Here is a 53,986-nt window from a genome sequence, read left to right on the forward strand (position 1 = left end):
AGGCTAAGATTTATCTTTCTTATATGCTTATCGGACTTCCTGCATTTGCTATTTCACAGGCTTATGGAGATACTCTAAGATGTGTGGAAGAAACAATAATACCTATGAAGGCAGGGATAGTTTCAGTTATTGTAAATCTTTCATTGAACTATGTACTTATTTACGGTAAATTAGGAGCACCTGCACTTGGAGTTGCGGGTGCTGCCATAGCTACGGTAATAGCACGATATGTAGAGATGGCTGTTGTGGTAATATGGACACATACTCATAGCAAAAGACAGCCGTTTATAAAAGGAGCATTCAAGCACTTTAGAATACCTGTTGTACTTGCAAAGGACATGGCTGCTAAGGGAACACCACTTATATTAAATGAGACTCTTTGGTCGATGGGGGTAGCAGCACTTCTTCAAAATTATTCTGTAAGAGGTCTTGCTGTTGTCGGAGCATTGAATATTTCACAGATTATAGCTAATCTTTTCAATGTAGGCATCATTGCTATGGGAAGTGCGATTTCAATAATATTAGGTAGAAGACTTGGTGCAGGAGAGATGGAAGAGGCGAAAGAATATTCAGTAAAACTTATATTTTTTACTGAAATTTTGTGTTTAATTACAGCTTTTCTGCTTATGATGCTTGCACCGTTTTTTCCAATGATATACAATACAACAGATGAGATAAAAGGATTGGCGGCTTCATTTATCAGGGTGGCAGCAGGTTGTATGCCTATATATGCATTTGAAACCTGCTGTTATTTCACCATCCGTTCAGGTGGTAAGACCTTTATCACATTTTTATTTGACAGTGTATTTATGTGTATTGTATCAGTGCCGACAGCCTATATTTTAGTTCATTTAACAACATTGAATATAGTAACGGTATTTCTGCTTGTACAGCTTGTAAGTCTTATAAAATGTGTAATTGGTTATTTTATGGTTAAAAAAGGTATTTGGCTGAATAAGCTGGCTTATTAAGGAGGAAAGTATGGAAATTATAGCAGTAATAGTATTTATTATTATAATGATTGCAGGGAAGAGGGGTAAGGGAAAAAATAATACACAGAATATAGGCGAGCAAGTGGCTCAAAATGTGATTCCAAGGACAAATAATGACTATAATGCAGTTTTACAGAGTAATCATCAGGGAAAGTCAGTGAAGGCATTTAGGGAGGCAGGTCAGACGGCAAACAGACAGATAGTAAGAGAGGAGACAGTTAAATCTGACTTCACAGGATTTAATGAATCATTTGAAAAGAAGAAGGCTAAAAAAAGGGTAACGCAGCCATTAGAAGTAAAAGAAGAGATGAAGGATACAGCTGTAGAATGTTTTGGTGTAAGTAAACACGAAAATTCTACAATTGTAGAGAATACATCATCCTACAGTTGGGGAATTTTTGATGATTTTGCGGCTTCTGATGCTCTTTATCTTGCGAGGAAGGATGTGGAGAGAAGGAAGGCTGGACAGTCTATATAAAATTAGAACTTACATTCCGCTGTATGATAACAGACAGCAGGCTAAAATAAGCATCAAAAGACCGAAAGCCAAACCTTTCGGTCTTTTGCATATAGGAAAAAATGAATAATATATATAACAATCTTATTAAACATAAAGACAGTGACTATTATCCGTTTCATATGCCGGGACATAAACGGAATCATGAAATGATAAAAAAATATGGAATTTGGCAGGAGGGACTTTCTCCGTTTGACATAGACATAACGGAAATTGATAATTTTGACAATCTCCATAATCCGGAAAGTATAATAAAAAAAGCAGAGAGTTTGGCAGCCGTATTATACGGGGCAAAGGAAAGTATCTACTCTGTAAATGGAAGCACAGGGGCAATCTTAGCTGTACTTGGACTTATTAGCAGAGGTGAAACAGTGCTTATTGCCAGAAACTGTCATAAATCTGTCTACCATGGAGTGGAACTCTATGGACTTGTGCCGCATTATTTTGTAGGTAAGACAGATGAATACGGTATGTATCTGAGCCTTGAGCCACAAGAGGTGGAAGATGCTTTTAAGCTTAATAATTCTATAAAAATGGTAGTTATTACTTCTCCTACTTACGAGGGAGTGGTTTCTGACATTGGTGAAATTGCAAAAATCTGTCATAAGTACGGTGCTTATCTTATGGTGGATGAGGCACATGGAGCACATTTCGGCTTTGATAAATATTTTCCCGAATCGGCAGTTAGGTTGGGTGCGGACTTTGTGGTACAGAGCCTGCATAAAACCCTGCCTTCATTTACCCAAACAGCCATTTTACATATTTGTTTAGATAATGAAACATTAATAAGGAGAATACGCAGGCAGTTCAATATTCTTGAGACTTCAAGCCCTTCCTATATTTTTCTTGCAGGAATGGAAAACAGTCTAATTTTGATTAGGAAACATGGAGAGGAACTATTTTCATCCTATAAGGAACGACTTGTAAAATTTAGAAATGAGATGGCTTTGCTAAAAAATATAAGGCTCTGTATTCCACCTGATTCATTTGCTTATGATAATGGTAAGTTAGTGATGAGCGCAGGTATGAATTTGGGAGCAAAACTTTATAAGCTTTTATATGAAAAATACCATCTTGTTATGGAGATGAAGTCAAAAGACTATGTAGTTGCAATGACAAGTATTTTTGATACGGATGAGGCTTTTGAAAGGCTGTCTAAGGCTCTTTTTGCTTTAGATAAAGATGAAACATTCTTTAAACTTGATAATGAGGCAAATTTTGATTATACTTTAAGGGATGAGGCTTTTAATTTTTTACCGAAGATTAAGTTGCTTCCTTTTGAAGCGGTAGAAAACTCAGTAAAATTTGGTAAGCAAAAGGTTAAATTAGAGGAAGCAGAAGGCTTAATTGCAGCAGACTATGTTTATTTTTATCCTCCCGGCATTCCTATATTAGTTCCGGGGGAAGTTATTGATAGGGATACTGTAGCAAAAATAAAAATAGCAGTATCCACCGGTATAGATGTTTATGGAGGATGTGACGGTAATGGGATTTTTGTTTGTGCTGATGGGAAAAAGTGCTACGGGAAAGGACAGCATATATAAGAAACTTTTGGAGGGTTTAGACTTAAGAGAACTTATTCCATATACAACTCGTCCTATGAGAAAAAATGAAACTGAAGGTGTCGAGTATCATTTTGTAACTGAGGCTGAACTTAAGAAATTGCGAGAATCAGGTAAGGTCATAGAAGAGAGATGCTTTCATACTATTGACGGACCATGGTATTATTTTACAGTAGATGACAGTACAATGGACTTAACAAGTGGAGATTATATTTGTATTAATACATTGGCAGGTTTTGCCGGTCTTAGGAAGTATTTTGGAAAAGAGAGGGTTAAGCCGATTTATATAGAAGTTTCGGATGTGGAGCTATTAAAAAGGGCTGTAAGTCGTGAAGAAAAGCAGGCAAAACCCAATATTGCTGAAGTATGTCGGAGATTTTTGGCTGACAGTGAAGATTTTAGTGAGGAAAATCTTAAAGAATTTGAGGTAGATGAAGAATATAGATTTCTAAATGAAAAATTGGATTGCTGTACCAATAGAATAATTGATTTTATAAAGGAAAACTGATATGGATATAAAGATTAATCCTTTGATAGCACCCAAGACTACAGCAGTAGAAAAGACAGATAAGGTGGCTGACGGGCAATTTAAGTTTACACTTATAAAAAATATAGAAGACAATTCTTTGGCTGAAAGACTGACGGCAATGATGAATTCTATAACCATGGAAGGCAAAAAACTTAAAAAGCACATGGACATAAGGGATATGAAACATTACCGAGGCCTTATAAAAGAATTTTTGAATGAGGTACTTACGAGAAGCCATGAATTTTCAAGGGAGAATTATCTGGACAGGAGGGGCAGGCACAGAGTTTATGGTATAATAAGGGTAATAGACCAAGAACTTGACAAGCTGGCAGAGGAACTTGTAAAAGATGAAAAGGATGCTATAGGCATACTTGGAAAAATTGATGAGATTCAGGGACTTTTGCTGGATATTTTAACCTAATACAGGAGATGGATATGAATACTGATATTTTAGGAAGGGAAGACCTTGTAGAATATATGAGGACTGCTACGGCTAAGGAAGAATTTTCCCATGCGTACATATTTGAAGGTGAAAAGGGAATGGGGAAACTCTTTTTGGCTAAGGAGTTTGCAAAAATGATATTATGTTGCGGTAAGTCTTCTGATGAAGAAAAGCAGCTTGTATGTAAACAGGTTGATAATGGCAATAGTCCTGATATAATATATGTGGAACCGGATAAGTCTACAGGCATAAGTGTGGATGAGATACGCTCTAAAATAGTTGGAACAAGTGATATTTTTCCTTATGGCAAGTATAAAGTTTATATAGTAAAAGAGGCGGAGAGAATGAATGAGCAGGCTCAGAATGCATTGCTTAAGACTATTGAAGAGCCGCCTGAATATGTTATAATAATCTTGCTTTCTTCAAATAAAGACAGACTTTTACCTACGATAAAATCAAGGTGTATTACTCTTGACATAAAGCCTATTGAAGTAAATAAGATAAAGGATTATCTTATTGAAAATTATAAAGTTGTCGATTATGTAGCAGATATGGCTGCAAAGTTTTCAGCGGGTAATGTGGGAAGGGCAGTAAGGTATGCCTGTGATGAAGATTTCCTTGAAATGAAAAATGTTGTGATCAATATGTTAAAAAATTTGGATAAAGACAGTATTACCGAAGAAGTCACAAACATTATCAATTTGGAAGGATATAAAAAAGAAATAAAGGACTGTATTGAACTTATGATACTTTGGTTTAGAGATTTGTTAGTATTGAAGGCAACCAAAGATGTCAATAGGCTTCTTTTTAAAGAGGAAGATAAGTTTTTGCATGAACAGATAGCTACAAGAAGCTATAGTTCTATAGAGAGAGCCATTGAAAGTATGGAAAAGACTAAAAAGCGTTTGGATGCAAATGTAAAATTTGAAACAGCAATAGAACTTATGTTTATGTACATGAAAGATAAATGAATTTAGACAGATTGGAGAAATATGGTAACAGTAATTGGTGTAAGATTTAAGAGGGCCGGAAAAATTTATTTTTTTGATCCTGAAGATCTTGATATAAGTGTCGGAATGCATGTAATAGTGGAGACTGCACGAGGCGTGGAATACGGGCTTGTAGTGATAGGCAGGAAAGAAATAGAAGAAGATAAGGTTGTCCAACCGTTAAAAGAGGTTATAAGAATAGCAACTCCTGAAGATGATGAAATAGACAGGAAGAACAAAGAAAAAGAGGCTGATGCTTACGCTGCCTGTCTTGAAAAAATAAGGCAGCATGAGCTGGCTATGAAGCTGATAGCCTGTGAATATACATTTGATAATAACAAGATAATGTTTTATTTTACAGCTGAAGGAAGGATAGACTTTAGAGAACTTGTAAAAGACCTTGCCTTTATATTTAAAACCAGAATAGAACTCAGGCAGATTGGAGTAAGAGATGAGGCCAAGATGAAGGGGGGAGTAGGCATCTGCGGCAGACCAATCTGTTGTCATACATTTTTATCGGAATTCATACCTGTTTCAATAAAAATGGCTAAGGATCAGAATTTTTCCCTTAATCCAAGTAAAATATCAGGTGTTTGTGGAAGACTTATGTGCTGTCTTAAAAATGAGGAAGCCGCTTATGAATACCTTAATTCAACTCTTCCTGATATTGGAGATATCGTAGAAACTGCAGAGGGATTTAAGGGAGAAGTTAGTTTCGTAAGTGCCTTAAAACAGCTTGTAAAGGTGATAATTGAGAATGAAAGCGGTGTCAAGGAAATCAAAGAGTATAAGGCTGAAGAACTAAAGTTTAAACCTAAAAAAAGAAAAAATGACAGGGAACATGAATCTTATGAAATTAAGGCTTTGGAGGCACTTGAAAGAGCTGAGAGGAAGTCACATTTAGATTAAAGGATGGAAAATGGAATTTAAGCTAAAAGAGAAAGAAAGGCTTGATGACCTTGAAATAAGCGGACTCCATATTATACAATCGCCTGATAAGTTCTGCTTTGGAATGGATGCAGTGCTTTTATCAGGCTTTGCTTATGCCAAAAAAGGGAATAAGATTATAGACTTAGGTACAGGTACAGGTATTTTGCCTTTACTTTTATGGGCTAAGACAGATGGAGAGCATTTCACAGGTCTTGAAGTACAAGAAGAAAGTGCCGATATGGCAAGAAGAAGTGTAAATGGTAACAAAATCACTAATATTGATATAATTACCGGAGACATAAAGGAAGTAAGCCTGTTATTTGATAAACAGAGTTTTGACATTGTAACTTCTAATCCACCCTATATGATAAATGAGCATGGTATTGTAAATCCTGATGCTCCAAAGCAGATAGCAAGGCATGAGATACTTTGTACTTTGGAGGATGTAGTTAAGGCAGCAAGCTATTTATTAAAGGCAAATGGGAAATTGTTTATGGTACATAGACCTTTTAGACTACCTGAAATTTTTGAAAGCCTTAAAAAATATAATCTTGAGCCCAAAAGAATGAGGCTTGTATATCCAAGTGAAGATAAAGAGCCTAATATGGTTCTTATTGAAGCTGTAAAATACGGAAAACCCAGGTTAAAAGTTGAAAAACCTCTGATTGTATATGATGAAAACGGTAAATATACCGAAGAAATGATGAGAGATTACAGATATTAGAAAGGAAGCGTATGGCTGGAAAGTTATATTTATGTGCCACTCCTATTGGCAATTTGGAAGATATTACTTTCAGAGTGGTGAGAACTCTTAAAGAAGTAGATGTGATAGCAGCAGAAGATACCAGAAATTCTATTAAACTTCTTAATCATTTTGAAATTAAATCCCAACTTACCAGTTATCATGAATTTAATAAATATGATAAGGCCAAGGTCTTGGTAGCCAGGATGCTAAATGGAGAAAATGTTGCACTTATAACTGATGCAGGCACTCCGGGAATATCAGATCCGGGCGAGGAGCTTGTAAGACAGTGTTATGAGGCGGGAATTGAGGTGACTTCTCTTCCAGGAGCGGTAGCCTGTGTTACAGCACTTACATTATCAGGTCTTTCTACAAGACGCTTTGCCTTTGAGGCTTTTTTGCCTACAGATAAAAAGGAAAAATCTGCTATTTTAGAAGAACTTAAAACTGAAACAAGAACTCTAATTATATATGAAGCTCCGCACAGGCTTAAAAAGACTATTTCAGAACTTTTATCAGCACTTGGCAATAGAAGGCTTACAGTTGTTAAAGAATTAACAAAACTTCATGAAAATGTATTTTTAACAACTTTAGAAGAGGCTCTCGTACATTATGGGGAAAATGAGCCTCGTGGTGAGTTCGTACTTGTAATAGAAGGCAAGAAGATAGAAGACATCAAGAAAGAAAAAGAAGAGTCATTTAAGGAAATGGATATAAATGAGCATATGAAGATATATCTTGATAAGGGAATGGATAAAAAGGAGGCTATGAAAGCGGTGGCACTTGACAGGGGCATACCTAAAAGAGAGGTATATAAGATGTTGTTGACACCTACATAAAGAAAAAGTAAAATAAAATATGGGGAGACTGATAAATGCCGCTTACAGGTAAAGAAATGCTTAAACTATTAAAACAAAATGGATGGAAATTAGAAAGGCAGGAAGGTTCACACTGTCAGCTATTTAAAAATGGAAAAAGGATTACAGTACCGGTGCATAGTAATAAAGATTTAAAAAAGGGATTGGAACAAAGGATATTAAAAGATGCAGGATTATATGGGAGGTTATGATATGTCTGAAAAAAATCTTAATATGGCTTTTCCATTCTTGTTTCATCATGATGAAGATGGAGGATATTTTATAGAGTGCAAGGATATAGATGGAGTTTATACTTGCATAGATGAAGATGATATTGTTTTTGGAATGAAGATGGCAGAAGAGGTTCTTGGTATGACACTTGCAGATATGATTGAAAAAGGTGAAATTATTCCGAAACCTAGTCAAATAAATAATCTGGAATGTGAAGATGGTTTTGTAACTATGATTGTCGTTGATGTAGAAAAATATATTCGTGATAAAACATTGGTTATGAAAACTCTAAATATTCCTAAGTGGGCTAATGACTTGGGAATAAGATTGGGAATTGATTTTTCTAAGGTTTTAACTGATACAATATCAAATATGGCAGTTAGCAAATAATATTTCAATTCTTCGCTCTCTAATAATATTGGAGGGCGATTTTTATATTTTAAATATAAAAAATTGTATAAATTCATAAACAAAATAAAAAAATTAAAAAATGCCTGTATTAGTCGCTTCTAACTTATTGAAACTTTCTTCTACAACAGTTATAATATAGAAATTGAATTCGTACTAAATTAGTAGGAATTAAAAGAGTTAATTATGAATTAGGAGGCAGTTATGTCGGAATTATTAAAAGTAAAAAATTTATCAGTAGCAATAGATGATACAGAAATACTTAAAAATGTCGATTTTTCAATAGGTACAGGGGAAACTCATGTCCTTATGGGACCCAATGGTGCAGGAAAGTCTACACTGGGATTTACATTGATGGGAAATCCTGAATATGAAATAAAATCGGGAGATATCTTACTTGATGGTGAAAGTATTGTAGAGGATGGAGCAGATGTTAGGGCTAAGAAGGGTATGTTTCTTTCATTTCAAAGTCCTTATGAAATAGCAGGCATTTCGCTGGAAAGTTTTTTAAGGAATGCAATAAGGCAGATTACCGGTAAACCGCTTAAGATTATGCAGTTTAAGAAAGATTTAAAAGAGGCTATGGAAATCTTGCAGATGGATGAATCCTATCTTACAAGAGACTTAAATGTTGGATTTTCAGGCGGTGAGAAGAAAAAATCCGAGATTTTACAGATGCTTATGCTCCGTCCTAAGCTTGCAATTTTAGATGAGACAGATTCAGGGCTTGATGTGGATGCGGTTAGGACGGTGAGCCGTGGAATAGAGGCATATCAGAAAAATAGAGATGGAGCACTTTTAATTATAACTCACAGTACAAGAATTTTGGAGGCTTTGAAGGTAGATTATACACATATTATGGTCAAGGGTAAACTTGTAGAAACAGCCGGTCCTGACCTTGTTGAAGAGATTAATAACAATGGATTTGCAAGATTTGAGAATGTAGGAGAGTAAAATGGCTGATTTAGATAAGAATGAAAAAATGGTCATAGATGATATAGACAGCTCTTTCTATGACTTTAGATATGATGAAAATGATGAGGACTTTCTGAAACTTGATAAGGGACTGAGTACAGAAATAGTCTTGCAGATTTCAAAGGAAAAAAATGATCCTGAGTGGATGAGGGATTTCCGTCTTAAGTCTTTAGATATTTATAATAATATGAAAACTCCTGCTTGGGGTCCGTCCATTGAGGGACTTGATATGAATACAATAATGACCTATGTACGCCATAAGGGTGATATGAAGGGAAGTTGGGAAGAAGTTCCGGATAATATTAAGAATACCTTCGAAAAACTCGGTATTCCTGAAGCAGAAAGACTTTCGCTTGCAGGAGTGGGGGCACAGTATGACTCGGAGCTTGTATATCATAGTGTAAGAGAAGAGGTAGCCGCTCTTGGAGTTATTTACACAGATTTAGAATCAGCCATGCATGGTGAGTATGGAGAGATGATTCGTGAGTATTTTATGAAACTTGTTCCACCTTCAGACCATAAGTTTGCGGCTTTGCATGGTGCAGTCTGGTCAGGCGGTTCTTTTGTCTATGTACCAAAGGGAGTTAAGGTGGACATACCTTTGCAGTCATATTTCAGATTAAATGCGGCAGGTGCAGGACAGTTTGAACATACATTGATTATAGTAGATGAGGGAGCAGATCTTCATTTCATAGAAGGATGTTCCGCACCTAAGTACAATGTTGCAAACCTCCACGCAGGCTGTGTAGAGCTTTTTGTTAAGAAAAATGCCAGACTTAGATATTCAACAATAGAAAACTGGTCAAAAAATATGTACAACCTGAATACCAAAAGGGCTATAGTTGAAGAAAATGGTGTAATTGAATGGGTTTCAGGTTCATTCGGCTCTCATGTGTCTTATCTTTACCCTATGAGTATTCTCAAAGGAAATGGCTCGAGAAGCGAATTTACAGGAATTACTTTTGCAGGAAAAGGACAGAACCTTGATACAGGAGCTAAGATGGTGCATATAGGAGAGGATACTTCTTCTATTATCAATACAAAGTCAGTATCAAAGGGAGGCGGAACTAATACTTATAGAAGTATGGTTACAGTCAGAGAAGGGGCGAAACGCAGTAAAGCCTTTGTTTCCTGTCAGTCTCTTATGCTTGATAGCGACAGTCGTTCCGATACAATTCCTGCCATGGACATAAGGACGGATGATACGGATATAGGACATGAGGCAAAGATAGGAAGAATAAGTGATGATGCGGTATTTTATCTTATGTCAAGGGGAATAAGCGAGGATGAGGCAAGGGCTATGATAGTAAGCGGTTTTGCAAATCCGGTATCTAAAGAACTTCCTCTTGAGTACGCAGTTGAAATGAATAACCTCATTCAGCTTGAGATGAAGGGAGGTATGTAATGAAGTTTGAATTAAAAGGAGCTGTAAATTATCTTCCAACTCTTACTTACGGAAGAATGAAGAACAGCTATGCAGAAATAGATTTTTCTTATGAAGTTAATGGCGAGAATGGTTTTGACATCTCTCTTCAAGATGGTGTAGAACTTCTTACTAAGGGCAGCTTATATGAGGAAATTGTAGCCAGGGCGGATTTTGTGAAGACAGGAATGGAGGCTATGTACCTTGACTCTAAGGCGGGTGGAGACAGCCTTGAAGATGAAAACAGAAGGGATAGGGAAGTAAAAGATGCACCTTCTACAGATATAGTAAGAAATGCATTAAAAGCAGCAGAAATACCTGTCAAAGTAATCGCTACCAAAAAGGGAAATTCAGTCAGTAATCCTGTCAAAATAGTGTATAAGGCAGGTAGCAATAATTCAATTAATAACAATATAATCTATGTAAGTGAAGGCTCTGAACTCACACTTATTGAAGTATTTGAATCTGAAAATAAAGAAAACCTCGTAGGACTTCAGACCAGAGTTTATGTCTGTGAAAACGCCAGAGTAAAGCTGGTAAGGGTAAATATGCTTTCAGAAAATACAGATCACTTTGATGATTTAGGTTTCCACCTTGAAAATAATGCTAAAGCAGAACTTGTACAGCTTGAGCTTGGAGGTAAGCGCTCTTATGTAGGAGTAAGGACAGAGCTTGTAGGAAGAAAAAGTGAATATAATAGTGCTGCCGGATACCTGTGCAGAGGGGAAAGCCTGCTTGATATGAATTTTATTACTAATGAATGGGGAAAAAAGGTATCTTGTAATATGGATGCAAGTGGTGTTCTTCTTGATAATTCCACTAAAGTATACAGGGGAACTATTGATTTTAAAGAGGGTGCTAAGGGAGCAAGAGGTTTTGAAAAGGAAGATACCTTATTATTTTCTCCTAAAATAATTAATAAATCAGTTCCATTAATCCTCTGTCATGAAGAAGATGTAGAGGGTGACCATGGTGCTACAATAGGACGAATTGATGAGAAACTTATGTTCTATATTAAGAGCCGAGGTATAGATGAAAAGGCGGCAAAACAGCTGATGACAGAGGCTTATATAAATGCGGTTACTGAAAAAATAGGTGATGATGAAACTGAAGGCAGAGTTATAAAATATGTAAGTGAGGTTTTTAACGATGAGCAGTAATTTTAGAAAGGATTTTAAATTTTTTAATGAGTATCCTGATTTGATTTACTTTGACAATGCTGCTACAACCCAAAAGCCTGACATAGTGCTTGAAAAAATGATAAAGTATTATGAAAGTGAAAATGCCAATCCTCTTAGAGGGGTATATGATCTTTCCGTTAAGGCTACCGCTGCTTATGAAAATGCAAGAGAAAGAACCGCTAAATTTATTGGAGCAGAATCTGCATCTGAAATCATCTTTACAAGGAATGCTACGGAAAGCCTTAACCTGATTGCACGAAGTTATGGAGAAACTTTTCTAAAAGAAGGAGATGAGGTGGTGCTTACCGTAATGGAGCATCATAGCAACCTTCTTCCTTGGCAGGAGGCGGCTGGAAAAACGGGAGCAAAGCTTGTTTTTCTTACACCTGATATGACAGGATTTATTTCAGATGAAGAAATAGAGAAGAAGATTACCGAGAAAACCAAAATAGTAAGTATAGCCCATATTTCCAATGTGCTTGGGAGGAGAAATCCGATAGAAAAGATAATAAAAGCAGCTCATAATGTAGGAGCGGTAGCTGTTATAGACGGAGCACAGGCAGTACCTCATACAAGGGTAAATGTGAGAGAACTTGATGCAGACTTTTATGTATTTTCAGGGCATAAGATGCTTGCACCTATGGGAATAGGTGTGGTTTATGGTAAGAAAAAGCTGTTAAATAAAATGCCGCCATTTCTTACAGGTGGAGAAATGATAGAGTATGTGGAACTTAATTCCGCTACTTATGCAGAAGTTCCACATAAGTTCGAAGCAGGTACTGTAAATGTAGGTGGTGCTGTTGGGCTTAATGCCGCAATGGATTACCTGGACAATATTGGTTTTGACTATATAGAAGAGACAGAACTTAGGCTTACCAAAATGATGTTTGAAGGAATGAAGTCACTTCCTTATATTAATATTGTGGGTTCTGACAGATTTGAGGAGCATAATGGAATAATAACATTTACAATAGATGATGTACATCCACATGACAGTGCCTCTATTCTGAATGAAGCAAAAATTTGTGTTAGGGCAGGACATCATTGTGCACAGCCTCTAATGAAGTTTTTAGGTCTTAACTCTACACTTAGGGCAAGTTTATATTTTTACAATACAGAAGAAGAAGTTGAGAGATTTTTAGATAGTTTAACAAAGGTAAGGGGGTGGCTTGGTTATGGAGCTTAGAAGCATTTACAATGAAATACTTACAGAGCACAATATGCATCCTAATAACAAGCAGGAAATAGAGAATCCTACCATAGAGCTTAGGGGGGTTAACCCAAGCTGTGGAGATGATATTACACTTAAATTACAGATCGAAGATAATGTAGTAGTGGATGGCGGTTATACAGGAACAGGCTGTGCAATCTCACAGGCATCTGCAGATATGATGTTAGACCTTGTAATAGGTAAAGAGAAGGAGGAAGCACTTAGGCTTTCAGAACTTTTTATGGGAATGATTAGAGGTGAAGTTAAGGAAGATGAGGTTCTTCTTGAACTTGATGAAGCTATTGCTTTAAGGGATATAGCCCATATGCCTGCAAGGGTTAAGTGTGCGGTACTTGGTTGGAGAACCTTGGGGCAGATGCTTGGTAAGAAGGAAGAGTAAGAGTTAAATTGGTAAAAATCGCAGTTTTTTACCAATAAACTTTGTTAGACTTTCACAAAAATTTCAAGCAAATTTCAACAAAGTTACATATTGAAAAAAATTAAATCTATGTATATACTATTTACATAGATACAAAGAAAAGAGGTTCATATGGATAATTTTTTCAGTCCGGAAGATTTAGCTTTATTAAATGAAGAGCTTGAGGAAATGGAACATTCAGCCGTAAAAAATGAAGAAGATGATCCTGAGATGGATGCAGCTGCAAGAAGGTATCAGGAAATAATTAAAAAACATAAGGGCGACCGGTAATCCGGTCTCCCTAAAAATTAAAATAAATAATTCGCTGTTCTGTAGTAATATTTAAAATAATTATTTGAAGTTTATTAAAAATTATCATTTATTTTCAAAAATAAAAATTAATATGTGTAAGAGGTCTATTTTATAATAGTCTTTTTTGTGTACCCAAAATATACAAGGAGGTGGTGTAGTCTTGCAAGGGGAAACTCTGGCAATTTATGATAAAGAAGAGGCTTATGTTGAGGCTTTATCAGATTATCTTAATAAAAATATGGAGTTAGGAATTGTAACAGTTGCATTTTCTGATTCTAATAAGCTTGTAAGTTATTTAGAAGAAAGAAAAAGCAGTTATGTTATTTTGGGCGAAGGGTTTGATAAAGACAGCATTAAAGGTAAAATAAATGAAGATAAGATTATAAGCCTTGTAAATACTAAAGAGATAGAAACTAATGGACCTTGGATTTATAAGTATCAATCGGCAAAAGCTATAACTAAAGAACTAAAATCTATTATTATTCAAGACGAAGAAGAACTAATTTCAGAAAATAATCTCAACATTATATTTTCAACTAAGAGTAGCCTTGAAAGGGAAGAGTATACTGACTTATTACTTTCAGATCTAAAGAATAAAGGTTCTGTACTTTATATAAATATGGAACAATTTCAGGGACAATCTGAAGACAGGTATAAAGAAGGAAGAGGAATGTCCGAACTCATTTATTATTTGAAACAGGGAGGAGAGAAACTTAAATGGAAATTTAAATCATTAATAGAAAGAGAAGATATATCGGGCAGGATAATGCCGGTTAACTGTCCTCTTGATTTGGATGAGCTTACAAAAGAAGATGTGAAAACTTTGCTAAGCCTATTTAAGGGACTTAGTGAGTATGACTTTATTTTAGTAAATCTAGGGATTTTAAATCGTGCAACTTTTGAGCTTATGAAAGCAGGATCTCATATAGAGATTGTTGTAACAAGAAAGAAGGGTGACAGGGAAAGTGCAGAAAATTTAATATCTCACTTTAAAAGGTTAGGTATGGCAGATGTGGAAAGAAGGGTGGAAATAATAGAATTTGGAACAGACACTTGGATATAAAATTAAAGAAGAATTGTTAGACCGACTTGATTTTTCAAGAGAACTTACAGATGAAGAGGTGATGAATGAAATCGAAGAAAGGGTTTTAAACCTAAATAGCGATGAATACATCAGTATTACAGAAAAGAAAAATCTCTGTATTGAGATATTTAACTCGGTAAGGAGGCTGGGGATTTTACAACAGCTGATAGATGATGAAAGCATTTCTGAAATTATGGTTAATGGACCTGAAAATATTTTTATTGAAAGAAATGGTAGAATACAGAAGTTTGAAGGCAGGATAAATTCTGAGGAGGAACTTGAAGATATAATTCAGCAGATAGTGGCAAAGGTAAATCGTACAGTAAATGAAGCAGAGCCTATTGTAGATGCAAGGCTTACTGATGGCTCAAGGGTAAATGTGGTACTTCCACCTATTGCACTCGGAGGAGCAGTAGTTACGATAAGAAAATTTCCTAAAATTCCAATGACGATGAAAAGACTACTGGAATTTGAGACATTAACCTCTGAAGCAGCAGATTTTATACAGATACTTATGGAAACAGGTTGTAATATTATAGTGAGTGGTGGAACATCTTCAGGCAAAACTTCATTTCTAAATGCTCTTGCTGATTATATACCTAAAAAAGAAAGGGTGATAATAATTGAAGATTCAGCAGAATTGCAGTTATTTGGAATACCCAATCTTGTTCAGATGGAAACAAGAAATGCCAATGTGGAAGGAAGGGGAGAAATAGGAATAGGAGATTTAATAAAGTCCTCACTAAGAATGAGACCTGACAGGATATTGGTGGGAGAGGTGAGGGATGGGAAGGCAGCAATAATGCTTCTTAATGCATTTAATACAGGGCATTATGGAGAGTCGACAATCCATTCAAATTCAGCAGCAGATACAGTATCAAGGCTTGAAACACTTGTACTTACAGGTGCAAATATACCTTTAGATGCTGCAAAGAGACAAATTGTATCGGCAATTGACTATATTATATATCTCGGACGGCTTAAGGATGGGAGGAGGAAGGTTTTGGAAATAAGTGAATTATATGAAGATGATACCGGTAATATTACATTAAATCAGATATTTGAATATAAGCCTGACTTAGGGCTTGTCAGGTGTGGAAATCCTAATAGAATGTCAAAGTTTGAAATGGCAGGTTTTAGCAAAAATGAATTATTCAAAATATAAGAGAAATAAGTTAGAATGGATTAAACTAATAGGAATATGGTCGCTTATATCTATAAGTCTTGGGATGCTTTTTTATAAATCCATTATAGGAATTTTAATAGTACTTCCATTTGGAGTTATATTTGAAAGAATCAATAGAAAACATCTGATTGAAAATCGTAAAAATGAATTGGCAGCCCAGTTTGTAGAATTTTTACAAGTTATCCTTTCATCCTTAAAGGCAGGAACTTCACTTGAGAGAGCCATACTTTCAGCGAGAGAAAGGCTTTACAGTCTATATGATAATACTTCTTTAATAATGTGTGAACTTGTTTCTATGGAAAGTAGTCTTAAAATGAATATTCCGGTTGAAGATATTTTATATGATTTTGGAAAGAGGAGTGATATAGATGATATAAATCAGTTTGCAGAAGTATGTAAAGTATCAAAGCGGGCAGGAGGAAATCTGATACAGGTTATGGAGCATACAATAAGGTGCATCGTAGATAAAAACGAGATGGAGAGGGAAATACAGGCTTTTATCAGTGGTAAAAAACTTGAAAGTAAGTTTATGACAGTGATTCTTCCGGCAATACTTTTGTATATGAATATTTCAATGTCAGATATGATGAAAAGCCTGTATCAGGGGCTTGCAGGGAGACTTATAATGAGTGGTGTGTTGGCAGGTTATGGTTTTTGCTGTTTGTGGTTTGACAAAATAACAGATATAAAGGTGTGAGATGGAAGCATATAGAGCATTTGATAAAAAACAGAAATTAATCATATTAATATCCTTATTACTTACAGTGCTGGGGATAGTGGCAGGGTTAATATATGATAGCCGTCTAAAAAATGAAGAAGTAAAAAAGTTTATAAGGCCTAAGTCCTACGAGAATCCTACGAATATAAGTTTTGAATTAGAAGTTGATGGAGTTGATACAGATGAGAAAATTAATTATACAGGACAGGTAGATGTTAAAAAACTGTCAGAGAACGAGATTGATAATTATTTGAACAAGGCTTTAGAGGAAACTGAAAAGAATATGTTCAGAGAAGGGGAAAGTAAGGAAAAAGTCATCACCGGTATAAATATAGAGCCTAAACTACCGGAAAATCCTGTAGATATAAGTTTTAGTACAGATGAAAGTGAAGTTCTATTTGAAAATGGAGATATTAATTTTGAACTGGTTAAGGAAAAGAGGAAGGTAATTGTTAAAATATTAACTAGCTATGAAGAGAGGGAAAAGGAGAAATATATAGATATTATAGTTTTTCCTAAAGCATTGACAGAGGAAGAAAGGCTTAAAAATGCAGTAACAGAAAAGATAAATTTAGCATTATTAAGTAGTGAAAATGAGATTGTTGAAATCCCTAATGAAGTGGAAGGGCATATGGTGAGAGCTTTTTTTCCTAAAAAAGAAATTACAGGAAGTATTGCAGGATTTGCGATTGTTTTAATAATCTGTCTTTTTGTAGTCTTTAATGAAGATAATAAAAAGAAGATAAAAGAAAGAGAGGAGGAATTGAAAAATGGTTATACAGAATTTGTCGGACGCTTTGTTATTCTTTTAGGTGCAGGACTCGGTATCTTGGCGGTATGGAAAAAGCTTGAAAAAGGCTTTACATCCAATAAAAGTTTAAACGAGGAGATTAGGTTTACACTTTGGGAGATAGGTAACGGAAAGACAGAAAGGGAGGCTTATGAGAATTTTGGACGGAGGATAGGAGGAACACAGTATGCTAAGTTTGTATCGGTAATAAATCAGAGTTTAAAACTAGGTTCGGGGCAGTTGCTTAAGAGATTGGAAGCGGAGTCTGAAGCAGCTATGTTTGAAAGAAGGAATAATGCTAAAGTTATGGGAGAGGTGGCTGATACAAAGCTTCTACTGCCTATGATGATACAGTTGGTACTTATTATGTTGGTGATTATGGTTCCTGCCATAATGGCAGTGTGAAAGGAGAATGATATGAGAGTATTAGGAGAAATTAAGCAAAGAGCAAAAGATTTTTGTTATGGCTTCGAAGTGAAAAAAATGCTTGCAAAGGACAGGATTAAAGAAATTCAAGAAGATAATAGAGGAATTGCTGTAATTGAAATAATTTTGATATTAGTCATTGTCCTAGGTTTAGTATTAATTTTCAGGAATAATCTTAAAACTATGATTGATGAAATTTTCAGTAAGATAAAGGGCAATCAGAAAAAGATTGTAGCTCCATTAAGCTAAAGAGGGAAGGAGAAATAAATGAGGGCAAAAGGAAGTGTCACGATATTTTTATCTTTGGCTCTCATTCTTGTCATAGCTCTTGTGGGCAGTCTTTTAGAGTCTGCAAGAGTTACGGTGGCAAGGGAAATTGCTACAGATGATTCATATTTGGCAGTCCAAAATATTTTAGCTGAGTACCAGAGAGAAGTTTGGGATGATTATCATGTGTTTTTTGTTGATGCCTCAGAAGTAAATGGTGAAGGTGGTGCTATAAAGCTGGGAAATTCTTATCTGAATAAGATGCTTCATAGTGAAAATAATGATTATATGGGTGCAAGAGCTGATTTTACAGAGATTGGTTTTAAGGAAAATATGACAGAGAATAACTGCTATTATTTTGTAAAGCAGGCAGCAGCCTACATGAAGTATAGGACAGCAACAAGCATGGGAGAAAAATTGATTGGTAAGAAAGATATATTAAAAACTGCTGAAATAGATGCAATGAAAAAAGCTTTAAAAATCAAGGTCGAGGCTGAGAAAAAGATAATAGAAATTGAAAGAGAAAAGAAAAAACTTGAAGAAAAAGCAGAAAAAGTTAAAGATAATCTAAATAAAGTGAAAGGATTGTCAGATGGGGAAGTGGTTGGTGTTAATGAAGGCTCAGATAAAGAAAAGATAAATGTTAAGCCCATTAAAAAATCTGAAGCAAAGAAAAAATATAAAGAATATCAGAAAAATTTAGATATTGCAACAAATGAGGGGGCTGCAGGAGGTCTTTTGGGAATGTTCTTATCTTCAGGAAAAAGAGTTTCAAAATTACATATAGATAATACTGTTTGGAATGAGATAGAAACTATGGAGAAAGAGAATAAAACTTTGGCAGATGATGGATTGTTAATAATGTATGCAAAAGAGCATTTTAAGAATTTTTTATCTAAGAGTGAAGAAAATGATAAAAGAGAGGCATTAAAATATGGTATTGAATATCTGATATCCGGCAAAAATAGTGATGAGGGCAATCTTAGTTCAGTTGCCAACAGAATATTCGGTATAAGAACATTGGTTTGGTATAGCTATCTTCTTACAAGACAGGATAAGGTAGCCGAGGCTGAAGCTATAGCCATTGCCATAGCCGGAGCATTAGCACTGCCTGCTGCAGTAGAAATCATAAAATTGGGTATCATTATGGGTTGGGCAATAGACGAGGCCAGACAAGAAGTAAGAACTTTGTTAAATGGTGGAGAAATACCTATGTTTCCGGGAAATACCGGAGGAATGAAGCTAAAGTATGAAAGCTTTTTAGATTCATTCATTGTTTTAGCCGTAAATACTTTGCCTGTGAGAACAGTAAAACTGATAGAACAGAATATTAAGGTAAGATATTATAATGGCTTCAGGGCAGACAATTTATATGCAGGAATAACAGGTGAAGTAAGGATACAAGTAGAGCCGAGAATATTTAGGCTTGCTATGTTAGATGGGATAGTGCAGAAGAACTTTAGCAATTGGGAATCAAGAATACAGGTTTCACAAAGCCTTTGTAGAGAATAACAGCTGTTGCAGACTGTCCATATACAATCAAAGAAAGGAGTGTATATTTTTAGTAATAAGAAATAGTCATCCTATGATATGCTGTCATTGCTATGAGGAAATAAGGTTTTCTATAGGCAATGAATGCAGGTTATATAAGTAATATGTTACCCTGATATATTATTTCATCAAAATTATAAATCCCACAAAGAGCAGAATCAAATAGCAAACAATGTCAAATTTTATCCAGGTATATGGACAGTCTGCAACAGCTGAATTAATAAACATTATGTAAATGGAGTAAAGAGTGAAAAGGTTAAAAGGAAGTCTTACTATTGAGGCGGCAGCTGCCCTTCCGTTATTTATACTGGCAATCAGTCTATTAATATTTTGGACAAAATTTTTACAGACTCAGGCAGAATTGAATTTAGAGGCAACTGACAAAGCAAGAGAGATGGCAAAATTAGCATATCTTACAGAAGATGATATTGGTAAAAATCCTCAACTTATAGAAATTGCAAAAGGAGAGATTCTTAACGGTGCATATTTTGAAAGGCTGGCTGTAGCAAGACCATTTACAGGGAATTTGTATTATGGTAAAGAGGGTGGTAATGCTGAAGATAACAGGATAGTGTTTGTTACAAAAAATGGTGAGGTATATCATACAAGTAATATATGCAGTCATATCAATCTATCAATAAGAGAGGTTGAATTTAATTCAGTGACTAAACTTAGGAATAATGGGGGTGGTAAGTATTATCCCTGTGAATATTGTGCAAGAGGAGGTTTGAATGGAATGGTTTTTATTACAAAAGAAGGTAATAGGATACACAAGAATAAAAACTGTGTGGGGTTAAAAAGAACAGTGGTAGAAATAAAAAAGATAGATGCCATAGCAAATGGATATCGCCCTTGTGAAAGATGTGGAAGAGTACATGATTAGTGCAGGACTGTTAGCTTTACTGGCAGTAATTGATTATATGAAGAAAGAAATACATATTTTAGTATTAGTACCGGTTATAATTATATGGCTTATAATGCCTGTATGGAATAATTCTATAAGTATTTCTTCAATAGTGGCAGCAGGTATACTGATAGGTTTTAGTTTGGCTGTAAAACAAGCATTAGGTATGGCGGATGCTATAGTTTTATCTTTAATTGCAGTTACAGAAGGAATCTTTGGTATGCTGATTATTTTCTTTATTGCAAATATCATATTTCTTATATTTGCAGTAATAAAGTTGGGATTTAAGCAGAAGAATAGGGAATATCCATTTATTCCATTTATATTTGTGGCATTTATCATGATAAAAATTATTTTTAGTGAGGGACTATGAAGTTAAAAGGTAGTATGGTAATTGAAGCAGCAATAATATTTCCTATGATAATTACTGTTATATTTGCCCTTATATTTTTAGCATATTATGAGCATGATATAGTTGTTTTAAGGAGTGACATAAGGACTGAACTTATCAAGAATGTTGCAGAAAATATTGATAGTGAATGGAATTTTCCAAAAGAAAACAATGAAAATTTATTTTATCTTTCATATGATGAAATGAAAAGTCATAAATCAGGTGGGAGATGTTTTGTATCAGCTAATGCCGTATTTACCATCTTTCCTTTTGTATCAGAATATCTTGATAAAGATTTAACAGATGGCAGTTTTGAAGAAAGTTATGAGGAGTATCTACCTTGGAAATTTGTGAGAAAGATAGGAAGTATAGAGGAGTGAGGAGGATGGTTGTAAGATGGAAAAGTTTAATTACATTCAAGACGGAGGAAAGAATTATTTAAAGTCGGATAGAATTAGCAGGATGGATTATGTGACAGAAATGCTTATAAAAAATGAAATACCATCTCTGGCTCCGGCAAGATTTAAAAGCTTAAATGCTGAAAATTATATATGTTATGATATGAATGGTCTTATTTCTATAAGACAAAGTTTTGAAATGAGTAAATTAACAGCAAAGCGGGCAGAGAGTTTTCTTCGCTCAATAATAATGGTATGTAAAGGAATGGAAGAATTTCTGTTACCATTTAACAGGCTGATAATAGATGAAACATATATTTATGAAAATTATGGCAAAAAGGAAGAATTTTACTGGATTTATGGCAATGATGCTACAGAAGGAAGTTTTACATCTTTATTTGAAAGGCTCTTAGATAGGGTGGACTATAAGGATGATAGGGCAGTTAAAATGATGTATTCTATGTATCAGGCAGCAAAAGATAGTGAAGAAATCATAAACAAAGACATTGGAGGAAGCAGTCTTTTTAAGATTAAGGAAAAGGCAGAAGAAATATTATCTGCACCATATAAAAATTTGGATGTTAGGGCAAAAGAATTGATTATGATGGAAAATAAACAGGCAATGATGGAAAAATCAGTATATGACAGAGATACTGAGCCAGATATTTATGAAGAAAATAAAAAGATGAGGACAGATGTAGAAAAACAAGATTTACTAAAAGGAAGATTTAATTCTAAAAAGATAGTTAAAGAAAAGGCAATTAATAAAGAAAAGGCAATTAAAGAAAAGGCGGTGAAAGATAAACAAGCTAAAGGAAATACTATGGATAAAAAATTCAATATGAAATCAAAATTTAAACAAGTATGGGATTATCTGAATGCAGATATTGGCAGTAAGCCTGTAAAGGAAGAAAACATGCCGGTAGCAGTAGAGGAAGAAATGCCTTATAATCTAAGAGAAATAAAAAGCAGGGTTGTAGAGAAGCGAGAAGTTGAGTATAATCCTACAACATTGCTCACAGGAGCTATGATTGGAAATGGTATTTATTGTCTAAAATCTGAAGAACTGAATGATGAGAATATCTTGCTTACTGAGTTTCCATTTTTTATAGGAAAATCAGGAGAAAAAACCAACCATAGGATAGAAGACAGTACTGTGAGCAGATTTCATGCCCGAATTGATAAAGAAGAGGATGACTTATGGCTTACAGACCTCAACTCTACAAATGGTACTTTCTTAAATGGAATAAGAATGCTTCCTTATGACAGGGTTAGGATTAGCAGGGGGGATTCAGTAGTCATATCAAGAAAAAGATATGAAGTTAAATATATGGGATAACTTATGTTGTATTTTTCAAGCTAAAGTCTTATACTAGGATAGTTATATATGAACTTTGGAGGTTGAAAATGAAAAAAATAGTTTTAACCGGTGGCGGGACAGCCGGTCATGTGACTCCCAATATTGCACTTATTCCGGCATTAAAAAAAGAAGGTTATGAGATTCACTATATAGGTTCTTACGATGGGATGGAAAGAGCCATGATTGAAAATCTTGGCATCAACTATGTAGGAATATCTTCCGGAAAACTGAGAAGATACATGAGTGTTAAAAATTTAACAGATCCGTTTAGGGTATTAAAAGGTTTTAATGAGGCTGTTAAAATTTTGAAACTGGTTAAGCCGGATGTAGTATTTTCGAAGGGTGGATTTGTAACAGTTCCCGTAGTTTTTGCCGCTAAAAAATGTAAAATTCCGGCAATTATACATGAGTCAGATATGTCACCAGGGCTTGCCAATAAGCTTTGCATACCTAAGGCGGAGTATGTACTGGCTAATTTCCCGGAGGCATTGGAAAAACTTCCTAAAGAAAAGGGCGTTCTATCAGGAACACCTATAAGAGAAGAACTTTTTAAGGGTGATAGAGAAAAGGGACTTAATTTCTGCGGATTTACCGGTGATAAGCCTGTTCTTCTGGTTGTAGGGGGAAGTCTTGGTGCTGTAGCTGTAAATGAAGCTGTAAGAAAGATAATTACAAGACTCACTGAAAAGTTTGATGTAGTTCATCTTTGCGGTAAGGGAAAGTTTGATGAGAGTTTAAGTGATATGAAGGGTTATGTTCAGTTTGAATATGTGAGTGAGGAGATGAAAGACATATTTAAAATTACAGATTTAGCACTTTCAAGAGCCGGTGCAAATGCGATTTGTGAACTTTTAGCCTTAAGAATTCCTAATATCTTGATACCTCTTTCTGCAAAGTCAAGCCGTGGAGATCAGATTTTGAATGCAGATTCATTTAAAAAGCAGGGATTTTCAGAGGTACTTAATGAAGAGGATATAACGGAAGAAGGATTGTTAGATCTCATTTATAGAACCTATGAGAATAGGGAAGAATACATAAGCAATATGGAAATGAGTTCCCAGACTGATTCAATTAAAATAATTATGGATTTAATTCAAAAATTAACAGAAGATAAGAAATAATAGGAAAGCTATTATCCCATAAGTAAAAGTGGGGTAATAGCTTAATATTTTGTTGTAAATAATAATATTTTAAAATTTTTATTCAACCAAAATTTTTCGGAGTTTATAAAATTTGATTAATATTTTCGGCAAATTTAGCAGCTTCGCCGGTTTCATAATTTTCCTGGGTCCAGGTGATTTTGCAGTTATCTTTGTTATAGCGTGGAATGACATGGACATGGAAGTGAAATACAGTCTGTCCGGCAGCTGCTTCATTGTTTTGTAAAATATTTATACCATCACAGTTTAACAGCTTTTTAAGGGCAATAGCTATTTTTTTTGCAAGTACAAAGGTTTTTTCAACATAAACATCTTCAAGCTCAAAAATATTGGCTGCATGAGATTTTGGAAGTATGATCACATGACCTTTGTTAGCCGGAGAAGCATCCATAATTGCTCTTAAGTAATCATCCTCATAAACAGTATGGGTTGGTATATCACCATTTGCCAGTTTACAAAATATGCAATTTTCGTCTTTCATAATTCATCCTTTCTTTTAATTATTCTTTCTGAAACTGAAATATAGTATCAAACATCCTAAGAGTTTTGAAGTTGCCCTTTGCAGCCAAATCACCGGACATAAAGGCTTTTTGGAAGGTGATTTTACCTGAAACTATATCATTAAGCACTTCGCTCTTGGTTCTTGATGCAACATCTGTTTCAGCAAGAGTGCCGTAGTAACATTTAAGTTCTTCTTTATTTATCTCTATAATGATGTTTTTAGATAAATCAGACAATTCTATTGAGTATGTGGCTTTAAAATCTTCCTGTGGTGTGAAGTGATTTCTAAATTGTTTAATTATATCGTTCTGGTCACTTCCCTCACTTCCAAGCATCTCCCTAAACATCTGTGAAAGTTCTTCAATATCTTCTTTTTGCTTTTTAACATAATTGTCATTTGAAACATAGACAGAGAGCTGTTCACTTTCTTGAGGAGTAAGCGGAAGATTACTTCCTACTACAGTATTACTTCGGATAGTAAATTCACTTGAAGGGAAAACAGTAAGATTTTGATTGATAGCCCTATAAAGGTCTTCAGCAAGCCGTTCTATTCTTCTTGCGTATTGTCCGTTTAATTCAAACTCTGTATGGTCTTCAACATAGGCAGTTATTCCCTGGCATATATGTCCTCCAAGAATCTTCCAAGCCCTTACAAGGTTAAGATAAGAATCATCTTCACCAAATGCAGTTGAGGTAACAACAGGCATCATAAAAAGCCCTGCAATTTTAGATTTATCACCGTAAAGCCAGCAGGCATCTAAGAATTGGAGCATATATCCTCCAATTCCGTACCACTCAAGACTGGATGCGAGTATAATACCGTCAGCCTCTTTCAGTGTTTTTGGGAGCATGGTTATACTGTTTTTTTCTTCATACAGATTATATCGTTTGACCTGTACCCTAAGTTCTGTTAGAACTTCTGTAATTTTGTCACATACATAAATCGTGGGATCTTCTATCAGTCCCCTTCCACCATAATAAATGTTAATGTTCATGCCAAGTACCTTCCTGATTATGAGAATGTTCAGTTATAGCAAGACCGATTATAAAACCGGAGATAAGTCCGCCTAAATGTGCTATATTATCAGTGTTTGAATTTGCAAATCCTGCATAAAGACTGAAAACAGCAAATAATATAATCTGCCTTTTAGAAATTGTTCTAAGTTTGTTTCTGCATTTTACAACTGAAGATATAGAAGCTCCAATCAGAGCAAAAATCGCACCCGAAGCCCCCAGCGAAACAATTTCCTTGCCAATTATCATATTATAAGACAAAGAGGCTATGCTTGCAAGGATTCCGCCAAGAAAATAAACAAAGCTAAAGCGAATCCTTCCTTCAATGCTTTCGTACCTCTTGCCAATTGTAAAAAGGATGAGCATATTGTTTAAGAGATGGTTTAAATCTGCATGAAGGAAAATTGATGTAAAAATGCGATAATATTCACCATTCCATTTAACAGCCATCCACGAATTATCAAAATTTGATATTATATCAATACCATTTTGCAGTAAAAACATATTTAAAACTATGTAAATACCTATATTTAATCCGATAAGTATATATGTTATCACAGAAATTCTCCTTTTTGATAGATGGGGAAGAAAATTATCAATTTTCTTGTAAGCACACCTTTTTAATATAACAAAATTTACAAAAGACTTCAATAACCACTTGTATTTATTGAAAATTTGAGGTAAAATATAGATGTTTGTTAGTTGATTATAAGAATTATTCTTAGGGAGAGTAATTTAAACACTTTTTTTGGGCAGAAACAGGGGAGTGCTTTGTTTCTGCCTACTTTTGGCTAATAAGGAGGTATAATGAAGAGTAGGCTGCAATTAATTGTGGTTCTGCTTTTTGTGGGGATAGCCGGAGTATTTTTTGTGTTTTCCGGTAAAAATACTGAAAACACAGCAGAGTTAGAAGTTGTAGAAAATGAAGCAGAGCAGGAGAATTCAAAAATAGATATGATGTCATCTATTACTAAAAAAACTGAATTGCAACAGGAAGAAATTAAGGAAAAACTGCCATCTAAGATATTTGTACATATTTGTGGAGAAGTGAAAAAGGAAGGTGTTTACCAAGTTGATTCCAATGCAAGAATTGTTGATGCAATAGAGGCGGCAGGAGGTCTTACAAATAAGGCTGCAAGCTATGGAATCAATCAAGCTGAACAGTTAAAAGATGGCATGCAGATTTATGTTCCGTCAAAAAAAGAGATAGAAAAACTTGGCGGAAACGGGCAGATTTTACACCCGCCTTCTGCATCAGCAGGTTCATCTGAGAGTACGCAGGGAAGCCTTATAAATATTAATCTTGCTTCAAAAGAAGAATTGATGAAAATTAAAGGGGTTGGAGAAGCAAAGGCTGCACTTATAATTAATTATCGGGAAACAAATGGCAGTTTTAAAAACATAACAGATTTAATGAAGATTAAAGGAATTAAGCAGAAGTTTTTTGATAAGATAAAAGATAGTATCTGTGTCTAGTAAATAATTTGTGATATAGATTAGAAAGGGTGACATATTATGGCAAGAAAAGTTCTTGTTGTAGATGATGAGAAGCTCATTGTTAAGGGAATCAGGTTTGGGCTTGAGCAGGACAGTATGGAAGTCAGTGTTGCTTATGATGGAGAGGAAGCCCTTGAAATGGTTAAAACAGGAAGCTATGATATTATACTTTTAGATCTCATGCTTCCTAAAATGAATGGATTTGAGGTATGTCAGCATATAAGAGAATTCTCGGATGTTCCTATAATTATGCTGACTGCAAAAGGTGATGATATAGATAAGATAATGGGACTTGAATACGGGGCAGATGATTATATGACAAAGCCTTTTAATATTCTTGAGGTAAAGGCCAGAATAAAAGCAATTCTTAGAAGAAATGAAAAGAATAAAGTAGTGAAGGAATCTTCGGGAAAGACACTTTACGGTGAGCTTGGAATTGATTTTGAGGGACGCAGGGTATATATAAAAGAAGAAGAGATTAATCTTACTGCTAAGGAATTTGACCTTTTGGAATTACTTATTAAAGATGAAAATAAAGTATATTCAAGGGAAAAACTCCTAAATATAATTTGGGGTTCTGATTATCCGGGAGATGTAAGAACTGTAGATGTGCACATTAGAAGGCTTAGGGAAAAAATAGAAGAGACTCCGGGAGAACCTAGATATATCCATACTAAATGGGGGGTGGGTTATTATTTTAAAAATTAAGCCGTTCATCCAGCTTATAAAAAGCTTAAAATTTCAAGGATTTATGGTTGTATTTTTAGTAACATTAACATCTCTAATTGTGTATTCAAACATTTTAATAGCTTCATACGATAAGAATTCTTATGAAACAAGACTTTCCATAATTAGGGAATATGGTGTCACAATAGCTAATAATTTAAGTGTTTTGGGGGTTATAAATAAGGATACCATTACTGATTTTGAATCTGAAATAAAATATTTTTCGAACATGTATGATGGAAGAACCCTTGTCATTGATAAGAATCTTAGAGTACTTTTTGATACTTTTGGACTTGAAAAAGATAAGACACTTATTTCAGAAGATGCTATAGCAAGTCTTGGAGGCAGGGAAAGTATATATAGAAATAAGATAAAAAACTATGTGGAGCTTATATTGCCCATAAATAACCAAAATGATAAGTCGGTCATTGGTATGTTGGTATTTAGTTTCTCTTTAAAAGCTCCATCATCAATAGGAGAGAAACTTTCTTATACTGCAGTTACTATTCTTGTAATCATAGCCGCTATAGCTCTTATCATAGCTTTTATATATGCTTTCGGTATTTCCAAAGCCATAAATAAACTTTCTTTAGAAATAGATAAAATTACTGATGGAAATATTGATGAAATCAGTTCTGTGTATGGATATACAGAACTGGAAAATATTTCACTTTCATTTAATAAGATGTTGAGTAAGGCCAAAAAATTAGAAGGAAGCAGGCAGGAATTTGTGTCAAATGTTTCCCATGAATTAAAAACGCCTATGACTTCAATGAAAGTATTGGCTGATGCACTGTTAAGCCAGCCTGATGCAAGTATTGAAATGTATAAAGAATTTATGATAGACATCAACAATGAAATAGAGCGTGAAAATATTATAATAAATGATTTGCTTTCTCTTGTGAAGTTTGAAAAAAAAGCTGAGAGCATAAATATTAAAACAACTGATTTAAATGAATTGCTCGAACAGATTTTAAAAAGATTGAGACCGATTGCAGTTAAAAACCATGTTGAATTGGTGTTTGAGAGCTTCAGGGCAGTGAGTGCAGAGGTTGATGAAGTTAAGCTTTCATCTGCAATTTCAAATCTTATTGAAAATGCTATAAAATATAATAAAGAAGATGGTTGGGTAAGAGTGTCGCTAAATGCGGATCATAAATTTTTCTTTGTCAAAATAGTTGATTCGGGAATAGGCATACCTGCCGAATTTCAGGATCAGATATTTGAAAGATTTTATAGGGTAGATAAGGCAAGGAGCAGAGGTACGGGAGGTACCGGTCTTGGCCTTTCAATTACTAAAAGTGTAGTTATGATGCATCATGGAGAAATCCGTCTTTATAGTAAGGAGAATGATGGTACAACTTTCACTATAAGAATACCGTTAAGTTATATTCCTCCTAAAAAATATAAAGACAAAAAGAAGGGTGGTGGATTGAAACTTGTCAGATTGTAAAATTACAAAGATTGTTTTGAGTATATTTTTGTTGGGGATTATTTTTAATTTGGCAGGCTGTAACCCATCTACACGGGAAATGACTGATGATAAGAATTATTATAAAATTTATTATGTCAATAATTTGGAAGATAAATTAGTTACTGAGGACTATTTTGCTAAAGAATCGGATATTGACAAGCTGGTTTATGAGCTTGTTGGTAAGCTTACAGATGTGCCGGAGGGGATAAATTTAAAAAAGTCCATACCTGATGAGATAAAAGTAAAAGATATAAAGAGAAATGGAGAGGTTTTATCCATTAATTTTTCTGAAAATTATAATCAGCTTTCCGGCATTTCGGAGATATTAAGAAGGGCAAGTGTAGTAAAGACTTTATGCCAGATAGATGGTATAAGTAAAGTAGAGTATACTGTGGAAAATCAGCCGTTGATGTATTCTGAAGCCAATCCTGTGGGAGCTATGGCGGGCGAGGATTTTATAGATAATACCGGAGGTGAGACCACATATTATCAGACTGTACAGGTAAGTTTATATTATACAGATTTAAAAGGAAAGAAACTTTTTAATACAAGACATAATGTGGAATTTGATGGTACTATCTCTTTAGAAGAACTTGTAATAAGACAGCTTTTGGCAGGACCTTTAGAAAATGATAAATTGTCTCCGGTTCTGCCGGCCGGAACTAAAATAAATAAAGTCAGCTTTAAAGATGGAATCTGTTATGTAGATTTTAGTGAAGAATTTCTTGAAGGCCGTGATGGAGTTGCGGATGAGGTAGTAGTATATTCTATTGTAAATTCACTGACGGATATAGGAAGTGTTACTAAAGTTCAATTTTGGATAAATGGTAAACCAATAGGATATTATAGGGAAACTGTGCCTATAGATTTACCGGTTGAAAGGAAGTTTGATATTATTGCTGAAAGTTAAAAGACCTTTGACGGTGATGGCATTAATTCTGATATTAATATTTGTAATTTATGATGAAATAATGCCAACAGTAAATTCAGAATATGTTGGAAGAGTGATGAAATTAAAAGGCAGGGTAACCGGAATTAAAGGTTATGATAAGAAATTTGGAGAAAAAACTTTTAGGCTTAGAGTAGAAGATGGACCTAAAGCAGTTCCTAAATTTTTTGTTAAGATAAAAGAGAGTAAACTATTTGCAGCTTGTGGGATTAATAGAAGAAAAGGTGAGGAAGGTGATAAGGAACTTGACAATTTACTCTATGGCAGAAACATAAGCTGTAAGGGTAAGTTTAAAAAATTTGATGAGCCTGCTAATACCGGACAGTTTGATTCAAAAACATATTATACAAATTTAGGTTTTATAGGTAATCTGGAGGCTGATGAAGTAACTTTATTAAGAGAAGATTTTTATTTAGACAGCTATCTTCGTAAAATAAATTTTGATATTTCTGAAAAATATCAAAAAATATTAGGAAGTCAAGATGCAGGAAGCCTGTCTGCTATGATTTTGGGAGATAAAAGTAATTTAGATGAAGAAATAAAGGAACTGTATCAGGAAAATTCAATAAGTCATCTTCTTGCGATATCAGGTTTACATATTTCACTGGTTGGAGGAGCTATCTATCTGTTCTTAAAAAAACTCAAGGTCAGTTTTTCTTTTCCACTGGTTGCGGCCGGTATTATTTTAGTCCTTTATGGGGCTTTTACCGGTTTTTCTGTTTCGGCAGCCAGAGCCGTAATTATGATGTGTATATTTTTCTTTTCATTTCTTATTGGAAAAAGTTATGATCTGCCAAGTGCTCTCAGTCTTTCGGCTATTATCATTATGTTTTTTAATCACAGAGTTATTTACCAAAGCGGATTTCAGCTTTCATTTCTTGCAGTAATAGGGATATTCTATATAATGCCTGAACTTATGTATATATGTAATGTAAAGAATTGTAATCAAAAGGGAATTCAAAAGGCAGGATATTTTATTCTAAGCTCGGTTCTTTGTTCTTTAAGTGTAAATATCGCAACTTTACCGGTAATTTTAATAAATTTTTATGAAATTTCTCTTATTGGAATATTTTTAAATATCATAGTTATACCTCTTATGTCTGTGTTGGTAATAACAGGACTATTTGGTGGATTTATAGCATTAATTTCCGAAACAGTAGGAAGTTTTATACTGGGAGCATCATACTATATTTTAAAATTTTATACCTTTCTTTGCAGGATTGGCGATGATTTTGTATCTTTTAGGCTGATTTTAGGAAAACCTGAGAAGTGGCAGGTTCTTATCTATTATTCATTCTTATTTATTTTGATTAATATTTTATCATTAAGGAGAAGGGCTGATAAAATAGAAAGATTAAAAAATAATTCAAAATTTCAAACCAATCGTTTTAGATATGTTTTGTTTACAGTTGCAAGTCTGGTTTTCAGTTTTCTCATTCTTATATATAGGAAGGAAGATTTTTCGATTAATATGTTGGACATTGGTCAGGGAGATTGTTTTGTAGTGCATGACGGTTGTAAAAATGTGTATATATCAGACTGTGGAAGCACAACAGTGGATGAAGTAGGGAAGAGGAGGCTGCTTCCGTTTTTGAAGTCAAAAGGTTGGAGTAAGGTAAATACTATTTTTGTTTCACATATGGATAAGGATCATGTTAATGGAGTAAACGATTTGCTTGGCTGTCCTGAAATAGATGTAGAAAGGGTAGTTATATCGGTTAGTTATAAATCAGAAAATTTAAATTGTGAAGAACTTGACAAATTAAAAAATTTAACCGGAAATAGAAAGATAAAGCTGCTCTATATGAAAAAAGATGATGAGATTAAGAAAAATGGTATAAAATTCAGATGTCTTTATCCTAAGGGAGATGAAGTTATTGAAGATCAGAATGAAGCTTCTATAGTTATGCGTATGGAATATAAAAATATATCTATGTTATTTACAGGAGATATAGCAAGCAGAACTGAAGAAGAGGTTATGAAATATGTTGATAAAAAGGAATTGAATTGTGACATATTGAAGGTTTGTCATCATGGAAGTAAAAATTCCTCTTTATCGGATTTTCTACATACCGTAGATCCTAAATTGTATATGATAAGCTGTGGTCTTATGAACAGATATGGTCATCCGCACAAAGATGCACTTAAAAGGATGGGGGCGGAAGGTGGAAAAATACTTAGGACAGACCATATGGGAGGTGTGGAAATAACATTAAATGAGGGGAAAATTTCTGCGAAGTATAACTCGAAAGACCTGTCAGAAAAAGAATTTTTGCCTGCAAAAGAATGTGATTGCGAAGATTGCATAAAATTAAAGGTAAATACACATTTTAGATAGGACTAAATATGATGATTGTAATTAATAAAACTTGAAAAATTAGTTTTTTTTTAGTATAATATTTCAATAGAAAGAACAAACAGCTTATGAAGCCTGGAATGTTCGATAATTTCTGACATTTTGAACCTACATGACTGAAAAAGGGATTCCTATATTTATATTCTGATGTCAAGCCTCATTTTACAGTGGAAGACAGATGGTATGTGCGGTTGCCCACCTGGTAAAAGCTAGGAGTCAAAAGTCGGAAACCGGCATTTTGGGCTTTTTTTTAACTTAATTAATTATAAAAGATAGAAAAGTGCTTGAAAATGGTTTCAAAAAGAGTTATTATTATACAAAAGAAATATAAAATGTAACCAAGGAGGCTATTATGAAAAAGATAAATAAATTCATGTTGGTCATAATGATGCTGTTTCTTATCTGCTGTACACGATATGATACGGCTTATGCTGACAGTGCAACAATTGAAAATGAAAATGACGGTACAGTTAAATTAGTTTACAACAATGACTATGATGTGAAAGTTAAATTGATTGTTCAGCTTACAGGAGGGACACAATATAAGTATGATATTCCAAAAGGAAGTGTAGATATAAAAATCCCTATGACTCAAGGAAATGGAGAGTATAAATTCATCCTTTGCAGAAATGTTTCCGGTACAAAGTATGCGGTTATGCAGACAGTTAGTGTCACACAATCATTATCAAGTGATAATGAGGCATTTCTTTCTTCAAATTATATAATTGACTGGGATAAAACCAATATAGCGATTAAGAAAGCACAGTCACTGGCAGGTAAGGGAAGTGATAATGATAAAATCAAGTATATTTATGAGTTTGTAGTGAAAAACTATTCTTATGATAATGCAAAGGCTAAGAATATAAATGACATAGCTAAGACAGCAGCTTATATTCCTGATGTTACCAAGGTTTATAATGCAAAAAAGGGAATTTGTTATGATTATTCGGTGCTTATGGCTGCAATGCTTAGAAGTGTTGGAGTGCCTACCAAGGTAGTTACAGGTTATACACCTAATGCAGAAGTATACCATGCATGGAATAATGTATACGCTAATTCTAAGTGGAATGTTATAGATACTACCTATGATGCACAGATGTATAGAGCAAAACAGAAATATTCTATGTATAAGAATTTTAGTGATTACAAGGATGTAGTTTATACTTATTAATGATTACAATCCCGTAAACAGATATTTTATTATGTGTCTGTTTATGGGATTTTATCTGTGTTTAACAGGAAATTTCTTTGGAATTCACTATTAAGCAAAAAAATATTTAAATTCCATTGTATGTTTTTAGTAAAAGGTTTATAATAGAATGTGGGACAAAACGAATTGATTTATATAAATTTACTATAATTGGTTTTTCCCAAAATATTTTTATAAATTTAAATTTTTAATATAGTTTGAAAGGAGTAAAAGTCATGTCGTTTATTGATCAAATCAAGGCTAAAGCAAAATCTTCAAAAAAGGTAATAGTTCTTCCTGAAAGTGAAGATATGAGAACCTTAGAGGCTGCTGATGCTGTCCTTAAAGAGGGGATTGCAGAACTTGTTCTTCTTGGAAAAGAGGAGAAAATATTAGAGGATGCTAAGAAGGGCGGATTTGATGTAACCGGTGCTAAGATAATAGATCCGGAGAAGAGCGAAAAGCTGGATGCTTATATAGCAGGCTTAGTGGAACTTAGAAAAAGTAAGGGGATGACAGAGGAAGAGGCAAGAAAGATACTTACTTCAAGTAACACATATTTCGGTGTAATGATGATTAAAATGAAAGATGCAGACGGTCTTGTTTCAGGAGCTTGTCATTCTACAGCTGATACCTTAAGACCAAGTCTTCAGATTCTTAAAACTAAACCGGGCACGAAGTTAGTTTCATCATTTTTTATAGTGGAAGTTCCTAATTGTGATATGGGAGAGAAGGGTACTTTTGTATTCTCAGATTGTGGACTTAATCAGAATCCGAATGCGGAAGAGCTTGCGGCAATAGCAAAGTCATCAGCAGAATCATTTAAGGCTTTGGTTCAGGCAGAGCCAAAGGTAGCCATGCTTTCATATTCTACTATGGGTTCAGCAAAGCATGATGATGTTACTAAGGTACAGGAGGCAACTAAGATTGCGAAGGCTGAAAACCCTGAGCTTGCTCTTGACGGAGAACTTCAGCTTGACGCCGCACTTGTAGCATCAGTTGGAGAATTTAAAGCTCCGGGAAGTAAGGTTGCGGGTCATGCAAATACACTTATCTTCCCAAATCTTGATGCCGGAAATATTGGATATAAATTAGTTCAGCGTCTTGCAAAGGCTGAAGCGTACGGTCCTCTTACTCAGGGAATTGCAGGTCCTGTAAATGACCTTTCAAGAGGTTGCTCGGCAAGTGACATAGTTGGAGTTGTTGCAATAACAGCTGTACAGGCTCAGATGTAATGGTATTTTTTATTATATGATTAAATAAATATAAAGGGGTATTTTTTATGAAAATTTTAGTACTTAACTGTGGAAGTTCTTCTCTTAAGTATCAGTTCATTGATATGGAGACAGAAGAAGTAATAGCAAAGGGACTTTGTGAGAGGATAAGTATTGATGGTTCTATGCTTACACACAAGGCTGTAGGTAAGGAAGATTTTGTACTTAAACATGATATGCCTAATCATACAGTTGCAGTTAAACTTGTTATGGATGCGTTGACTGATAAGGAGCATGGAGTAATTTCTGATGTTTCAGAGATAGCGGCAGTAGGACATAGAGTGCTTCATGCAGGTACAGTTTATAGCGATCCTGTTGTTGTAACGGAAGATGTTAAAAAGGTTATCAGGGATTGTTTTGATCTTGGACCTCTTCACAATCCTGCTAATCTTATGGGAATTGAAGCTTGCGAAGAAGCTATGCCGGGTACACCTAATGTTGCGGTATTTGATACAGGTTTCGGTATGGTGATGCCTCCAAAGGCACATATGTATGCTATTCCTTATGAATATTATGAGAAATACTCAATTCGTCGCTATGGTTTCCATGGAACAAGTCATAAGTTTGTATCAGGCGAAACAATAAGATTTGGTGAACTTCCTGAGGGACATAGAAAGGTTATAGTTTGTCACCTTGGAAACGGTTCTTCAATTTCAGCGTCAATAGATGGAAAGTGTGTAGACACCTCAATGGGACTTACTCCACTTGAAGGACTCATTATGGGTACAAGATCAGGAGATATAGATCCTGCAGTTATCCAGTTTATAGCAAATCATGAGAATAAGAGTATAGATGAAATCCTCAATCTCCTTAACAAGAAATCAGGAGTATTAGGCCTTTCGGGTGTATCAAGTGATTTTAGGGATATTGATAAGGCTGAGGCTGAAGGTAATGAAAGAGCAAAACTTGCTAATGATGCTTTTAAATACAGGGTAATTAAATATATAGGCGCTTATGTAGCGGCTATGAACGGTGTGGATGCAATAGCATTTACCGCAGGTGTAGGTGAAAACGGAGCACATACAAGAAAAGATATTTGTGCAAATCTTGAATACCTCGGAATAAAAATTGATGATGAAGCGAACAGTGTGAGAGGTAAAAATATGCTTATATCTACACCTGACAGCAAGGTTAAGGTTTTTGTTATTCCTACAAATGAAGAACTTGCTATTGCAAAAGATACTCTTGAACTGGTAAAATAATACTTGACAAATCGTTTAAATGCTTGTAAAATACTTGGGTATGAAATTTTATTGTTTATTCGAGGATTATTATCTATGTGATAAATCCTTTTGAATACAATGTATAAAGTATTGATAAGGGAGGTGTTCACATGTCAATCTGTCCAAAGAATAAGAGTTCTAAGGGCCACAGAGATGCTCGTAGAGCAAACTGGAAGATGAGTGCTCCGGCACTTGTTAAATGCAGTAACTGCGGAGAGCTTATGGTTCCTCACAGAGTTTGTAAGGCTTGCGGTTCTTACAATAAGAAAGAAATCGTTAAAGTTGAAGCATAAGAATTGATTAAACAATATAAGCCACTTCATTATATTAATATGAAGTGGCTTTTTTGTATTTTAAAGATATTTACTCTTAAGTATAATTGTGTTAAAATATAGGATGACTATTCCTTTTTACACTAAGAAGATTATGGAAACTATAAGAATCGAAGATTTACCCGAAGATGTAAGGCCTTTTGAAAAGTATCGGAAACAAGGAATTAACATGCTTACAGATGCTGAACTTTTGGCACTAATTCTTAGGACAGGAACAAAAAAACTTAATTGTATGGAACTTTGCAGAGAGGTTTTGGAATTAGGAGGAGGTACTCTTGCGGGGCTTTATGGGAAAACTGAGGCTGAACTTTGTAAGATTTCAGGAATTGGTCCTATAAAAGCGGTTGAGATTATTGCTATCTGTGAGTTGGCGAGAAGAATAGCAAAATCACGCCGTTCATATGATGAACCGCTGGATACGGCAGCAAAGATTTCTGCGAGATATATGGAGGAAATGAGGCATTTTAAAGAAGAGCATGTGTTGTTGCTTCTTTTGGATATAAAGTGCAGGTTGATTAAGGAACTGACTATTAGTATAGGAACTATTAATCAGTCATTTTTACGGCCAAGGGAAGTTTTCATACAGGCACTTAAGCATGAAGCAGTTAATTTGATACTTCTTCATAATCATCCAAGCGGTGATCCTACTCCCAGTAAAGCAGATATATGGATTACGGATAAAATTATTGAAGTATCTGAACTGATAGGTATTCCGCTTGTTGATCATATAATTATTGGAGACTGCTGTTATATAAGTTTTAGAGAAAAAGGATTGGCTGATTTTAAAATAAAAAAATAGAGATAGAAAGGACTTAATTATGCTTGGAAAGAGTATTGGCATAGATCTTGGTACTAAGAGAATTAAATACTATAGAAAAGGTGATGGAATCATTTTTGACCAAGAGAATTGCATAGCCATGGAAAATAGGGATGAAATAAGGGCTATAGGCGATGAAGCGGCTGAAATGGTAGGAAGGACTCCGGAAACCATAGAGGTAATATATCCCGTAAACCGTGGAGTGATTGCCAATGTAAGTGCTATGGAGTTTCTTTTTAATACATCGTTTGACAGATTGTATGGAAAAGCTAAAAAAGCATCAGGAACCAGCTTTGTAATTGCACTTCCAACTGATATTACAGAAGTGGAGAAGAGGTCATTTGCCGATCTGATACATAAATCAGCTCTAAAACCTAAAAGTGTTTCACTGGTAGATAAGCCTATCTGTGTGGCTATGGCTGCAGGGCTTGATATAATGAAGGCTAGGGGAGTAATGACTGTAGATGTTGGAGCGGATACCACAGAAATTGCCATAATAGCTCTTGGCGGTATAGTAAGAAGCAGACTCCTTCCTACAGCAGGTAATAAGTTTGATGAATCAATATGTAATCATATAAGACAGAAGTGTGCACTTGTAATAGGAAAGAGCAATGCAGAACAGCTTAAGATGGGTATTGCAGGGGCTATATCGGGACAGTCGCTGACTATGCAGGTAAATGGAAGGGATGTGGTTACAGGTCTTCCAAAGAGGATGGAGATAGAGTCAGACCTTGTGTATGAAGCTATAAAAGAAGATCTTAAAAATATTACGGAAAATATTAAAAGTACATTGGAGCATGTTCCTCCGGAAGTATCTTCCGATATAATAGATGCAGGTATTTATGTGACCGGGGGCTCTGCTTTAATTGGAAATTTTGATAAGCTTTTAAACAAAGAAACGAATCTTAAAATCAATATTTTGGAAGATCCTCAGGATAGTGTCATCAATGGGCTTGGAAAGTTAATTGATGATGACAATTACAGGACTCTGCCTTATATATACAGGCAGCCGGGATATTCGGTTAATTTAAGGAATGTAAATAATGGTATCTCAAAGAAAAAGTAAAATAAAAATAAAAATTGTTCCAAGATATCTGTTTATGATTTTAGCTTTATTGTGCCTGATATTATTAGTTGTATCCTATCGCTTTTCTGATAAACTTGGTCCTGTTAAGACGGTTGCAGGAGATGTAATTACACCAATGCAGGTAGGAATAAATAAAGTAGGAAGTTATTTTACTGCAAAGTTTGATTATTTGAAAAGTATCGAGGATTTGCTTGCAAAGAATAAAGAACTGACCGAAAAGCTGGATAAAGTTAATTATGAAAATAAGCTTTTAATTCAGGGAAAGTATGAATTGGATGACTTTAGGAAACTATATAATTTGGATCAAACTTATGCGGATTATCCTAAGGTGGCAGCAAGAGTCATTTCGAAGGATACTAATAACTGGTATAATAATTTTAAGATAGATAAGGGTACTAATGACGGTATAAAGCCGGGTATGAATGTAATGGCCGGAAATGGGCTTGTAGGCATAATAATTAAGGCAGACCATAACAATTCTATAGTGAGGTCAATAATTGACGATAGCAGTAATGTAAGAGGAATGTTTCTTGATACATCAGATACTTGTACGGTAAAAGGTAATTTGAAACTGCTTGATGAAGGGCATATTGAAGTTGCTGATATAAAAAAAGGTTCAGGAGTTAAAGACGGGTATGAAGTTGTAACCTCATATGTAAGTCCTAAATTTCATCCGGGAATACTTATCGGTTATGTTAGTAACATAAAGGTAGATCCGTCAAACATGACGGAATCCGGTTATCTTACGCCGGCAGTTGACTTTTCCAAACTTGATATGGTGCTTATCATTACTCGTGAAAAGGAAGAATTGTATTGATGAAACGCATTATATGTTCTTTTATAATGATGATAATATTGTATCTTTTGCAGACTACAATATTTAATAAAATAGCAATAGCCGGCATAAAGCCTAATATTTTGATAATTTTAGTTGTATTTATAGGATATAAATATGGAAAAATTCAAGGAATGATTATGGGTTTTTTCATGGGACTGTTTTTGGATTTAACGGAATCGGACTATATTGGATATTATGCACTGATTTATCTCACAATTGGGTATTTAGTTGGATTTAGCGATAAGCTCTACACCAGTGAGTCTGTCATTATTCCTATGGGATTAGTAGGGTTGTCAGACTTTGTGCTTAATTTTTTGATTTTTGTAACCGGATTTCTGCTTAGGAACAGATTAGATTTGCCTTATTATATGATGAAGATAATTTTGCCCGAAGCAATATATACTGTAATTGTTTCGGCGGTATTGTATAAGGCTATAGACTATATATATCTTAGGCTTGAAATGATAGGGAAAGGGGATGAAGTCTAGTTTTGTTTGACAATTTGATGGTTTTTGTCAAAAATGTTATTAAAACACGTACCATTCCACTGATTTTGATATATTCTACATTCAGTATGTTGCTTATTTATAAAGTGTTTACAATTCAGGTAGTGAAGCAGGAAGATATAGGCAAAAATATTGATAAATACGATTCTATAATTCGGGAAACCAAGGCAACCAGAGGGAATATTTATGACTGCAACGGAGTGCTTTTGGCATACAATAAACTCTCTTATAGTGTCACAATGCAGGATTATAAGGCATTTGCAACTGAAGAAGAAAAGAATGAAATGATTTATAAGCTTATTAAAATCATTGAGTCAAGTGGTGATAAACTGTTTCCGGAATTTTTTATTGAAAAAGATAAATATGGAAAATTAAAATTTACTGTAGAAGGTGCTGCCGAAAACAGATTTAAAAGAGATGCTTATAAATCCACATCTATAGAAAAGTTGACGGTAGAGCAGAGAAATGCAACTGCAGAACAGGTATATAATCATTTAAAAAGCGGTGATTATATGTTTGGTATAAGCGATAAATATAGTATTGATGATACTCTTAAAATAATGAAGATAAGATTTGCTTTATTGTTAAATACTTATAATAAAGGGAATCCGATTTCGGTAGCTGTAAATGTAAACGAAAAGACAGTAGCAGCGGTACTTGAATACTCATCTGAACTTCCGGGGGTTGAAATTGCTGAGCATACATACAGATCCTATAATGAAAGTAAGTATTTTGCTCATGTTATAGGGTATACAGGTAGTGTTAATGAAAATGAAATTGCAGCAGATAAAGAAGAATACTATAACTCTACTGACCAAATTGGTAAGACGGGAATAGAATATTCTTTTGAAAAATACCTGCGAGGTAATAAGGGGTCGGAAGAAGCAACTTTAAGTTCCGGATACTATGTCACAGATGTGAAAACTATAACAGAACCTAAGGCAGGTAATGATATATATCTTACTATTGACAGTAAATTACAAAAAAACTGCTATAATATACTTGAAAAGGAACTTGCTACAGTGTTGTTAACTAAAATTCATAATTCAGCAAGTTATGGTGAAAGAGGAAAAAATGCCTATAATATAATGATACCGATTTATGAAGTATATAATGCTCTTTTTGATAACGGAGCAGTAGATTTGGGAAGACTTGAGAAGAAAAAGGCAAGTAAAGTTGAAAAGGGTGTTTATTCAAAGTATAAATCTGAGAAAAATAAAGTAATTATTAAGCTGAAGGAATTGCTTAAAATAAACGATGTAAAGGCTGAAAGAGATAATAAGGCTATGAGTGAATATATTGATTATTTATATTCTTATATAAAGGCTGAAAAGTTGATTGATGTTGAAATGGTAGATGAAAATGATGATAATTTCAAGGCTTATGTCGAAGGAAAAAAGAGTTTAGGCACTTTTCTTAAATATGCAATTTCACAAAGATGGATTAATCTTGAAAAACTTAATATTGGAAGCGAATATTTAAGTATGGATGAGATATATAAGATATTATTAAAAAATATTTTTGATAATGTATCATCTGATTTAAGATTTAAGAAGATTGTTTATAAAAATTTAATATTTGACAATGTGGTATCAGGTACTGAAGTTTGCTTGATATTATTTTCACAAGGTTTTCTGAAAAAGGATGATAAGGCATATAATAATCTGCTATCAGGAATAGAATCTCCTTATAATTTTATAAGAAGTAAGATTAAAAGCCTTGAAATAACACCGGCCAGACTAGCACTTGATCCTTGTTCGGGTTCAATGGTGATTACGGATCCTAATACCGGTAAAATAAAGGCATTGGTAACTTATCCAAGCTATGATAATAATAAGCTTGCAAATCAGATTAATGCTAAGTATTATGCAAAACTTCAGGCTGATAAGTCATATCCTCTGATTAACAGGCCTTGTCAGCAAAAAACAGCACCCGGTTCTACATTTAAGATGGTTTCTACGGCTGCTGACCTTGGTGTCGGTGTTATTAGTGAAAATGAAAAAATTCATACCAATGTCATATTTACAAAGACTGATAAACCTGCTTCATGCTGGAGTAAGGTACCGCATGGAAATATTAATGTCAGAACTGCCATTGAGGTATCCTGTAACTGCTTCTTTTATGAAACAGGATACAGGATGAGCTTAGATAGAGATGGAAAGTATAATTCAAAACTTGGTCTTGATAAATTAAATAAGTATGCAGCTATGTTTGGATTTAAAGAGGGAGTTACATCAGGAATTGAATTATATGAATATGAACCTTCTATATCTGATACAGACTCAGTGAGATCTTCAATAGGACAGGGTAGTTATGCATTTACGCCAAGCCAGATTGCAAGATATGCATCCTGTATAGCGAATGGCGGGAATCTAAACTATCTTACAGTTATAGGCGAAATTAAAAATATTGATGGAAAGAAGATTAAAAATACAATATCCAACAGTGTTAATAAAAAATCACCTAAGGTAGAACTTGACTCTAAAATTTGGAGTGCGATAAAAGATGGTATGTATTTGGCTGCAAATGGAGATAGAAGTTCCCATAAGGAGCTTTTTAAGAATATTAAAGTAAAAATTGCCGGGAAGACAGGAACAGCACAGTTCTCCAATATGAGGGGAGATCATGCTTTGTTTACGTCATATGCTCCATATGATAAGCCTGAAATATCAGTTACCTGTGTATTGCCATATGCCTATACATCTGCTAATGCGGCAAGGGCGGTAGCTGACTTTTATGAGTATTATTTTGGAGACAGAGATGATGAGGCACTGGGTAAGAAAGCTGTTGAAGATAATGTGGATAACATAATATCAGATTAATATAGGAGGAAAAATGAAGGAACCGGTTGTTATTAAGGCTAATAATTTTGGACTTTTGATTATACTTGATAAAGATTTGGAATTTGATTCTTTATTAGAAGCGGTAGGAAATAAGTTTAAAGAATCAGCTAATTTTTTTGGAAATGCAGATATGGCAGTTGCATTTGATGGTAGAAAACTTGCTTTTGAAGAAGAAGAGCAAATAATACAAGCTATTACTGATAATTCTTCTCTGAATATAGTATGTACTGTGGATCACGATCCTGTAAGGGAAGCACAATTCAAATCCAAACTGGACAAAATTGCCGTTTCTAAAGATATGAGCCTTGCTAAGATTCATAAAGGATATTTCAGATCAGGTAAGATGATGGAATTTGACACAGGTGTTATAATTATAGGAGATATTAATCCGGGTGCTAAGGTGTCTTCCAAGGGAAGCATAATTGTTTTGGGAGCTTTGAAGGGAGAAGCGGCCGCAGGCATAGATGGAAATAATGATGCTTTTATAATAGCCCTTGATATGAGTCCTATACAGCTTAGAATTGGTACATCAATAGGACGCTGTTCGGATGATTTAGAAACATATGGCAAGACTAAAGAGTTAATGCCTAAGGTAGCATTTGTGGAAGATAATGCTATCTGTATTGAAAATTTAGATAAAAATGCACTAGATTCATTAAGATTATAGAAAAATTTTTGTAAGTTACTTGTAATTAATGCATTTAAATAATATTATAGTATTGAAGAAAATTAGTTTAGTTAGGAGATTTTTATGGGAGAAGTTATTGTTATAACATCCGGTAAGGGTGGTGTAGGTAAAACTACTACTACTGCCAATGTAGGTACCGGATTGGCTATGTTAGGGAAAAAAGTTGTGCTTATTGATACTGATATAGGTCTTAGGAATCTTGATGTGGTACTTGGCCTGGAAAATCGTATAGTGTATAATCTTGTAGATGTAATTGAGCAGAACTGTAAAATTAAGCAGGCACTTATAAAGGATAAGAGATATGAGACCTTATATCTGCTTCCAAGTGCCCAGACCAGGGACAAGGATGCTGTAAATCCGGAACAGATGGCAGAACTTACAGAAGAATTAAAAAAAGAGTTTGATTATATTATTCTTGATTGTCCTGCCGGTATTGAACAGGGGTTTAAGAATGCCATAGCAGGAGCAGACAGAGCTATAGTTGTTACTACTCCTGAAGTTTCTGCAGTGAGGGATGCTGACAGAATAATAGGACTTCTTGAGGCAAATGAAATAAAGAAAACAGAACTTATTGTAAATAGGCTTCGTATGGACATGGTTAGGAGAGGCGATATGATGTCAAGTGAACAGGTTTTGGATATCTTGGCTGTAAGCCTTATCGGAATTGTACCTGATGATGAAAACATAGTTATTGCAACAAATACAGGTGAGCCACTTGCAGGAAATGATTCACTTGCAGGTCAGGCTTATATGAATATATGTAAGAGAATTACCGGTGTTGAGGTTCCGTTCCTTGACTTAGAAAGCAAAAAAGGATTATTATCACGTCTTGGAGATATATTTAAGAAGTAGAGGAGTTAGACTATGAGTTTAATGGATTTTTTTAGGAAGAAATCTTCAGGACAGCAGGCTGTAGACAGACTTAAGTTGGTTCTTGTGTCAGACAGGGCTAACTGCTCTCCTGAAATTATGGAACAGATTAAAAATGATATAATTCAAGTCATTTCAAAGTATGTTGAAATAGATGTTGAAGGACTTGATATTAAGATTGCACAGACAGAATCAGAAACGAATAATGTTTCTGTACCTGCAATTTTTGCAAATATCCCTGTAAAAAATATTAAAGGGACAAGAACATAAGGATACTGATGTTAAAAAATAAAAAATATGATTTAAAGAATTTTAGTGTTTCAATTATTATAGCTGTATTGATGCTTTGTTCGATAGGTGTGTTTTGTCTGTACAAAGCAGGAGATGTCAGTATGGCAAAAAGACAGCTGATAGGTATTGTGTTAGGCTTGTTTGTAGTATTGGTAGGGGCAATGATTGACTACCATTTTATATGTAAATTTGTAATCCTGTATTATTTTATTGCTATAATACTTTTGTTTATGGTAAGATTTACATCTTATGGCGTAGATCATGATACAGGTGCTTTCAGATGGCTTAGGATAAGTTCTATGGAAGTACAGCCTTCTGAACTTGTAAAGATTATATTGATTTTAGTACTTTCCGTGTTATTTACGAAGGTTCAAAGCAAATTGAACAGGTGGGGGATATTTTTATTATCAGGTATTGTGATGATGATACCTACTTCACTTATTCTTATCCAAACTGATCTTTCATCAAGCATGGTTTGTATGTTTATTTTTGCAATGATGATATTTATGGCGGGACTCAGCCTAAAGATTATCGGAATTACACTAGCTGTTTCAGCACCGGTAGGAGCCGGTCTGTTTTGGTATGTAATACAGCCGGGACAAAAACTGCTTACAAATGAGCAACAGAAAAGAATACTCAGCTTCTTGGATCCGGAGAAATATGCTCTTACCGTACAGTATCAGCAGATTCATTCGGTAAATGCAATAGCTTCGGGTAAGGTTTTAGGAAAAGCTTTGTTAGGAGACACTTCAGATTTTAGGCTTTATAATAAAGTATATGTAAACGAAAGTGATTTTATTTTTTCTGTTGTGGCAGAAGAATTAGGTTTTATAGGATGTGTTTTGGTAATTGCACTATTTGCTTTCATTGTTTTTAAATGCATATTGATTGCTAAAAGAACAAATGACTTTACAGGTAAGATGATAGCAATTGGTGTATCTGCAATGCTTGTATTTCAGTCCTTTGTAAATATAAGTGTTAATACGGCTCTACTTCCCAATACAGGGCTTCCTCTGCCGTTTATGAGTTATGGTCTGTCATCTTTGCTTAGTAATTTTTTGGGAATAGCGATTGTTTTAAATGTAGGGATTCAGAAGGTAAAACATGGCCTGTTTTCTAATACGGGTGAGAATGAGATTTTTTTTAATTACTAGGAGATTCTTTTGGAATTTATTGTAGTCAAAATACTAAATATCAAATATATAAGGGGTAGATTATGAATATTGGCTTGGTTGCACATGACGCTAAAAAAAAGCTGATGCAAAACTTATGCATAGCTTACAGAGGAATTTTGGGTAAGCATACTTTATATGCTACAGGAACCACCGGTAGGCTTATTGAAGAGGTTACTAATCTGGCTGTTCATAAGTATCTTGCAGGACATTTGGGTGGTGAGCAGCAGATGGCGGCTCAGATTGACCATAATGAGATAGATTTGGTAATATTTTTAAGAGATCCTTTGTCATCTAAAAAGCATGAACCTAATATAACTAATATTTTAAAACTATGTGATGCTAATAATATTCCGGCAGCTACTAATTTGGCTTCTGCGGAGCTTATGATTAAAGCATTGGACAGAGGAGATCTTGACTGGAGAGAGTTGTATAAGTCATGATTAAAATTAGAAGAAATCTGGTGATTATAGCCTTAATGGGACTTATTCTTACAGGTTGTGGAAATAATACGATTGCTTACTTTCCTTATGTAGATGGAAAAAATCAAACAGCTGCCTATAATTTTCAGAACGAAGGACAAAAGCTTCTTCTTATGTCGGAAGGAATACCGGTGATTACAGATAAGAAGATAAATAAATTGAAGAATAAGCCTTCTTTTAATGCTAAAGCAGTCTTTGTTTCCAGTGGAGAAGAGGCAATTTATTCAAAAAATTCTTTAAAAAAGATATATCCGGCAAGCCTTACTAAACTTATGACAGCCTGGGTTGTATTTGATAAAGAAAAAAATCTGGACAGGGAAGTCAGCATCACAAGTGAAATGGTAAAATTATCGCATCCGTATGCTAAAAAGATAAGGCTGATGGATGGTGATAAGGTTACTATAAGGCAACTTTTAAATGCATCGCTGGTGACATCTGCAAATGATGCTGCTAAGGCTTTGGCCTTTGCTGTAGCAGGAAGTGAAGAAAAATTTGCAGTTCTTATGAATGAAGAGGCAAAAAAACTTGGGGCTTCACATAGTAGGTTTGTAAATAGTACAGGGTTGCATGATAATTATCACTATTCAACATTATATGATTTGTATATAATTTTTAATGCATTACTTAAAAATCCGGAATTTGTGAAAATAATCCGGCAGCCATCTTATGTTATGAAATATAAAAATTTTGCAGGTGCAGAGATTGTAGTGACTATGGCAGCTACAAATCAATATTTGGCAGGTATATATAAAGTACCGAATGGTTATAGTGTGCTTGGCGGGAAGACAGGGACTACAGATGAGGCAGGTTCTTGTATACTTATGTCATTTAAGTCATCTGAAGGCAGAGAATATACGGCAGGAGTATTAAAGGCGTCGGACAGTCTTAATTTATATGCTCAGCTTGGTACTATTTTTGAAAACTTACCACAAAATATACCAAACTAATTGAATTTTTAAGTAAATTAGCATATAATATTATTTGTTTATAAACTTTATAATTAAAGGAGGCTTTTACTATGGTACATATTATTTGCGGGGAGAAGGGAAAAGGTAAGACAAAGGTAATTCTTGAAAAGGCTAATGAGGCTATTAAGACCTCTGGTGGAAATGTTGTATTTCTTGACAAGGATCTTGCACATATGTATGAGCTTAACAATAAGATTCGTTTAATAAATGTTAAGGATTTTCTTGTGGAGAATTCAGGTGAGTTTGTAGGATTTATTTGTGGAATTATTTCGCAGGATCATGATCTTGAAGCAATTTTCCTTGATAGTTTTCTTAAAATTTCGTTTACAGATAAAGAAAATATGAAGCCCGTTCTTGATAAGATAATTCAGGTTGCAGATAAATATAGTGTTGATGTAACTCTAAGCCTTTCTGTTAAGAGTGAAGATATGCCGGAAGAATATAGGCATAATGTTTTAGTTTCTTTATAAGATAAAAAGATTGTATGACTGTCACATTATTTATGTGGCAGTTTGTTATTGTATATCAGAATATAATAAGCCACCGGTTTATCTGGTGGTTATGATGATTTTTGGAGGAGTGAAAATTGTCTGAACCAAAATCGCTTAAAACTAAAAGAAATAATGTTGTTCAGTATGGAGAAAAGAAGAAGCATAAAGAGAGAAAACGATTCAATGTCAGCAGTATAATATTTTTGATTATAGTAGTTTATATATTAGGGCATACCTTTCTGTTTTTAACTAGAGAAAAGACTTCTATTTACAGGGTTATAATTGACGAAAGGAATGAAGTTATAAATACTTCAGGTTTAATTTTAAGAAATGAAAAGGTTTTTACTGCTTCAGAGGCGGGCTATATTAATTATTATATTAATGGAAATTCCAGGGTTCGCAAAAATGAAGCTGTTTTTTCAATAGATAAAACAGGAAATATATATTCGAAGCTGACCTTAGATGATCAGACAGATGAAGCCGGTGAGAGGCTTATGGGAATACTACATCAGTTTCAAATTAACAGAGATGATAATTTTATTACTACATACAGCCTTAAAGATTCTATGGCTGAAATGGTTATGACAACGTCCGGAAAAAAAGTAATGGCTTCTTTGAAAAAAATTACAGATGAAAATGAATTTTTTAATGTGAATTATGCATCTGACAGTGGAATTATTATCTATGGAACAGATGGTTTGGAAGGAATTACAGAAGCTGATATTAACCCTGAAATCTTCCAAAAGCAGAATGATTATGTATTGAAGATAGCGGCTGAAAATGATGGTAAGGTAGATGCAGGAGAGTCTGTATATAAACTTATCTCTGATGAAACTTGGAAAATTGCTGTTCCTATAACAGAAGATCAAAAAAAACTTCTTGAGGGAAAAGATTATTTAGATATTGTAATTGACAATAAGGGATTTACGGCTAAGGCACTGGCAGAAATAGAAAAAATTAATAATAATGAATATCTTATCTTAACACTTTTTAACTATATGGTAGATTATTCTGAAAAAAGATTTGTAAATATTTATATAATTCTTAAAAGCATGAACGGACTGAAAATTCCCAAATCTTCAGTGGTAGAGAGGACGGTTTATGAAATACCTGAAGAGTATTATAGTGGTGGAAGCGGAAATGTGAGTGGAGGATTTTCTATACAGACAGTAGATAAGAGTAATAAAATTATTAAAAAAAATGTTGAAGTGGATATTTGTTATAAGGATACAGATAAAAAAGTAGTATATGTAGATGTTGATGAAATTTTTAAAGCTGGAGATGAAATTATAGAACCGCAGGGAGATAACAAATTTAAAATTGGGAAAACAATCTTGTTGAAGGGAGTTTATAACATTAATAATGGCTATCCACGATTTAAGCATGTAGAACCGGATACAGAGGGGATGACATCAGCGAACAGTGATTATTATCTGATACCTACAGATAGAGGATACTATTTAAATGAGTATGATAATATAATACTAAATGCAGATAAAATGGAAATGGAAAAAAATAATGGTTGACTTGCTTGAAAAAAACATTCATAATAACACTATGAATATTTTTAATATTGATATCAATAAATAGGAGTGAATATATGTTTGAAGGAATAAGTAAACTTATTAATTCGGTGAAAGAAGGAACCGGCATTCCGGATGAAGATTATGAAGAAGATTATGAAGAAGATTATGAAGAAGATATTGTACAGGAACCAAGAGAGAGAACTAATGTAAGGCAGAGTAAAAGAAAAGCTTACGATGAATATAATGATGAAAATGAATATGAAGAAGATGATGATTATTCAGCTTCATTTTCAAGAAAAAAGAAGAAAGTGTCTAAGTCAGATTCTAAAGTAGTACCTATAACTAAGAAGATGAAGTCAGACTCTAAGGTATATATTGTTTCTCCCAAGGTATTTGAGGATGTTGAAGATATCTCTGACAGGCTGCTTGCAGGTTATGTAATTGCTCTTAATATTGAAGCGTTAGAAGATCAGGTGGCACAAAGAATTATTGACTTTATGACAGGAACCATGCATGCCATTGACGGAAAAATTCAGAGAGTATCTAAGTATGTCTATCTAATTTCGCCGGAAAATGTTGAAATGGCACCTGAAAATGAAGTTGACCTTACAAATGTTCTCTTTGTTTCATCTAATGTAACTGAAGATTAGTATGGATAAAGAGAGTAGTTTAGCATTCAGACATTTACTTGATTTGGCTGGAGCAGCTTATAATAAGAATATAAATATATTTTCAGATTTTCTGAGTGTCAGGGAAGTAGCAGTTTTAAAAAGACAGGCGGCAGACCTTCCGGGAGGAAGGTTTTTCCTTTTTGGAGGAATTGACAATGCTGAGCGGGTAATGGCTTGCTTTCCGGCTTCATATTATGAAAGAGAAGATATAAAATTTCCAATCAGTTGCATAGAAATTGGAGTTAAAAGTGCTAAATTTGAACAAAATTCACTTACGCATAGAGATTTTTTGGGTGCGATACTTGGGCTTGGAATTGATAGAAAATTAATAGGTGATATTTATCTTATAACTGAAAATAATAAAGCAGTTAATGCATTCATATTTTGTAATGAAAAGATTGAAGAATTTCTGCTTAGGGAAATGGTACAGGTTGGCAGGCATCAGGTAAGCTGCATAGCTGTTTCAGCAGATAAAGTTTTGGCTGTCAGGCAGATTGAAGATAAATTTGGAACGGTATCATCACTAAGGTTGGATGTGGTAATAGGAGAAGCCTTTAATTTATCACGGTCTAAGGTGAAGGATTTAATTGATAAAGAAAAAGTTGCAGTCAATTCTGCCGTAGTTCTTCAGGGACATTATCAGGTAACTCCCGGTGATATAATATCGGTAAGAGGATTTGGAAAATTTATTTTTTATGAAATTTTAGGATATACAAAAAAAGGAAAAATACAAATTCATTTAGGGAAATATTGCTGAGCTTCAGGAGGATATATGCTTTCATCAGATGAAATTAGAAATTATGAATTAAAAAAGGGAATTGGCTATTCAAAAAGAAGCGTAGATCAGTTTATAGCTGAAATTATTACTGACTATGATGCATTATTTAAAGAAAATATTGAATTAAGGGATAAGGCTACAGCTTTAAGTGAGGGACTCCAATATTATAAGTCTATGGAGAAAACTCTACAAAAAGCACTAGTTCTTGCACAAAAGACCTCAGATGAGGAACAGGCTAAGGCTGTTAAAAATGCAAGAGCTATTGAAGAGACTGCTCATGCGAAAGCTGATGAAGTATTAATTAAAGCAAGGTCTGAATTAGATAATATTTTTAGACAGACGGATGATTTGAATCGAAGGTTTGAGCTGTATAAAACGCATGTGAGAAACCTGATAACTTCTCAGTTGGATATTATTAATAGTGATGCCTATAATATATCTGTCAATGATTTAAAGGGTTATCTCAAATTAAAGGGAAATTTGGAAGATGTTCAAGAAGATGTTCAAGAAGATGTTCATGAAGATGCTAAAGAAGATATTCAAGAACATGAAGACAAAGAAAATATGGCTGTAAATGAAACGGAAAGCCGGGGGCAAGATGCAGCTGTTCAGCCTGCAGAGGAAGTTGTAGATGAGCAAAATACTTGAAGTTGAGATAAATTCAAAAGGCAGAGAAGCATATAATATAGTTATAGAGCCTGATTTTAATAAATTGCCTGAAATTCTTGTCAATATTTTTTCGTCTTGTAATAAGTTTATGTTGGTATTCGACTCAAATACAGAAAAGTATTTTAGAGAAAAAATATTACAGATTTTAATGTGTGTGAATAAAAAAATACACACATTTAGTTTTCCTGCCGGTGAAGATAGTAAGAATATAATTACTGTACAAAGTCTGTATGAAGAGTTGATAAAGTATAATTTTGAAAGAAATGATGTAATTCTTGCTGTCGGCGGAGGTGTAGTAGGTGATTTAGCAGGTTTTGTGTCTGCTACTTACCTAAGAGGAATAAGATTCGCAGGAATTCCAACAACTCTGTTAGCTATGTCAGACTCAAGTGTTGGCGGAAAGACAGGCGTGGACTTTATGGGATATAAGAACATGGTTGGAGCGTTTCATCAGCCTAAACTTGTATACATGAATACTGAAAGTCTAAGTACTCTTCCGGAGAGAGAATATCTTTCAGGAATGGCTGAAGTTATTAAATACGGATATATTTGGGATAGCAGGTTCTTAGCCTATCTTAATGAAAATACAGACAAAATAATATCAAAGGATAGAGAATCGCTTGAGTATATAATTTTTCATTCTTGCAGAATCAAAAAAGAAGTTGTTGAAAATGATCCTTTAGAAAAGGGACTTAGAGCAATACTTAACTTTGGGCATACAATAGGTCATGCTATTGAAAAGTTAATGGAGTTTAAACTTTTACATGGAGAGTGTGTAGCTGTTGGTATGATTGCAGCAGGGAAGATTGCTGTGTATCGTGGTCTTATGTCCGAAGATGAACTGTTTAAAATGAAAGAAATTTTGATAAAATATAGACTTTTTAGAAGAATAAGAGCTTCAGAAGTTAGTTTTAATGAAAATGATGTGCTTTTTGCTACTAAATCTGATAAAAAAATGCAAGGTGGAAAAATTAAATTTATTCTTACTGCTGAAATTGGCAGGGCTGAAGTGTATAAAGATATAACTGATGAAGAAATATTATATGGAATCAAGGAAGTTTTTGAAGGTTAATTATGAATAAAAATAAATTTTTTGTGTTTGAGTTAATAGCAGTATTATTTTTAGTTTCACTTGATTTAATCACAAAACAGATGGCTGTTAAATATTTATCAAGTGGAAGCATAGATATAATTCCCAAAGTATTTAGCCTGACATTGCTTGAAGGCGGTAACTCAGGTGCTGCTTTCGGTTTATTTCAAGGCGGATTTTGGATGTTTACTGTTGTTACTGTTTTAGTAATTTTTGCAGTAATCTTTGTACTAAAAAAGATGGTGTTTCAAAAAAAATACCTTCCTGCACATGTTACCTTAGTTTTAATACTTGCAGGAGCATTAGGAAATTTTGCAGACAGAACGGTTACTATGATTAAGTATGGACATAGTTATGTAATTGACTTTCTGTATTTTGAACTGATAAATTTTCCTATATTTAATATTGCAGACTGTTATGTGACTATATCTGCAATTGGAATGTTGTTGTTTGTAGTATTTTATTACAAAGATGAGGATTTTGATATAATGCTTGGCAGGGTGAAAAATGAAATTAAATAATAATATTTTAGATGATGAACTTGATAGTGAAGTTTCTGATGATATAATTGAGCTTGTGACAGATGATGTTATTGAGGGCGAAAGGATAGATAAATACCTATCCTTACGCCTTTTAGATTATTCAAGGTCATATCTTAAGGGACTTATAGATGAAGGACTTGTGCTTGTTGAAGGTAAGGTAGTAAAGAGTAGTTTTAAAGTATTTAACGGAATGACTATTACTGTAAATATTCCTCCTGTAAAAGAAGTGGAGATAGTACCGGAAGATATAACTTTGGATATTTTATATGAGGATGAAGATGTTATTTTAATAAATAAGCCTAAAGGAATGGTGGTACATCCTGCGGCAGGGCATTTTACAGGAACACTTGTAAATGCTCTTATGCACCATTGTAAAAATAATCTTTCAGGTATTAACGGAGAACTTCGTCCCGGAATTGTACATCGTATCGATATGGATACTACCGGAGTTATTATCGTGTGCAAAAATGATGTCTCGCATCGAATTATAGCTTCACAACTTAAAGAACATAGCATAAAAAGAAAGTATCAGGCAATAGTATATGGTGCTTTTAAGGAGGAAGCAGGAACTGTTAGCGGTGCAATAGGCAGGTCCAAATCAGATAGAAAAAAGATGGCTATAACACCTGATGGAAAGCCTGCAATCACACATTACAAAGTTATAAGGAATTTTACTTCATCGAATGGAAATAATTTTGCCCACATTGAATGTGAACTTGAAACAGGCAGAACTCATCAGATAAGGGTACATATGACAAGCATTGGACATCCTTTAGTTGGAGATGAAGTTTATGGGGTTGCAAAGAATCCGTTTAAGTTGCAGGGACAGGCTCTTCATGCAGAATTATTAGGTTTTGTACATCCTAAAACAGGTGAGTACATGGAGTTTCATGCACCATTGCCTGAATATTTTACTAAATTGCTTGATAAATTGGGGAATTAAACTATAAACCACTATGGATACAACTTGCAAAAAAAGGCTTAAAAAAACTGATGTAATTGCTATGGCAGATTTAACCACTAATGTTATGGCACAAATGGGAAAAAATAAGCCGATAACATTTAAAAATTTAGAGAGAATATGTAAAGCACTTGATTGTACACCTAACGATGTTTATAAATGACTTATCAAGAGTTTTCATCTACTCTGACTTATGGAAGTCTGTAAA

Annotated in this window: 60 protein-coding genes and 1 other RNA gene; 58 read left to right on the plus strand and 3 right to left on the minus strand. The window is 34.3% G+C overall.

The window, feature by feature from the left end; all coding sequences use genetic code 11:
* The 28 genes from ACTTKP_RS01580 to ACTTKP_RS01715 all read left to right on the plus strand — a co-directional run.
* Positions 1 to 971, plus strand: a 971-nt coding sequence (locus tag ACTTKP_RS01580) for an MATE family efflux transporter (protein ID WP_442552154.1), incomplete at its 5' end; no start/stop codon positions are given.
* A 10-nt stretch (positions 972 to 981) separates the two neighbouring features.
* Positions 982 to 1,470, plus strand: a complete 489-nt coding sequence (locus ACTTKP_RS01585) for a hypothetical protein (protein ID WP_442552155.1) — start codon at positions 982 to 984, stop codon at positions 1,468 to 1,470.
* A gap of 101 nt (positions 1,471 to 1,571) precedes the next feature.
* Positions 1,572 to 3,053 (plus strand): aminotransferase class I/II-fold pyridoxal phosphate-dependent enzyme, encoded by a 1,482-nt coding sequence (locus ACTTKP_RS01590; RefSeq protein WP_442552156.1) that lies wholly within the window; start codon positions 1,572 to 1,574, stop codon positions 3,051 to 3,053.
* Complete coding sequence (locus tag ACTTKP_RS01595; RefSeq protein WP_442552158.1) at positions 2,995 to 3,579, plus strand: guanylate kinase; 585 nt, start codon at positions 2,995 to 2,997, stop codon at positions 3,577 to 3,579. The genes ACTTKP_RS01590 and ACTTKP_RS01595 overlap by 59 nt, the downstream gene beginning before the upstream one ends.
* Before the next feature lies 1 nt (position 3,580).
* Positions 3,581 to 4,021, plus strand: a complete 441-nt coding sequence (locus ACTTKP_RS01600) for a YaaR family protein (RefSeq protein WP_442552159.1) — start codon at positions 3,581 to 3,583, stop codon at positions 4,019 to 4,021.
* 14 nt (positions 4,022 to 4,035) lie between these two features.
* Positions 4,036 to 5,013, plus strand: coding sequence for a DNA polymerase III subunit (locus tag ACTTKP_RS01605; protein WP_442552160.1), 978 nt, complete (start codon positions 4,036 to 4,038; stop codon positions 5,011 to 5,013).
* Positions 5,014 to 5,034: 21 nt separating this feature from the next.
* Positions 5,035 to 5,940 (plus strand): PSP1 domain-containing protein, encoded by a 906-nt coding sequence (locus ACTTKP_RS01610; RefSeq protein ID WP_442552161.1) that lies wholly within the window; start codon positions 5,035 to 5,037, stop codon positions 5,938 to 5,940.
* Positions 5,941 to 5,950: 10 nt separating this feature from the next.
* Positions 5,951 to 6,685: a tRNA1(Val) (adenine(37)-N6)-methyltransferase gene (locus ACTTKP_RS01615; RefSeq protein WP_442552162.1), complete on the plus strand. Its 735-nt coding sequence runs from the start codon at positions 5,951 to 5,953 to the stop codon at positions 6,683 to 6,685.
* Positions 6,686 to 6,696: 11 nt separating this feature from the next.
* Entirely contained in the window at positions 6,697 to 7,542 is an 846-nt protein-coding gene (gene rsmI, locus ACTTKP_RS01620) for a 16S rRNA (cytidine(1402)-2'-O)-methyltransferase (protein WP_442552163.1), read from the plus strand.
* Between the two features lie 35 nt (positions 7,543 to 7,577).
* On the plus strand, positions 7,578 to 7,772 hold the full coding sequence (locus ACTTKP_RS01625) for a type II toxin-antitoxin system HicA family toxin (protein ID WP_442552164.1): 195 nt from the start codon (positions 7,578 to 7,580) through the stop codon (positions 7,770 to 7,772).
* Position 7,773: 1 nt separating this feature from the next.
* On the plus strand, positions 7,774 to 8,181 hold the full coding sequence (locus ACTTKP_RS01630; protein WP_442552165.1) for a type II toxin-antitoxin system HicB family antitoxin: 408 nt from the start codon (positions 7,774 to 7,776) through the stop codon (positions 8,179 to 8,181).
* A gap of 222 nt (positions 8,182 to 8,403) precedes the next feature.
* Positions 8,404 to 9,153 (plus strand): Fe-S cluster assembly ATPase SufC, encoded by a 750-nt coding sequence (sufC, locus tag ACTTKP_RS01635; RefSeq protein ID WP_442552166.1) that lies wholly within the window; start codon positions 8,404 to 8,406, stop codon positions 9,151 to 9,153.
* 1 nt (position 9,154) lies between these two features.
* Entirely contained in the window at positions 9,155 to 10,579 is a 1,425-nt protein-coding gene (gene sufB / locus ACTTKP_RS01640) for a Fe-S cluster assembly protein SufB (protein WP_442552167.1), read from the plus strand.
* Positions 10,579 to 11,757 (plus strand): SufB/SufD family protein, encoded by a 1,179-nt coding sequence (locus ACTTKP_RS01645; RefSeq protein WP_442552168.1) that lies wholly within the window; start codon positions 10,579 to 10,581, stop codon positions 11,755 to 11,757. Before sufB ends, ACTTKP_RS01645 begins: the two co-directional genes overlap by 1 nt.
* On the plus strand, positions 11,747 to 12,964 hold the full coding sequence (locus ACTTKP_RS01650; protein WP_442552169.1) for an aminotransferase class V-fold PLP-dependent enzyme: 1,218 nt from the start codon (positions 11,747 to 11,749) through the stop codon (positions 12,962 to 12,964). The genes ACTTKP_RS01645 and ACTTKP_RS01650 overlap by 11 nt, the downstream gene beginning before the upstream one ends.
* Positions 12,954 to 13,388 (plus strand): Fe-S cluster assembly sulfur transfer protein SufU, encoded by a 435-nt coding sequence (gene sufU, locus ACTTKP_RS01655; RefSeq protein WP_442552170.1) that lies wholly within the window; start codon positions 12,954 to 12,956, stop codon positions 13,386 to 13,388. The genes ACTTKP_RS01650 and sufU overlap by 11 nt, the downstream gene beginning before the upstream one ends.
* 150 nt (positions 13,389 to 13,538) lie before the next feature.
* The gene (locus ACTTKP_RS01660; RefSeq protein WP_442552171.1) at positions 13,539 to 13,697 is read left to right on the plus strand and encodes a hypothetical protein; all 159 of its coding nucleotides are present in this window, start codon (positions 13,539 to 13,541) and stop codon (positions 13,695 to 13,697) included.
* 181 nt (positions 13,698 to 13,878) lie between these two features.
* Entirely contained in the window at positions 13,879 to 14,781 is a 903-nt protein-coding gene (locus ACTTKP_RS01665) for a hypothetical protein (RefSeq protein WP_442552172.1), read from the plus strand.
* Positions 14,759 to 15,967 carry a CpaF family protein gene (locus ACTTKP_RS01670; RefSeq protein WP_442552173.1) on the plus strand — a complete coding sequence of 403 codons (1,209 nt, stop codon included), beginning with the start codon at positions 14,759 to 14,761 and terminating at the stop codon, positions 15,965 to 15,967. Before ACTTKP_RS01665 ends, ACTTKP_RS01670 begins: the two co-directional genes overlap by 23 nt.
* Complete coding sequence (locus tag ACTTKP_RS01675) at positions 15,948 to 16,685, plus strand: type II secretion system F family protein (RefSeq protein WP_442552174.1); 738 nt, start codon at positions 15,948 to 15,950, stop codon at positions 16,683 to 16,685. Before ACTTKP_RS01670 ends, ACTTKP_RS01675 begins: the two co-directional genes overlap by 20 nt.
* A gap of 1 nt (position 16,686) precedes the next feature.
* Complete coding sequence (locus ACTTKP_RS01680) at positions 16,687 to 17,901, plus strand: type II secretion system F family protein (RefSeq protein ID WP_442552175.1); 1,215 nt, start codon at positions 16,687 to 16,689, stop codon at positions 17,899 to 17,901.
* 12 nt (positions 17,902 to 17,913) lie between these two features.
* Complete coding sequence (locus ACTTKP_RS01685; protein ID WP_442552177.1) at positions 17,914 to 18,171, plus strand: Flp1 family type IVb pilin; 258 nt, start codon at positions 17,914 to 17,916, stop codon at positions 18,169 to 18,171.
* An 18-nt stretch (positions 18,172 to 18,189) separates the two neighbouring features.
* Complete coding sequence (locus tag ACTTKP_RS01690; protein ID WP_442552178.1) at positions 18,190 to 19,701, plus strand: DUF5702 domain-containing protein; 1,512 nt, start codon at positions 18,190 to 18,192, stop codon at positions 19,699 to 19,701.
* A 286-nt stretch (positions 19,702 to 19,987) separates the two neighbouring features.
* Complete coding sequence (locus tag ACTTKP_RS01695; protein ID WP_442552179.1) at positions 19,988 to 20,623, plus strand: hypothetical protein; 636 nt, start codon at positions 19,988 to 19,990, stop codon at positions 20,621 to 20,623.
* On the plus strand, positions 20,595 to 21,017 hold the full coding sequence (locus tag ACTTKP_RS01700; protein WP_442552180.1) for a hypothetical protein: 423 nt from the start codon (positions 20,595 to 20,597) through the stop codon (positions 21,015 to 21,017). Before ACTTKP_RS01695 ends, ACTTKP_RS01700 begins: the two co-directional genes overlap by 29 nt.
* Complete coding sequence (locus ACTTKP_RS01705; RefSeq protein WP_442552181.1) at positions 21,014 to 21,415, plus strand: TadE family protein; 402 nt, start codon at positions 21,014 to 21,016, stop codon at positions 21,413 to 21,415. Before ACTTKP_RS01700 ends, ACTTKP_RS01705 begins: the two co-directional genes overlap by 4 nt.
* 16 nt (positions 21,416 to 21,431) lie before the next feature.
* Entirely contained in the window at positions 21,432 to 22,772 is a 1,341-nt protein-coding gene (locus tag ACTTKP_RS01710; RefSeq protein ID WP_442552182.1) for a DUF6382 domain-containing protein, read from the plus strand.
* Positions 22,773 to 22,840: 68 nt separating this feature from the next.
* On the plus strand, positions 22,841 to 23,914 hold the full coding sequence (locus ACTTKP_RS01715; protein ID WP_442552183.1) for an undecaprenyldiphospho-muramoylpentapeptide beta-N-acetylglucosaminyltransferase: 1,074 nt from the start codon (positions 22,841 to 22,843) through the stop codon (positions 23,912 to 23,914).
* A 103-nt stretch (positions 23,915 to 24,017) separates the two neighbouring features.
* Here ACTTKP_RS01715 and ACTTKP_RS01720 read toward each other — a convergent pair whose 3' ends face one another.
* The 3 genes from ACTTKP_RS01720 to ACTTKP_RS01730 are packed head-to-tail and all read right to left on the minus strand — an operon-like array spanning position 24,018 to position 26,026.
* Positions 24,018 to 24,434 carry an HIT family protein gene (locus ACTTKP_RS01720; RefSeq protein ID WP_442552184.1) on the minus strand — a complete coding sequence of 139 codons (417 nt, stop codon included), beginning with the start codon at positions 24,432 to 24,434 and terminating at the stop codon, positions 24,018 to 24,020.
* Positions 24,435 to 24,453: 19 nt separating this feature from the next.
* Positions 24,454 to 25,449, minus strand: a complete 996-nt coding sequence (locus ACTTKP_RS01725; protein ID WP_442552185.1) for an SCP2 sterol-binding domain-containing protein — start codon at positions 25,447 to 25,449, stop codon at positions 24,454 to 24,456.
* On the minus strand, positions 25,439 to 26,026 hold the full coding sequence (locus ACTTKP_RS01730) for a rhomboid family intramembrane serine protease (protein ID WP_442552186.1): 588 nt from the start codon (positions 26,024 to 26,026) through the stop codon (positions 25,439 to 25,441). Before ACTTKP_RS01730 ends, ACTTKP_RS01725 begins: the two co-directional genes overlap by 11 nt.
* A 249-nt stretch (positions 26,027 to 26,275) precedes the next feature.
* Here ACTTKP_RS01730 and ACTTKP_RS01735 point away from each other — a divergent pair, with 249 nt between their 5' ends.
* From ACTTKP_RS01735 to ACTTKP_RS01880, 30 genes are all read left to right on the plus strand, one after another.
* On the plus strand, positions 26,276 to 26,944 hold the full coding sequence (locus tag ACTTKP_RS01735) for a helix-hairpin-helix domain-containing protein (protein ID WP_442552187.1): 669 nt from the start codon (positions 26,276 to 26,278) through the stop codon (positions 26,942 to 26,944).
* Positions 26,945 to 26,983: 39 nt separating this feature from the next.
* On the plus strand, positions 26,984 to 27,673 hold the full coding sequence (locus tag ACTTKP_RS01740; RefSeq protein ID WP_442552188.1) for a response regulator transcription factor: 690 nt from the start codon (positions 26,984 to 26,986) through the stop codon (positions 27,671 to 27,673).
* A gap of 43 nt (positions 27,674 to 27,716) precedes the next feature.
* Positions 27,717 to 29,144, plus strand: a complete 1,428-nt coding sequence (locus ACTTKP_RS01745; protein WP_442552189.1) for a sensor histidine kinase — start codon at positions 27,717 to 27,719, stop codon at positions 29,142 to 29,144.
* Positions 29,131 to 30,075 carry a GerMN domain-containing protein gene (locus ACTTKP_RS01750; RefSeq protein ID WP_442552190.1) on the plus strand — a complete coding sequence of 315 codons (945 nt, stop codon included), beginning with the start codon at positions 29,131 to 29,133 and terminating at the stop codon, positions 30,073 to 30,075. Before ACTTKP_RS01745 ends, ACTTKP_RS01750 begins: the two co-directional genes overlap by 14 nt.
* Entirely contained in the window at positions 30,062 to 32,452 is a 2,391-nt protein-coding gene (locus ACTTKP_RS01755) for a DNA internalization-related competence protein ComEC/Rec2 (RefSeq protein ID WP_442552191.1), read from the plus strand. Before ACTTKP_RS01750 ends, ACTTKP_RS01755 begins: the two co-directional genes overlap by 14 nt.
* Before the next feature lie 87 nt (positions 32,453 to 32,539).
* Positions 32,540 to 32,719: non-coding RNA, 6S RNA (gene ssrS / locus ACTTKP_RS01760), on the plus strand.
* Between the two features lie 103 nt (positions 32,720 to 32,822).
* A complete protein-coding gene (locus ACTTKP_RS01765; RefSeq protein WP_442552192.1) occupies positions 32,823 to 33,641 on the plus strand; it encodes a transglutaminase domain-containing protein in 819 nt (272 codons plus the stop codon).
* 254 nt (positions 33,642 to 33,895) lie between these two features.
* Positions 33,896 to 34,894: a phosphate acetyltransferase gene (gene pta, locus ACTTKP_RS01770; protein ID WP_442552193.1), complete on the plus strand. Its 999-nt coding sequence runs from the start codon at positions 33,896 to 33,898 to the stop codon at positions 34,892 to 34,894.
* A gap of 47 nt (positions 34,895 to 34,941) precedes the next feature.
* Positions 34,942 to 36,135, plus strand: coding sequence for an acetate/propionate family kinase (locus tag ACTTKP_RS01775; RefSeq protein WP_442552194.1), 1,194 nt, complete (start codon positions 34,942 to 34,944; stop codon positions 36,133 to 36,135).
* Positions 36,136 to 36,266: 131 nt separating this feature from the next.
* Positions 36,267 to 36,449, plus strand: coding sequence for a 50S ribosomal protein L32 (rpmF, locus tag ACTTKP_RS01780; RefSeq protein WP_023353071.1), 183 nt, complete (start codon positions 36,267 to 36,269; stop codon positions 36,447 to 36,449).
* A 133-nt stretch (positions 36,450 to 36,582) separates the two neighbouring features.
* A complete protein-coding gene (radC, locus tag ACTTKP_RS01785) occupies positions 36,583 to 37,287 on the plus strand; it encodes a RadC family protein (RefSeq protein WP_442552195.1) in 705 nt (234 codons plus the stop codon).
* Between the two features lie 19 nt (positions 37,288 to 37,306).
* Positions 37,307 to 38,371 carry a rod shape-determining protein gene (locus ACTTKP_RS01790; protein ID WP_442552196.1) on the plus strand — a complete coding sequence of 355 codons (1,065 nt, stop codon included), beginning with the start codon at positions 37,307 to 37,309 and terminating at the stop codon, positions 38,369 to 38,371.
* Positions 38,372 to 38,405: 34 nt separating this feature from the next.
* Positions 38,406 to 39,209: a rod shape-determining protein MreC gene (gene mreC / locus ACTTKP_RS01795; RefSeq protein WP_442552197.1), complete on the plus strand. Its 804-nt coding sequence runs from the start codon at positions 38,406 to 38,408 to the stop codon at positions 39,207 to 39,209.
* Entirely contained in the window at positions 39,209 to 39,718 is a 510-nt protein-coding gene (mreD, locus tag ACTTKP_RS01800) for a rod shape-determining protein MreD (RefSeq protein WP_442552198.1), read from the plus strand. The genes mreC and mreD overlap by 1 nt, the downstream gene beginning before the upstream one ends.
* Before the next feature lie 2 nt (positions 39,719 to 39,720).
* A complete protein-coding gene (locus tag ACTTKP_RS01805) occupies positions 39,721 to 42,558 on the plus strand; it encodes a penicillin-binding transpeptidase domain-containing protein (protein WP_442552199.1) in 2,838 nt (945 codons plus the stop codon).
* 13 nt (positions 42,559 to 42,571) lie between these two features.
* Complete coding sequence (locus tag ACTTKP_RS01810; RefSeq protein WP_442552200.1) at positions 42,572 to 43,246, plus strand: septum site-determining protein MinC; 675 nt, start codon at positions 42,572 to 42,574, stop codon at positions 43,244 to 43,246.
* A gap of 84 nt (positions 43,247 to 43,330) precedes the next feature.
* Positions 43,331 to 44,119, plus strand: a complete 789-nt coding sequence (gene minD / locus ACTTKP_RS01815) for a septum site-determining protein MinD (protein WP_442552201.1) — start codon at positions 43,331 to 43,333, stop codon at positions 44,117 to 44,119.
* 12 nt (positions 44,120 to 44,131) lie between these two features.
* A complete protein-coding gene (minE, locus tag ACTTKP_RS01820) occupies positions 44,132 to 44,407 on the plus strand; it encodes a cell division topological specificity factor MinE (protein ID WP_442552202.1) in 276 nt (91 codons plus the stop codon).
* Positions 44,408 to 44,415: 8 nt separating this feature from the next.
* Complete coding sequence (locus ACTTKP_RS01825; RefSeq protein WP_442552203.1) at positions 44,416 to 45,582, plus strand: FtsW/RodA/SpoVE family cell cycle protein; 1,167 nt, start codon at positions 44,416 to 44,418, stop codon at positions 45,580 to 45,582.
* A gap of 62 nt (positions 45,583 to 45,644) precedes the next feature.
* Positions 45,645 to 46,043 carry a methylglyoxal synthase gene (locus ACTTKP_RS01830; protein ID WP_442552204.1) on the plus strand — a complete coding sequence of 133 codons (399 nt, stop codon included), beginning with the start codon at positions 45,645 to 45,647 and terminating at the stop codon, positions 46,041 to 46,043.
* On the plus strand, positions 46,040 to 47,029 hold the full coding sequence (locus ACTTKP_RS01835; protein WP_442552205.1) for a D-alanyl-D-alanine carboxypeptidase family protein: 990 nt from the start codon (positions 46,040 to 46,042) through the stop codon (positions 47,027 to 47,029). Before ACTTKP_RS01830 ends, ACTTKP_RS01835 begins: the two co-directional genes overlap by 4 nt.
* Before the next feature lie 71 nt (positions 47,030 to 47,100).
* Positions 47,101 to 47,520 carry a twitching motility protein PilT gene (locus ACTTKP_RS01840; protein WP_442552206.1) on the plus strand — a complete coding sequence of 140 codons (420 nt, stop codon included), beginning with the start codon at positions 47,101 to 47,103 and terminating at the stop codon, positions 47,518 to 47,520.
* A 116-nt stretch (positions 47,521 to 47,636) separates the two neighbouring features.
* Entirely contained in the window at positions 47,637 to 49,067 is a 1,431-nt protein-coding gene (locus ACTTKP_RS01845) for an HlyD family efflux transporter periplasmic adaptor subunit (protein ID WP_442552207.1), read from the plus strand.
* 74 nt (positions 49,068 to 49,141) lie between these two features.
* Positions 49,142 to 49,717, plus strand: coding sequence for a cell division protein SepF (locus ACTTKP_RS01850; RefSeq protein WP_442552208.1), 576 nt, complete (start codon positions 49,142 to 49,144; stop codon positions 49,715 to 49,717).
* A 1-nt stretch (position 49,718) separates the two neighbouring features.
* On the plus strand, positions 49,719 to 50,495 hold the full coding sequence (locus ACTTKP_RS01855) for an RNA-binding protein (RefSeq protein ID WP_442552209.1): 777 nt from the start codon (positions 49,719 to 49,721) through the stop codon (positions 50,493 to 50,495).
* Positions 50,496 to 50,510: 15 nt separating this feature from the next.
* Complete coding sequence (locus tag ACTTKP_RS01860) at positions 50,511 to 51,164, plus strand: DivIVA domain-containing protein (RefSeq protein ID WP_442552210.1); 654 nt, start codon at positions 50,511 to 50,513, stop codon at positions 51,162 to 51,164.
* Entirely contained in the window at positions 51,148 to 52,257 is a 1,110-nt protein-coding gene (gene aroB, locus ACTTKP_RS01865; RefSeq protein WP_442552211.1) for a 3-dehydroquinate synthase, read from the plus strand. The genes ACTTKP_RS01860 and aroB overlap by 17 nt, the downstream gene beginning before the upstream one ends.
* Before the next feature lie 2 nt (positions 52,258 to 52,259).
* A complete protein-coding gene (gene lspA / locus ACTTKP_RS01870; RefSeq protein ID WP_442552212.1) occupies positions 52,260 to 52,796 on the plus strand; it encodes a signal peptidase II in 537 nt (178 codons plus the stop codon).
* The gene (locus ACTTKP_RS01875; RefSeq protein WP_442552213.1) at positions 52,783 to 53,760 is read left to right on the plus strand and encodes an RluA family pseudouridine synthase; all 978 of its coding nucleotides are present in this window, start codon (positions 52,783 to 52,785) and stop codon (positions 53,758 to 53,760) included. Before lspA ends, ACTTKP_RS01875 begins: the two co-directional genes overlap by 14 nt.
* Before the next feature lie 85 nt (positions 53,761 to 53,845).
* The gene (locus tag ACTTKP_RS01880; RefSeq protein WP_442552214.1) at positions 53,846 to 53,941 is read left to right on the plus strand and encodes a helix-turn-helix domain-containing protein; all 96 of its coding nucleotides are present in this window, start codon (positions 53,846 to 53,848) and stop codon (positions 53,939 to 53,941) included.
* The last annotated feature ends 45 nt before the right edge of the window (positions 53,942 to 53,986 follow it).

It is taken from the genome of Catonella sp., from assembly GCF_052169795.1.
Classification (GTDB): domain Bacteria; phylum Bacillota; class Clostridia; order Lachnospirales; family Lachnospiraceae; genus Catonella.

Excerpts from the sequence above, each read along its gene's own strand:
- ACTTKP_RS01810 (WP_442552200.1), top strand. The coding sequence starts at position 42,572 with ATGAAGGAACCGGTTGTTATTAAGGCTAATAATTTTGGACTTTTGATT.
- lspA (WP_442552212.1), top strand. The coding sequence starts at position 52,260 with ATGAATAAAAATAAATTTTTTGTGTTTGAGTTAATAGCAGTATTATTT.
- aroB (WP_442552211.1), top strand. The coding sequence starts at position 51,148 with ATGAGCAAAATACTTGAAGTTGAGATAAATTCAAAAGGCAGAGAAGCA.
- mreD (WP_442552198.1), top strand. The coding sequence starts at position 39,209 with ATGAAACGCATTATATGTTCTTTTATAATGATGATAATATTGTATCTT.
- ACTTKP_RS01880 (WP_442552214.1), top strand. The coding sequence starts at position 53,846 with ATGGCACAAATGGGAAAAAATAAGCCGATAACATTTAAAAATTTAGAG.
- minD (WP_442552201.1), top strand. The coding sequence starts at position 43,331 with ATGGGAGAAGTTATTGTTATAACATCCGGTAAGGGTGGTGTAGGTAAA.
- sufC (WP_442552166.1), top strand. The coding sequence starts at position 8,404 with ATGTCGGAATTATTAAAAGTAAAAAATTTATCAGTAGCAATAGATGAT.
- ACTTKP_RS01850 (WP_442552208.1), top strand. The coding sequence starts at position 49,142 with ATGTTTGAAGGAATAAGTAAACTTATTAATTCGGTGAAAGAAGGAACC.
- ACTTKP_RS01605 (WP_442552160.1), top strand. The coding sequence starts at position 4,036 with ATGAATACTGATATTTTAGGAAGGGAAGACCTTGTAGAATATATGAGG.
- ACTTKP_RS01825 (WP_442552203.1), top strand. The coding sequence starts at position 44,416 with ATGTTAAAAAATAAAAAATATGATTTAAAGAATTTTAGTGTTTCAATT.
- ACTTKP_RS01830 (WP_442552204.1), top strand. The coding sequence starts at position 45,645 with ATGAATATTGGCTTGGTTGCACATGACGCTAAAAAAAAGCTGATGCAA.
- ACTTKP_RS01720 (WP_442552184.1), bottom strand. The coding sequence starts at position 24,434 with ATGAAAGACGAAAATTGCATATTTTGTAAACTGGCAAATGGTGATATA.
- ACTTKP_RS01645 (WP_442552168.1), top strand. The coding sequence starts at position 10,579 with ATGAAGTTTGAATTAAAAGGAGCTGTAAATTATCTTCCAACTCTTACT.
- ACTTKP_RS01835 (WP_442552205.1), top strand. The coding sequence starts at position 46,040 with ATGATTAAAATTAGAAGAAATCTGGTGATTATAGCCTTAATGGGACTT.
- ACTTKP_RS01860 (WP_442552210.1), top strand. The coding sequence starts at position 50,511 with ATGCTTTCATCAGATGAAATTAGAAATTATGAATTAAAAAAGGGAATT.
- ACTTKP_RS01685 (WP_442552177.1), top strand. The coding sequence starts at position 17,914 with ATGAGAGTATTAGGAGAAATTAAGCAAAGAGCAAAAGATTTTTGTTAT.
- ACTTKP_RS01615 (WP_442552162.1), top strand. The coding sequence starts at position 5,951 with ATGGAATTTAAGCTAAAAGAGAAAGAAAGGCTTGATGACCTTGAAATA.
- ACTTKP_RS01585 (WP_442552155.1), top strand. The coding sequence starts at position 982 with ATGGAAATTATAGCAGTAATAGTATTTATTATTATAATGATTGCAGGG.
- ACTTKP_RS01710 (WP_442552182.1), top strand. The coding sequence starts at position 21,432 with ATGGAAAAGTTTAATTACATTCAAGACGGAGGAAAGAATTATTTAAAG.
- ACTTKP_RS01745 (WP_442552189.1), top strand. The coding sequence starts at position 27,717 with ATGGTTGTATTTTTAGTAACATTAACATCTCTAATTGTGTATTCAAAC.
- ACTTKP_RS01775 (WP_442552194.1), top strand. The coding sequence starts at position 34,942 with ATGAAAATTTTAGTACTTAACTGTGGAAGTTCTTCTCTTAAGTATCAG.
- ACTTKP_RS01790 (WP_442552196.1), top strand. The coding sequence starts at position 37,307 with ATGCTTGGAAAGAGTATTGGCATAGATCTTGGTACTAAGAGAATTAAA.
- ACTTKP_RS01855 (WP_442552209.1), top strand. The coding sequence starts at position 49,719 with ATGGATAAAGAGAGTAGTTTAGCATTCAGACATTTACTTGATTTGGCT.
- ACTTKP_RS01660 (WP_442552171.1), top strand. The coding sequence starts at position 13,539 with ATGGATAATTTTTTCAGTCCGGAAGATTTAGCTTTATTAAATGAAGAG.
- ACTTKP_RS01625 (WP_442552164.1), top strand. The coding sequence starts at position 7,578 with ATGCCGCTTACAGGTAAAGAAATGCTTAAACTATTAAAACAAAATGGA.
- ACTTKP_RS01675 (WP_442552174.1), top strand. The coding sequence starts at position 15,948 with ATGAATTATTCAAAATATAAGAGAAATAAGTTAGAATGGATTAAACTA.
- rsmI (WP_442552163.1), top strand. The coding sequence starts at position 6,697 with ATGGCTGGAAAGTTATATTTATGTGCCACTCCTATTGGCAATTTGGAA.
- ACTTKP_RS01610 (WP_442552161.1), top strand. The coding sequence starts at position 5,035 with ATGGTAACAGTAATTGGTGTAAGATTTAAGAGGGCCGGAAAAATTTAT.
- pta (WP_442552193.1), top strand. The coding sequence starts at position 33,896 with ATGTCGTTTATTGATCAAATCAAGGCTAAAGCAAAATCTTCAAAAAAG.
- sufB (WP_442552167.1), top strand. The coding sequence starts at position 9,155 with ATGGCTGATTTAGATAAGAATGAAAAAATGGTCATAGATGATATAGAC.
- ACTTKP_RS01600 (WP_442552159.1), top strand. The coding sequence starts at position 3,581 with ATGGATATAAAGATTAATCCTTTGATAGCACCCAAGACTACAGCAGTA.
- ACTTKP_RS01715 (WP_442552183.1), top strand. The coding sequence starts at position 22,841 with ATGAAAAAAATAGTTTTAACCGGTGGCGGGACAGCCGGTCATGTGACT.
- ACTTKP_RS01765 (WP_442552192.1), top strand. The coding sequence starts at position 32,823 with ATGAAAAAGATAAATAAATTCATGTTGGTCATAATGATGCTGTTTCTT.
- ACTTKP_RS01875 (WP_442552213.1), top strand. The coding sequence starts at position 52,783 with ATGAAATTAAATAATAATATTTTAGATGATGAACTTGATAGTGAAGTT.
- ACTTKP_RS01590 (WP_442552156.1), top strand. The coding sequence starts at position 1,572 with ATGAATAATATATATAACAATCTTATTAAACATAAAGACAGTGACTAT.
- rpmF (WP_023353071.1), top strand. The coding sequence starts at position 36,267 with ATGTCAATCTGTCCAAAGAATAAGAGTTCTAAGGGCCACAGAGATGCT.
- sufU (WP_442552170.1), top strand. The coding sequence starts at position 12,954 with ATGGAGCTTAGAAGCATTTACAATGAAATACTTACAGAGCACAATATG.
- minE (WP_442552202.1), top strand. The coding sequence starts at position 44,132 with ATGAGTTTAATGGATTTTTTTAGGAAGAAATCTTCAGGACAGCAGGCT.
- ACTTKP_RS01705 (WP_442552181.1), top strand. The coding sequence starts at position 21,014 with ATGAAGTTAAAAGGTAGTATGGTAATTGAAGCAGCAATAATATTTCCT.
- ACTTKP_RS01840 (WP_442552206.1), top strand. The coding sequence starts at position 47,101 with ATGGTACATATTATTTGCGGGGAGAAGGGAAAAGGTAAGACAAAGGTA.
- ACTTKP_RS01735 (WP_442552187.1), top strand. The coding sequence starts at position 26,276 with ATGAAGAGTAGGCTGCAATTAATTGTGGTTCTGCTTTTTGTGGGGATA.
- ACTTKP_RS01630 (WP_442552165.1), top strand. The coding sequence starts at position 7,774 with ATGTCTGAAAAAAATCTTAATATGGCTTTTCCATTCTTGTTTCATCAT.
- ACTTKP_RS01650 (WP_442552169.1), top strand. The coding sequence starts at position 11,747 with ATGAGCAGTAATTTTAGAAAGGATTTTAAATTTTTTAATGAGTATCCT.
- ACTTKP_RS01680 (WP_442552175.1), top strand. The coding sequence starts at position 16,687 with ATGGAAGCATATAGAGCATTTGATAAAAAACAGAAATTAATCATATTA.
- ACTTKP_RS01740 (WP_442552188.1), top strand. The coding sequence starts at position 26,984 with ATGGCAAGAAAAGTTCTTGTTGTAGATGATGAGAAGCTCATTGTTAAG.
- mreC (WP_442552197.1), top strand. The coding sequence starts at position 38,406 with ATGATTTTAGCTTTATTGTGCCTGATATTATTAGTTGTATCCTATCGC.
- ACTTKP_RS01725 (WP_442552185.1), bottom strand. The coding sequence starts at position 25,449 with ATGAACATTAACATTTATTATGGTGGAAGGGGACTGATAGAAGATCCC.
- ACTTKP_RS01595 (WP_442552158.1), top strand. The coding sequence starts at position 2,995 with ATGGGATTTTTGTTTGTGCTGATGGGAAAAAGTGCTACGGGAAAGGAC.
- radC (WP_442552195.1), top strand. The coding sequence starts at position 36,583 with ATGGAAACTATAAGAATCGAAGATTTACCCGAAGATGTAAGGCCTTTT.
- ACTTKP_RS01690 (WP_442552178.1), top strand. The coding sequence starts at position 18,190 with ATGAGGGCAAAAGGAAGTGTCACGATATTTTTATCTTTGGCTCTCATT.